Source organism: Mangrovicoccus ximenensis, from assembly GCF_003056725.1.
In the GTDB taxonomy this organism is placed as follows: Bacteria; Pseudomonadota; Alphaproteobacteria; order Rhodobacterales; family Rhodobacteraceae; genus Mangrovicoccus; species Mangrovicoccus ximenensis.
In genome coordinates this window covers 53,948-100,472 of the sequence record NZ_QBKZ01000026.1, presented here as the reverse complement: position 1 = coordinate 100,472, position 46,525 = coordinate 53,948, and the positions used below count along the sequence as shown (strand labels likewise).

Here is a 46,525-nt window from a genome sequence, read left to right as displayed (position 1 = left end):
CGGTCATTGCCTGCTGCTGGCTCTTCTCGATATGCCGTCCGATCCGGTGCCCGTATTCATGGCCGAGCACGAAGGCTGCCTCGTCGTCGTTGCGGGTATCCTGCAGGAGCGGCAGGCTGAAGTAGATCGACGGCTGGCTGTTTCCCGGACCGGCATAGGTGAAATAGGCGTTGCGCTGTGCCATGCCGCGGTCGATGCCCAGCCGGACGTTGCAGTCTGCCTTGCCGCGCGCGGCGAGCTCCCGGCGGCAGAAGGCTTCGGCCACGGGGGCGACGCGGGCGGCGACCCGCTTGAAGCGCGCCTCGGCTGCTGCTGCTCCGAGGCGGGGGCTGCCCGGTTCCGACTGGGCTTCGGCGAATAGCCTTGTCGCTTCGGCGCGCACGCTGTCATCCGTGGCGGGCAGGGTGTAGGTGGTGCCGCAGGCGGCGATGGCCAATGCCGGCAGGATGGCTCCCAAATATCTTGGCTTCATTTCCTTTTCCCATGGCTGCATCCCGGTGCCGTCCAGAAGCCCGGATGGCTCCGCTTCGTCAACTTGTTTGCCGGAGCATCGTGAACGCCGTTGCCGCGGCGCCCTCCGATATGCCGGGCGCTCCGGGACGGGCTTTTCGCGGCGCGGCGGCTGTTCCGCGGCCCGCAGGCCATGCTAGTCTGTCGGCTGATGGCGTCCGGGAAAGGCGATCGATGGAAAAGCTGTTGTTCTGTGCGGGGATGCCGCGCTGCGGGACCACCTGGCTGAATGCGCAGCTGATCGCGCATCCGGCGATCCCGCGCATCCCGCGCAAGGAAATCCATTACTTCATGCGCCAATACGGCAGCGTCGACCGGCTGACCGAGGCGGCGCGGCAGGCGCAGTTCCGCAATTTCGCGGGGACCGTCTCGATTGCCGAACCCGCCGATCCGCGCGGCGTCGCCGAGCGCGTGCCGATGGCCAGCCTCGCCGCCGGTCCCGCCGATGCCGAGGGCTACTGGGCGCCCGACGGTCCCTGCACGGCCCGCTTCGACCGCCTGGCCGCGGACATGCACTGGTACCTGCGCTACCTGCAGGGGCCGGTCTGCGATGCCTGGTACCGGCGCCTCTTCGACGGGGTCGGTCCGCAGCAATGGGCGCTGGATTTCAGCACCACCAACGGCATGGTCGTGCCCGAGGGGTTCGGGGCGATGGCCGGCTTCGCGCCGGATGCGCGCGCCATCCTGGTGCTGCGCAACCCGCTCGACCGGCTCTGGTCGCACATGCGGCTGCAGGACGGGCTGGGACGGCGGGGCCGGAAGCTGCCGGAAATGACGCCGATGCAGGCGGCGGCCTTCATCCGCCAGCACCACCTGATGGGATCGAGCCTCTATGCGCCGGTGGTAGAGGGGGTGATGCGCGCCTTCGCCCCCGAGAAGCGGCTGATCCTCAGCTTCGACCGGATCGTGTCGGACCCGGCGGGCGTGGTCGGCGAGGTGCTGGATTTCCTCGGACTCGGCTATCCGCAGCGGCTGCGCCGCCTGGTGGAGCAGCGTGTCGAGGGCCGGGCGCGCAGCGGCGGGGCCGCGGCCGATCCGGCGCTGCTTTCGGCGATGGTGCCGAGCTTCCGCCGGGATCTGGAAAAGGTCGCGGGCATGGGGGTGGAGATGGTCGCGCCCTGGCTCGACGATCTCGGGCGTCATGCCCCGGCGTTGCAGGCCTTTCCGGAGCGCAGCCTTGTCGCCGCGCGGCGCGAGCCGGCCCGCGAAGGGCACGTGAATCGCATGGAAGCAGGAGAGCTCTGCCTCGGGCGCGATCTCCGCCGCCCAGCGGGCCGCGGCCGCACAGGCCTTCGACAGGTCCACGCCGCAGAGAACCCGCGCATAGCCGGTCTCCGACGGTCCCGAGACCAGAAGCACCGGCCGCGCCGTGGCGCGCACGATGCGCTCCACCGTGGTGCCCGAGACCATGTCCCAGAGCGGGCGGGGCCGGTGCACGCCCATCACCACCAGATCGGGGTTCTCCTCCTCGATCACGGCGGCCAGGCCGGCCACCGGCTCGCCCAGTTCGACGCGGATGCCGGTCTCGATGCCCGGCGCGGTTTCGCGCTCCAGTTCGCGGCGCGCTTCTTCGAGAATGGGGCCCGACATCTGCTCGGGCAGCTCCGCGTCGATGACGGTGCAAACGACCAGCCTGGCGCCATGCGCGGCGGCCAGCTGTTCGGCGCGCCGCCGGGCACGCGCGGAGCGCAGGGAAAGGTCGGTGCCTACCAGAATCGTCTTCACGTCGAATGTCCTCCTCGCGGGAATGCGAAAGCCCTCCTCCGCAGGGGCTGCATTCCGGCTCTCCCTGCGGCCGTGCGGCGGCAATCCCGGCAGTCCCGGCATCCGAACCGGCACTGCACAATCTCCCCCGCCCTCCAGAGATATGCGGTACGCGCTTGATTTTGAAGCATCCGTTGCCGCAAAAGCACGCGCCGCCGCCGCGGGACGTCCGCGACGGCGAAAACATTCCGGAAATGCAGGGCGAGGCAATTGGCCCCCGCGGCAAGCCGTGGCCGCGGCGATAGCCTTGCTCCTGCGACGGGCCGCTGCAGCGGCCCGGGACCGGAAGGGGGACGCCATGGACGATCATGCGAGAACGGAGCCGGACCCGCAGGCGGAGGCGCCGCCCGGACCCTGGGCCGTGCCGAAGGAGGCGCTGCTGCGGGAGGCGGGCCGCCTCGCGGTCGCGCGCCGCCTGCTCCGCCCGCGCAGCTTCCTCCACCCGGGCCGCCTCCGCTGCGGCATCGGCCTTGGCGCGCTGTTCCGCCTCTCCGGCCAGCCTGACGTTCTCGACGAGACCTTCGCGGAAAGACCGGACGGCGCGGGCCATTTCTCCCAGCTCGTCCGCCCGGCCGGTACCGGGAATCTCCCCGTCGAGATCACCGGCCATGAGCGCGGACATGCGGGCATTCAGACGCTTCACAGGCGCCGTCACGCTGCGCGCGATCAGGACGATGGCAAGGACAAGCAGGACCATGCCCCCGAACCCGACTGCGATGGCGGAATTGCGCAGTGCCGCCATCTGCGCCTGGATATCTTCGAGATAGGCGCCGGTGCCGACGATCCAGCCCCAGGGCTCGAACGGCCGGACATAGCCGAGCTTCGGCACCATCTCCGCATCGCCATTCTCGCCGAAGCGGTTGAAGCTGTAGAGCAGCGCGCCGCCGCCCCTGGCCGCAAGGTCGATGAATTCCCGGAAGACCTTCACCCCGGCCGGGTCCTCGAAATCGATCTGGCCGGTGCCCACCATGTCGGCATTGCTGCCATGGGCGGTGACCACCCCGTTGCCGTCGAACGCGAAGAAATAGCCGTCGCCGTCATAGCGCATGCCGTCGAGAATCCGCCGCCCCTCGGCGCGGGCCGCCTCCGGCGAGAGCTCCCCGGCCTCGACCCGGTGCTGGACTGCATCCAAGCTGAACATCGCGGCATCCACCACGTCGCGCAGATGCGCCGTCTGCATCTGCATCTTGCTGCGCTCGGCCAGCGCATACATGGTGGCGGCCAGAGCCGCGACAGCCAGCAGGACGACAAGGACGATCGAATAGATCCGGCCGCTGATGCGCAACCCGAACGGCGTATCCATTGGAAGCTCTCCGCAATATCACTCGGAGCCTGTATGGGACGCAAACCGTAAATGTTGGGTTGTGCGGGACGGAAATAAGCGTTCCGCCCCGGCAGAAGCCCGGATCAGAGGTCGAGAAGGGCGCGCTGCTTGCGCAGCAGGTTGGTGATCCGCACCAGCTCGGCGCTGATTCCCGGTTCGCTCAGCGCATGGCCCGCATTCGGAACCAGCTTCAGTTCGGAGCGCGGCCAGGCCCGGGACAGCGCCCAGGCGGATTGCGGCGGGCAGATCATGTCGTAGCGGCCCTGCACGATCGCTCCGGGAACGTCGGCAATCCGGTCGGCATTCTCGAGAATCCAGTTCCGCGACTCGAGGAATCCGCCATTGATGAAATAGTGATTCTCCAGCCGCGAGAAGGCCCGGGCATAATCCGCCGGGCTGTCATGCTGCAGACCCTGGCTCTGGATCGAGGCCAGCGCGTTTTCCCAGGCCGCCCAGGCCCGGGCATGGCGGATCTCGACCATCGCGTCGCCGCTGAACAGCCGCTTGTGATAGGCCGCGATCAGGTCGCCGCGCTCTTCCTCGGGGATCAGGCGCACGAAGCGGTCCCAGACATCGGGCCAGAACTGCCCCGCACCGCCGCCATAGAACCAGTCGAGCTCGCCCGGGGTCATCAGGAAGACGCCGCGCAGCGCCAGATAGGCGGCGCGCTCGGGATGGGTGATGGCGTAGACCAGCGACAGAGTCGCGCCCCAGCTGCCGCCGAAGACGATCCAGCGGTCGATGCCCAGCTCCTCGCGGATCTGCTCCATGTCGGCGACCAGATGCCAGGTGGTGTTGTTCTCCACCGAGGCATGCGGGCGCGAGCGGCCGCAGCCGCGCTGGTCGAACAGGATGATCCGGTAGGCGGAGGGGTCGAAATAGCGCCGCATCGCCGGGCTGCAGCCGCCGCCGGGCCCGCCATGGACCACGACGACGGGAATGCCGTCGGGCGATCCGCATTGCTCGACATAGATCTTGTGGCCGTCGCCGGTCTCCAGCATCCGCTGGTCATAGGCATCGACCGGGGGATACAGAAACTGGTGTGCCGTACGTTTTTGACCTGAGACTTGCTCCATGGAGCGACTATATAGGCCGTCAACGGCCTCGGCCATAGATGGAAAACACGAAAAAGGGGCACACGGGATGAGCGACACTGTTTCGACCGTCGATCCGCAGGAAATCGCGAAATTCGAGGCGATGGCCGCCGAGTGGTGGGACCCGAATGGCAAGTTCAAGCCGCTGCACATGATGAACCCCTGCCGTCTGGACTACATCGTCGGCCAGATCGCGGCGGAGTTCGGCCGCGACCGCACCGCGCCGCGCGCCTTCGAGGGGCTGCGGATCCTCGATATCGGCTGCGGCGGCGGACTGCTGTGCGAACCGCTGGCGCGGCTCGGGGCCCATGTCGTCGGCGCCGACGCCGCCGAACGCAACATCCCGGTCGCCAGGCTCCATGCCGAGCAGTCCGGGCTGGAGATCGACTACCGCCACACCACCGCAGAGGCGATCGCCGAGGGCGGCGAGCGCTTCGATGTCGTGCTGGCGATGGAAGTGGTCGAGCATGTCGCCGATCCGCAGGATTTCCTGACGGTCTGCGCCAGCCTGCTGAAGCCCGAGGGGCTGACCATCGTCTCGACGCTGAACCGCAACCCGAAAAGCTACCTGATGGCGATCATCGGCGCCGAACAGATCATGCGCTGGCTGCCCAAGGGCACGCATGACTGGGCGAAGTTCATCACCCCGGACGAGCTCTTCGCGCTTCTGGAAAAGGCCGGGGTCGATCCGGTCGACCGCAAGGGATTCGTCTTCAACCCGCTGGGCTGGAGCTGGTCGATCTCGGACCGCGACCTCTCGGTGAACTACGTGACGGCGAGCCGCGCAAGGGGCTGAGCCGCGGCACCGCAGCGGAAGCCCGCGGGCTTCCGTCCTGCCGCGCAAGCGCAACGGACAAGCATGGACACCTGGTCAGAGCCGGCGTGTTCAGCGTTTCATCTTGTGGGAAAATCTGGCAGCGTCTGCTGCCGGCCTCGGCGGACCGACCAGTAAATCTGCAGTGATTTGCTTGATTTACTGGTCGGAGTGAGAGGATTCGAACCTCCGACCCCTGCCTCCCGAAGACAGTGCTCTACCAGGCTGAGCTACACTCCGACCGAGTAGCGGCGATCTACAGTCCTGCGCCGGGGAGCGCAAGAGGCGATTTCAATTATTCCGCAGGAACCCGAGATCTTTTCATCAGACGGGCCATGCTGCCCAGCCGCGGCAGGGTTCCCTGCACGTAGCGGCCGCGCGTCGACAGCACCGGCGTGCCGGATCCGGGCTTCGCATCCTCGCGCAGGACGATGAAGATGCCGCTGGCGATGATGATCGCGGCACCGAGCGCGGTGTTCCAGTTCAGGCTCTCGCTGAAGAACAGCAGGCCGTAGAACGCCGCCCAGATGATCTGCGAATACTGCATCGGCGCGACGATGACCGCCGAGGCCGTCCGGTAGGCGAAGATCTGCAGCAGCGTTGCCGCCAGGCCGAGCACCGCCATCGCGAAGAAACCGCCGATATGCTGGACCTCGACCGGCACGTAGACGAACGGCAGCGCCGCGCCCATCACCAGGAAATTCGCCACCATCGGATAGAGCATCAGCACGGCGTTGCGCTCGTCGCGGCCGACCTTGCGGACGATCACCGCGGCGAAGGACCCCGTGAAGGCGCCGACCAGCGCCGCGGCATGACCGAGCGTCAGCTCGGTCGAGCCGGGCTGCAGCACCACCATGACGCCCAGAAGCCCGGCAACCACCGCGCCGCCGCGCTGCAGGCCGACCTTCTCGCCCAGCATCGGAATCGCCAGCAGGGTGATCAGCAGCGGCGTGGCGAAGAGAATCGCATAGGTCTGCGCCATCGGCAGCACCGAGAAGGCGTAGAAGACGCAGACCGAGGTGGTCACCTGCGCCACGGTCCTGAGCCCGGTCCAGAGCGGATAGCGCGGGATCAGGTTTCCGTCGGTGCGGTCGCGCATCAGCATGATGGTCACGACCGGAAAGCCGAACAGCACCGAGAAGAAAACGATCTGGAAGGGCGCGAAATCCGCCCCGAGAAATTTCACGACGACATCATGCGTCGAGAAGATGGCAAAGGCAGCGAGCGAGGACAGCGCGCCCTGCATCGTCGGGGACTTGGCAATCGACATGGCACCTCTTTCGGGGTTTCGCGTCAGGACTCTTGAAGAATTTTGCAGGTGCAGAAAAAGTTCCGCCCCCGGAACCGTGTCACCGGTTCCGGGGGCAGTAAAGCCGTCGTTTGCAAATTTTCCGTCAGCCGGATCAGAGGCTTTCGTCGAGCGCCGCCAGGATCGCGTCGCCCATGCCGGAGGTCGAGACCGGCGTAACGCCCTCTTCGCCCAGCAGATCAGCGGTGCGGACGCCCTTTTCCAGCACGGCGTTGATCGCCGCTTCCAGCCGGGCCGCCTCGTCGCCCAGATCGAAGCTGTAGCGCAGCGCCATGGCAAAGCTCAAAATGCAGGCAATCGGGTTGGCCTTGCCTTGGCCCGCGATGTCCGGCGCGGAGCCGTGCACCGGCTCGTACATCGCCTTCGGACGGCCGTTCGCCATCGGCGCGCCGAGCGACGCGGAGGGCAGCATGCCGAGCGAGCCGGTCAGCATCGCGGCCGCATCCGACAGCAGGTCCCCGAAAAGGTTGTCGGTGACGATCACGTCGAACTGCTTCGGCCAGCGGCAGAGCTGCATCGCGCCGGCATCGGCATACATGTGGCTCAGCTCGACTTCCGGATAGTCCTCGCCGACCTTGGTGACGACTTCGCGCCACAGGATGCCCGACTCCATCACGTTGGCCTTTTCCATGGAGCAGAGCTTCTTGTTCCGCTTCATGGCCAGCTCGAAGGCATTGCGCGCGACCCGGTCGATCTCCGACTCGGTGTAGCGCTGCGTGTTGATGCCGACGCGCTCGTTGCCTTCGGTGAAGATGCCCCGCGGCTCGCCGAAATAGATGCCCGAGGTCAGCTCGCGCACGATCATGATGTCGAGACCGGCAACCACGTCCTTCTTCAGCGACGAGAAATCGGCCAGCGCGTCGAAGCACTGCGCCGGGCGCAGGTTCGCGAACAGGTCCATTTCCTTGCGCAGGCGCAGCAGGCCGCGCTCGGGCTTCACCGAGAAGTCCAGCACGTCGTATTTCGGGCCGCCGACAGCGCCGAGCAGCACGGCGTCGACTTCCTGGGCCTTGGCCATCGTGTCGTCATGCAGCGGCGTGCCGTGGACATCGTAGGCGGCACCGCCGACCAGATCCTCGGAGACGTCGAATTGCAGGCCGCGCTTGTCGCCGAACCAGTCGATGACGCGGCGGACCTCTGCCATCACTTCGGGGCCGATGCCGTCGCCGGGCAGGATCAACAGGGAAGGCGTGGTCATGGAAGTCTCCTCTCGATACGGTCGCCGTGGCCGTAGCGCGCGCCCCCGGAAGGGTCAAGGCGGCGGGAGTTCGAGATCGACCCAGACCAGCTTGTGGCGGCTGCCGGGGCCCTCCGGCGCCGTGCCGGCAAGGCCGGAACCCAGCACGCGGAGCCCCTCCCCGGGCAGCACGTAATCGACCCGCAGCCGCCCCGGACCGTCGGGCCAGTCGGCCGTCTCGGTCCCTTCGGCATCGCGGCGCCGACTTCGGAGCCCTTCTCCAGCACCACGACCTGCAGGTCGGCGTCGAGCTGCTTGAGCCGGATCGCGGCCGAAAGCCCCGCAGGGCCCGCCCCCACGATGACGACATCATATTCCATGCTTTCGCGCGTGACTTCGCTCATCTGCCTACCCTTGACCCCTGTCTGTCCTTCGGTCGGTTGTTTCCGCGCCCGCGCGCGTATCTTGGATGCCGTGCATAGCGCTCTGCAGCGCAGCACGTCAAGAACGCGCAAAATCCTTGCCAACAGGCAGGACAAGGCGAAACTTTCGATCCCCGGACGCAGGATTCCCGCCGCTGCGTCCGGGCGCCACCCTGACCTGCGCCCCGCTTTGCCGCAAGGGCGAATAGCGACGCTCCGGCTGTACCTTTGCGCCTCCCATGCGCCGCCGATGGCTGCGGCGGCCAAACCGCCCGCCGCGCCCGCCCGTCGCAAAGGACCCGCTTGCACCCCGGCCGCTGCTGATGTCAAAGTCGCGCGATACCGCGCAGACGCGCTCCGGCCCCCGGGCCGCCCGAAACTCGACCGTAGAGACCCCTATGGAAAAGATACCAATGACCCCGGCCGGCTACGCCCGGCTAGACGAAGAGCTCAAGCTGCTGAAATCGGTGGAACGGCCCGCGATCATCAAGGCCATCGCCGAGGCGCGCGAACACGGGGATCTGTCCGAGAACGCCGAGTACCATTCCGCCCGCGAGAAGCAGAGCTTCATCGAGGGCCGCATCAAGGAAGTCGAGGCGATCCTCGGGCGCTCCGACATCATCGACCCGAAGAAGCTCTCCGGCACGATCAAGTTCGGCGCAACGATCGAGCTGGTCGACGAGGACACCGACGAGGAGAAGACCTACCAGATCGTCGGCGAACCCGAGGCCGATATCGAGCGCGGCAAGCTGAACATGAAATCGCCGCTGGCACGCGCGCTGATCGGCAAGGATGTCGGCGACAGCGTCGAGGTCCACACCCCGGGCGGCGGCAAGTCCTACGAGATCCTCGCGATCCGCTACGTCTGATCCGCGGGCGGCGGAGCTCCGCCGCCCTGCGCCCGCCGCGGGATGCCGACGTTTGACGGATCCCCGGCATCAGGATAGATCTCGGATCATGCGGGGCGGCCCATGCGCCGTGCCGCGAGATCATCCACCGGGCTCCGCCCGCCACAGGAAGGCCCCGTGACCAAGACGGATCCGCTGCTGCCGAACTCAGCCCCGCCCCGCGCCGGAACGGCCGAGAAGCTCGCCGCGAGCTTCGGCTTGCTCTGGCTCTGCCTCGGCGTGGCGGCGTTCCGCTATGCCCCCGGCACGATCGGGCCCGGCGGGCTCGTCGCGCCGCTCGTTCTCTTCGCCCTGCTCTGGCACCAGTCGCGCGCCTTGCGCCTGACCCGGCACGCGCGCGGTCCCGCGCGGCGCCCGCCTCGGCCAGCGCCCGGGCGCGGGTGAAGCGGGCATAGATGCGGGTGCCCGCCTCATGCGCTTCGGCCGCGTCGAGGAAGCACTTGGCCAGCTCCACCGGGTCGATGGTTCCGGCACCGATCCCGCGCCCCAGTTCCGCTGCCGTCAGGCTCCGCCACTCGTCCATGTCACGTCCTCGTCAATGGTGTCGCAGCCAAGCTATTCGCCCCGATGCGGATGGACAATCCCGGCCGGCGGCTTCATTCCTGCCTCATGAAACAGGATGTCCTCATTGCCGGCGGCAGCCTCAACGGCGCCAGCCTCGCCCTCGCCCTCGCCCGCGCAGGCCTGCGCGTGGCGGTGATCGATCCGCTGTCAGACGCCGACCAGACCGTGCCGGAATTCGACGGGCGCAGCTATGCGCTGGCCGCGGCGAGCGTGAAGATGCTGGGAATGCTCGGGCTGTGGGACCGGCTGGCGCCCGATGCACAGCCGATGCTGGACATCCGAATCGGCGACGGCCGCGCGGGCGAAGGCACCAGCCCGCTGACCCTGCATTTCGACAGCCGCGAGCTCGGCGAAGGCCCGCTCGGCCAGATGGTCGAGGACCGCCACCTGCGTGCCGCGCTGCTGGCGGCGCTGGCGGAGACGCCCGGGATCACCCGGATCGAGGGCGCAGTCGCCGCGTGCGCTGAGCCCGCGGGCCGGCGCGGCACTTTGACAGCGGCGGCGGGTCGGTGTCCTGCCAAGGCTTTACCCCGCTCGCGGTCCTTGGCATGGGAACGGGCCAGCGGGCATGTCCGGACCCCGGTCCGCGGCGGTCCGGCGGCCCGGGGCGGGAAGGTGGCAGGCGCAGGATGCAGGACGCGTATTTCGACAAGCTGGTGGTCGGGCTCGGCGCGATGAAGGGGGCAAGCACCTGGCTGAGCTACAACCTCGCGAAATCGCCGCAGATCGACATGCCGCCGCCGAAGGAGCTGCACTATTTCCACGCGACCGCGCGCTGGACCGACGGCATGACGTCGGCGGCGAAGCTGCGCAAGCTGCTGCCGTTCCGCGGCTGGACCGGGAGCTATCTCGATCCGGCCTTCCGGCAGGAGCGGGCCGGGCGGTTCCGCTCGAAGGCGTCCCGGCCTCTCGGCAGCCTGCCGGACTGGCGGCAGGACCGGGCGGCCGAGCGGCTGCGGGAACGCGCCGCCTGGTATGACCTCTACGAGACCGGCACGCCGTCGCCGGAATGGTACCGCGCGCTCTTTCCCAAGGCCGGCCCGCAGGTCTGGGCGCTCGATTTCTCGAATACCTACGGCATGCTGCACCGCCGCGACCTGCTGCGCATCCGGTCCATGGCGCGCGAGACCCGGGCGATCTGCATCCTGCGCAATCCCTATGACCGGCTCTGGTCGCATCTGCGCTTCGATGCGCAGACCGAGGGCCGGCTCGATGAGCTTTCGGGCCTTTCCGCGCAACGGCTGGTGCGGTTGGTGCGGGCCCGCCGCTTCGATGCGCACAGCCTCTACGCGCCGCGGCTGGAGCGGGCACTGGAGGTGTTCGGCCGGGAGCGGCTGCTCGTGCTGTCCCATGACGACATCCGGACGGACCCGGCGGCGGCGCTGGCCTCGGTCACCGGGTTTCTCGGCATTCCGCCGATCCGGGGCCGCCGGCGGATGGCGCGGCCACGCAATGTCACCGCGGCGATGACCGCGCCGCCGGCCGCCTCTCCGGACCGCCCACCGGATCACGCGCGCCTTCGGCACGGGGTGCCGACGACGGGCAGGCGGCGGATGTCCGTCCGGCGCATCTTGCCGGCCGAGCCGAGTCTTGCCGAAGGCCGATCACTGCCTGGGGACAAGGCCGGGCCGCGACATTGCGGCCGCTGTCGAAGGTTTCGGGAGCCCGCGAGGCCGCGGCCGCGGCTCCCGCAGCGACAGCGGCGGTCCCGGGGGCATGTCCGTCTCCGTTGCCGATTCCGGATCATCTGCCGGGGGCAGGACCAGCTTGGCGAGATGTCCGGCCTGGCGAAGATGGACCGCTCCCATCTCCCGGGCGGGGAGCGGAAGATCGCCCGTCTTGCCGACGGGAGCGGCGTCCGGCAGCTTCAGGCTGGCCGGCCCTTCCGGTGTCGCGAAGCGCTATCCGGCAAGATGGCCCCGACGCGCCGCAAGCGCTGCCGGTGCGGGCATAGCGCATCCGGAAGGCACGGGCCCGGCCCTGCGTCTCCGTGCTCTTCGCGGCTGCGGCGCGCATGCCCGGGCGGATGGCTGCCTCCGCAATCGCTTGGGCACCGCCCGATCGTTCATTCGGCGCTTGGCGGAGGGTTTGACTGGCTGCGCCGCCACCTGCATATCCGCTGCCAGGCGCTTTCCTCGGGACGGCTGTCGCTGTCGCTGATCGCGCTGGTGCTGATCCTTGCGGGCGGCTCGCTGCTGGTGCTCGGCGCGATTCCGGTCGCCACGCCGCTCGTCGGCCTGCCGATCGCCATTTTCGCCACCGGCATCCTGTCGCGCGACGGCGCCGTGGTCGCCGCGGGCTGGGCGGTCCTGGCCCTGTCGGCCTCGACTGTCCTGCTGACATCGGGACAGCTCTCCGGCTGAACACGGGCTGTGCAGCCGGACCACCTTGCGCGGCGAAAACCGGTCCGGCCCGCAAACGATGTTTCTTTCGCGCCCGGCCTCCCCTAAGGATTGGACGAGCAGAATGAGACACGACATTCCATGACCTTGACCGTTCGCGCCCTCGCCGCCGGGGACCGGCCCGATTGGGACCGGCTCTGGACGGCCTATCTGGAATTCTACGGCACGTCCCTGCCGCCCGAGGTCTTCGACACGACCTTCGCGCGGCTTCTCGGGGACGCGCCGCAGCATGCGCTGGTCGCCGAGCTGGACGGCCGCGCGGTGGGCCTCGTCCACTATCTCTACCACGCCCATAACTGGCACATCGCGCCGGTCTGCTACCTGCAGGACCTCTATGCCGATCCCGGCGTCCGCGGACAGGGCGTCGGCCGCGCGCTGATCGAGGCGGTCTATGCCGCCGCCGACGCGGCGGGTGCCGCCGATACCTACTGGATGACGCAGGAGTTCAACGCCACCGCCCGGCAGCTCTATGACCGGATCGGCAGGCTCACGCCCTTCGTCAAGTACAGCCGCGGGCCGAAGACGTGAGGGCGCTGGCGGTCCTGGCGCTGGCGGCCGCGCTGGCAGGCTGTGCCGCCAAGCCCCATGCCCCGCCCGAGGCATCCGGCACGCCGCTGCCGCTGCCCAAGGTGATGAGCTTCGGCGCCACCGACATGCAGCCGCCGCAGCGCGCCAATGCCGAGATGGCGCGGGATTTCCTCGACCTGTCCTTCCAGCTGGAAAGCGGCCAGGACCTGCAGGCCTTCACCCGCTTCGAGGGACCGATCACGATCGCCGTCACCGGCATCAGGAGCCCCGCGCTGGAAAAGGAGCTGCGCCGCCTGGTCCGCCGCCTGTCGGACGAGGCCGGGCTCGACATCCGCCGCACCGCCGACCCGGCCACCGCCTCGGTCACGATCGAGGGCGTCACCACCCGCGACATGCAGCGCACCGTCCCCGAGGCGGCCTGCTTCGTGCTGCCCACCCGGGTCAGCTGGGACGGGTTCCGCCAGGCGCCGCGCAGCCCGGACTATTCCTGGACCCGGCTGAAGGAACGAAAGGCCGTCTCGGCCTTCGTGCCGGTCGACACCAGCCAGCAGGAAATCCGCGACTGCCTGCACGAGGAGATCGCGCAGGGCCTGGGCCCGCTCAACGACCTGTTCCGGCTCGGCGACTCGGTGTTCAACGACGACAACCTGAACCCGATCCTGACCGGGTTCGACATGCTGATGCTGCGCGCCACCTACCATCCCTCGCTGAAATCCGGGATGGGCAAGGCCGAGGTCGCGGCCCGGCTGCCGGGGATCCTCGCCGCGCTCAACCCGCGCGGACAGTCGGTCCCGGCCCGCAACGTCCCGCCCTCCTCGCCGAGCTGGCAGCGCGACATTTCCCGCGCGCTCAGCGCCGGCAGCACCGCGAACCGCCGCGCCGCCGCCAAGCGGGCGACGGTGGAATCGGCCTCCTGGGCAGATGTGCGCACCGGCTTCAGCCTGTTCACGCTGGGACGGCTCACCATGCCGCGCGACGGCGAGGCCGCGCTGCAGGCCTTCATCGCGGCGCAGGAGATTTTCGACCGCCGCCCCGAAACCCGGATCCACGCCGCCCATGCCGGGTTCCAGATCGCCGCCTTCGCGCTGAGTTCGGGACAGTGGGACATCGCCGTCGGGCTCTGCGACCGCTACGCCCCGGCCGCACGGCGCCACGAGGATGCCGCGCTCCTGTCGGATCTGGAACTGGCCAAGGCAGCGGCGCTGGCCGCCCAGGGCCGCCCCGACCCGGCCCTGCGCCAGGAGGCCATCGCCTGGGGCGTCTATGCCTATGGCAGCACCGCGCGCGCCACCGAGCGCGCCGAGGAAATCGAGTCCCTGGCCAGCCGCCAGGGCGTGTGAGGAGACCCCCGTGATCGTCATCGTCACGACCCTGCTGGGCGGCGCCTGGGGCGCCATGCTGGCCCGCCGCCGCAACGGCAACCGCTACGACATCGCGCAATATGCGGTCGTCTTCGCCATCATCGGCGGGCTGATCGGGCTGATTGCCGCAATCTGGCTGCAACGGGCCGGCTGAGCGCGCGCGGGAGTGGCAAAGCCGCTCCGCCGCCGCTATCTTCCCCGCATCGGTCGACCGGGAAATTGCTTTCGAACATCGCGCGCTCCGCGCCGAACGCCTCGATGCAGGGCTCGACGAAGGGCGCCCNAAGCCGTGGCCAGCTCTTCCGAACCGGGCGGCATGTCGCGGTCGATGAAATCGAAGCCGAAGCCGCGCATCGCCATGCCGCCGATCTTGAGCACCGTGTTCGGGCGGCGGGCCAGCTCGCGGATGTGCCCCAGCCAGGTGCGGAAGGTATCGTCCGGGTTGCGCGCATAGGGCCCGTGGCGCACCAGCCCGGCCATGTGGTTCAGCACGACGACCGTGTCCGGATGGCGGTCGATCAGCTCGGCCAGCTGCGGCAGCTGCGGGTGGTAGCATTGCGCGTCGAAGCTCAGCCCCAGCGGCCCGAGCTGGCCGAAGCCTTCGCCGAAGCGCGGGTCGGCGAGCAGGTCGGGCGGCGGCGGGCGCATCAGCATGTTGACCTCCGGATCGGCATCCCAGCCCGCCATGTGGCGGATGCCGCGGAACCGGTCGGGCGCACGCGCGACATACGCCTCCAGCACCTCGCGGACCGCAGCGCCGAGCGTCAGGTCGGCGCGGCCGACGATCCCGGCGCAGAGCCGCTCGTCCCCGTGGAAGCCGCTGGCGAAGGCCGCGCCGATGCCGTTGGCGAATTCCACCTCGCCGATCCCGGCCATACGCGGATCGCCGTCCGGCCGGTACATCGAGCCGCATTCCATGTAGACCGTGCCGCGCACCATGTGGCCGCTGCCGCGGATGTCGGCCAGCAGTTCGGGGAAGAAATAGGGCTCCGCGCGCTGCCAGAAATGGTGATGCGCGTCGACCACCGGCCGTCCGGGATCGAGCGCCTCCTCGCGGCGCCGGCCCAGCCAGGCATCGTCCCACAGGTGAAGCGGCGGCAATCCCCGCCCGCTCGTCGCTCCGTCCGCCATGCCGTCTCCTCCCGGTCAGCCCCCGTGCGCACCGGCTTCCCTGCAATCCGCGTGCCAGAGCGGGACAGGCGCCCGACTGGCACGGGATTTGCGGACTTTCCGTCGCGGTCGCTGCCGCCCCGCGGGAGAGGAGCCCGCAGGCACCGGCCCGGCCGCAGGCAGATGTCACCAGGGAGGAGACCCGACATGAAGACCACCACCGCCAGCCATTTCCGCGCGGGCGCCTGCGCCGTCGCCCTGCTTGCCGGGCTCGCCGCCTCCGCCGCCAGCGCCCAGTCCATCACCCTGCTCAGCGGCTCCGCCGGCGGCACCTGGACCGCGCTTTCGGGGACGCTGAAATCGATGCTGGAACGCGAGGTGCCGGGCATGGACGTGCGCATCCGTCCGGGGGTCGCGCTGGCCAACATCAAGGGGGTGTCGGCGGGCATGGCCGAGATCGGCTGGATGCTGGCGGATTCCGCCAATGACGCCCTCGCCGGCCGCCCGCCCTTCGGCGAACCGGTCACCAATCTCTGCGAAATCGCCGCCTTCCACCCGACGGTGCTGCATTTCATGACCACCGATCCCGACGTGGAAAAGATCGCGGACATCGCCGGGCACCGGGTGGGCACCCTGCCGCGCGGCAGCGGCTCCGACACCGCCTTCGTCACCGTTCTGGGACTGAGCGGCCTCGACGAGGACGACGTGCAGCGCGACTTCGCCGCCCAGGGCGACCTGCCGAACATGATGAAGGACGGCCATATCGATGTCTGGTCGCAGCTCAGCGGCGTGCCGGGCGGTGCAGTCGCGGATCTGTTCTCGTCCTCGGGACAGGCGCGGTTCCTGCCGATCTCCGACCAGCTGGTCGAGGACCTGCATGCGGTGAACCCGGCCTGGCGGCGCGAGATCATCCCGGCGGGCACCTATCCCGGCCAGGACGAGGAGGTCGGGGCGGTCGGCTTCCTGACCCATATCGGCGCGAATTGCGACACGCTCTCCGAAGAGGACGCCTACGCGATCACCAAGACGCTGATCGCCAACTATGCCGAGATGGGATCGGTGAACCATTCGATCGGCCAGCTCTCGGTGCCGGATCTGGCGCGCGATGTCGGCCTGCCGCTGCACCCCGGCGCACGCCGCGCCTACGAGGAGGCCGGCGCCCTCTGACCCGCAGCCACGCCCCGTCCGCGGATGCGCCGCGGACGGGAATTCGGGACAGGAGAGGAGCGGTCCGGCCGCTCCGCAAGGGAGACGGCCATGCTTGCCAACCTTCGACCCAAGGACATCATCCGCACCGTGCTCGCGGTCGCGATGCTGGCCTTCCATTTCCACGTCGTGTTCTTCGGACCGCCGCAGGCGATCTATTTCCGCGGCATCCACCTGCTTCTGGCGATGGTGCTGATCTTCCTGACGATCCCCGCCTTCGCCCCGGCGGAGCCGGGCGCGCGTCCGGCGCGGCGGATCGCGGGGACGGCACTTGACGCCGCCTTCATCGCCCTTGCGGCCGGCTCGCTCGGCTACGTGTTCCTCAATGTCGACTACCTGCAGACCCGCTTCGCGCTGATCGACCCGCTGCGGCCCGCGGACAGCGTCTTTGCCGTCGCCTGCATCCTGGCGGTGCTCGAGGCCGCGCGGCGCACCACCGGCCCGGCCCTGCCGCTGACCGCGATCGGCTTCATCCTGTTCGGGCTGACCGTCGGCGGGCTCGGCATCGGCGAGACCCTCGACCAGATCTACATGGCGCAGGACGGCATCTTCGGGATCCCGCTGGCGGTTTCCGCGACCTACGTGCTCCTCTTCGTGGTGTTCGGCGCCGTGGTCGAACGCTCGGGCACCGGCAAGCTCTTCATGGATTTCGCGCTGGCGCTGGCGGGCGGGTCCGCCGGGGGACCGGCCAAGGTGGCGGTGATGACCTCGGCCACCTTCGGCACGATCTCGGGCAGCGCCACCGCCAACGTGGTGACCACCGGCGCCTTCACCATCCCGATGATGAAGCGCATCGGCTACCGCCCCGCCTATGCCGGCGCCGTGGAGGCCGTCGCATCGACCGGCGGGCAGATCATGCCGCCGATCATGGGCGCCTCGGCCTTCGTCATGGCCGAGTTCATGGGGGTCAGCTATTTCCAGGTGATCGGCTATGCGCTGCTCCCGGCCTTCCTCTACTTCTTCGCCGTCTTCATGGCGGTGCATTTCGAGGCACGGCGGCTGGGGCTGCGCGGCATGCCGAAATCCGACCTGCCGGAACTGGGCCGGGTGGTGCGCGAGCGCGGCCACCAGATCCTGCCGCTGGTTCTGATCATCGGCACGATGGTGGCGGGCTTCAGCGCGCCCTATGCGGCGATGATCGGCATCCTCAGCGTCTATCCGGTCGCCATGCTGCGGCGCACCACCCGCGCGGGCATCACTTGGCGGAGCGTCGGCGAGGGCTTCCTGAACGGCATCTACAACGCGCTTCAGGTGGCGGCGGCCTGTGCCTGCGCCGGCATCGTGATCGGGGTGATCAACCTCTCGGGCCTCGGCTTCGACTTCACGTCGTTCCTGGTGTCGCTGTCGAGCGACTCGCTGATCCTGTCGCTCCTGCTGTCGGCGTTGGCGGGCATCATCCTCGGCATGGGCCTGCCGACCACGCCGGCCTATGTGGTTCAGGCTTCGCTGCTGGTCCCGGCGGTGGTCAAGCTCGGCGTCCCCGCCCCGGCGGCGCACATGTTCGCGCTCTATTTCGCGATCCTGTCATCGATCACCCCGCCGGTCGCGATCTCGATCATCGCGGCAAACAGCATCTCGGGGGCGCGGCTCTGGGAAAGCAGCGTCGCCTCGATGCGGCTCTCGGCCAGCGGCTACATCATCCCCTTCATGTTCGTCTTCGGCCCGGCCCTGCTGCTCATCGGCTCGCCGGCGAGCATCGTGCTGGCGATCTGCACGGCGACGACCGGGGTGCTGGCGCTGTCGGCGGGGCTGAACGGCTACCTGCTGCGGCCGGCAAGCTGGCCGGAAAAGGCCGGGCTGGTCGCGGCGGCCCTGTTGATGATCGACACCGGGCCGGTCACCGATGCGGGCGGGCTGGCGCTGCTGGCGCTGGTCGCGGCCTCGCAGAAATACCTGTCGCCGGCGGCGGAGCGGGATGCGGCCTGACCGCGTCTTTCCCCGCCGCCCGCGCTCCGCTCAAAGGACAAGGATGCGAAGAATGACCACCGAGCTGAAAGCCAAGGACGATGCCGGGACGCCACCCGGCATCGTCGTCCTCGAGGGCCGCAACGAGGCGGAGCTGCGGGCCGGAATCGCCGCCGCAGGCCCGCTCCCGCCCGGCGCCATCCTGGTCGAGCAGGGATGTCGTCGAGCGCCTCGCGCCGCATCACCGGCGCCGAGCCGTTGCCCACCGGGTTGCGGCGGTACACATGGGCAGCGGTGATGCCGGTGAGCCGCGGCTTCTGGGCCACGCGCAGCGTCCGGCCCGCGCCGTCGATCAGCTCGGAGCCGGAGAAGCTGAGCCCGACCTGCGGATTGGCCGCGAGATGGGCGGCATGGGCGGCAAGCTTCCCCGGACGCCACAGGTCATCGGCATCGCAGAAGCCGACATAGCGGCCCCGCGCGGCAGCGATTCCGCTGTTGCGCGCCCCCGCCAGGCCGCGGTTCCGCTGCTGCACGAGCCGGATGCGCCGGTCCCCGAAGCTGCGGGCGATGGCGGCGCTGCAATCCGTGGAGCCGTCATCGACGACGACGATCTCGAAATCCGGATGGGTCTGCGCCAGCAGGCTCTCCAGCGTTTCGCGGAGCGTGGCGGCGGCATTGTAGGCCGGAACGACGATGCTTGCTTCGGGCATGGGAGCCTCCTGTCAGGATGCGAATAGGCTGCGGCGCAGGCGCCGTGTCAGCAGCGGAGCGAGAACCGCGCCCGCCAGGGTGAGCGCGCCGCGGCGCGGCGCCGAGAAGAAGCCGGCCGGGCTGGCCAGCACCCCCGACACCCGGCCGGCCTCCGGCACGGTTCCGGGCGCCAGCCGAGTCGGGCCAGCGCTTCCCCCGAACTTCGCGCCCCCGGGCAGGCCGGAGCCGGATCAGCCGCCCGCGAGGATCTCCAGCGGCGGCAGGCCGCCGCCCTTGACCTGCTTGGTCACCACATAGGTGAAATAGCGCGCGATCCCGATCTTCTGGTCGAGCAGCAGATCCATCAGCCGCTGATAGGCATCGACGTCCCGGGTCACGATCTGCATCAGGTAGTCGAAGCCGCCGCCGAGCGCCCAGCAGCCGGTGATCTCGTCATGCGCGCCCAGGGCCGCCTCGAAGCGGCGGAAGCTCGCCTGGGTGTGATCGCCCAGCTCCGCCGCGACGAAGACCGTCACCGAAGGCCCGAGCGCGCGCAGGTTGATCTCGGCGCGGTAGCCCTCGATCAGCCCGGCGCGCTCGAGCTTCCTGAGCCGCTCCCAGGCGGGGGTCGGCGACAGCCCGACCTTCTCGGCCAGCGCCGCCTTCGAGATCCGGCCTTCGCGCGCAAGCACGCGCAGGATCTCCATGTCGCGGGCGTCGAGCTTGATCACGGGCACTGTCCTCCGGGTTGGTGCGCTCCTGCCCCACCGGCCTAGCCTGCCTTGCCGCCGGGCCGCAATGCCCTGTGGCGCCCGGACCCTGCGCCGCAGCCGGGCTGCCCGCGCTTGCGGCACGCGGCGCCTGCACGATAGGCTCTGCCGCGACCCCATTGCCGACGAGTTCCCCCGATGCCCGCTCCTGCCAGTCTCCTGCAGACCATCTTCCTGTCGCTCGGCATCGCGCTGATGGCAGGCTGGATCCTGATCGTCGGCAAGGCGGTGATCGTGCCGGTGCTCTCGGCGGTGATCGCCGTCTACGTGCTGATCAACGGCGCCGCGTGGCTCCGGCGCTGGACCGTGCTGCGGCATTTCCCGGGCTGGATCCTGCACATGGCGATCCTGATCGCCTTCGTCATCGGCCTGTTCTCGATGGCCGCGGTGATCGCGGTGACGCTGGAGGAGATGGCCGACCGCGCCCCGGACTACCAGGCCAATCTCGAGGCCTTCGTCGTCCATGCCGCAGAGGCCTTCGGCGCGGAAAGCGACACCACCTGGGACGACCTGCGCAGCATGGCCTTCGGCCAGCTCGACCTGCCGTCGCGCATCGGCGGGCTGTTCAGCTCGCTGACCAGCCTCGCGGGCTCGGTCTTCATCATCATCATCTATGCCGGCTTCCTGATGGGCCAGTGGGCGAGCTTCCCGAAGAAGATTGCCGACGCCTTCGGCTCGGAGGGCGAAGCCGCCTGGATCCTCGAGATCGGCGGCGAGATCAACGGCAAGATCGGCGACTACCTGACCGTCAAGACGCTGGTGAACATCGTGCTCGGCATCCTGTGCTACGGCGTGCTCTGGGCGATGGATGTCGATTTCGCGCTGTTCTGGGCGGTCTGCATCGGGCTGCTGAACTACATCCCCTATCTCGGTTCCTGGATCGGGGTGATGCTGCCGGTGATGCTGTCCTTCGCGCAGTTCGGCGATCCCGGCCGCACCGCGCTGCTGACGCTGCTGCTGACCGCGATGCAGATCTTCGTCGGCTCCGTGCTGGAGCCGCGCTGGATCGGGCGGCAGCTGAACCTCTCGCCCTTCGTGGTGATCCTGGCGCTGTCCTTCTGGTCGGCGCTCTGGGGCATCTCGGGCGCGATCCTCGCGGTGCCGCTGACCAGCGTCCTGGCGATCATCTTCAGCGAATTTCCCGGCACGCGGCCGATCGCAATGTTGATCTCGGATGTCGGCCAGCGCGAAGACGGGGCGGAACCGGACCGCGGGGCGGGCTGAGCCGGCGGCCGCGGCACGGCAGGCTGGAAACCCGGGCAAAAGACCATATCTTGAACGGCATGCCCCGCCCCCATGCCGGAGACCCCGCCCCATGACCGCATCCGAGGACCGGGACACCGGCGCCCCCGAGGACCGCCGCGACCTGCGCGAGGCGCGCGAGCTCGAGGCGCATCTGCGCTGGCTCGACAGCTTCACCCCCGCCGCGCTCGGCATCCTGGCGCTGGCCTCGGGCATCTACACCTATCTCGGCGTGACCCAGCTCCTGGACGGCAACGAGACGCTCAGCGTGCTCGCCGCGCTGGCCTATTCGATCGCCGTCTCGGTCGGCATCTTCGTCTTCTGGTCCTACCTGATGCGGCTGCTGCCGGCGATGCGCTCGCCGCGCAGCGTGCTCGGCCTCCTGGTCGCGGGCGCGCTCGGCTGCGGCGCGATCATCGCCATGTCCTCATGGCTGAACGCCGCCGCCCTCGGGGGTCCAGCAGCACCGCGCCGACCGGCACCTCGCCGCGCCCTGCCGCCTTGCGCGCCTCGCCGAGCGCGGCCTCCATGTGGGATGTGAAGCTCATGCCCCGTCTTGCCTCCGCCGCCGGATGCGCGCAAGGCTGGAACCGCGGCAGAAAAGCGGATAGGCGCCATCCATCATGACCGAGACACCCTCCTCCCCCGCCGGCGAACGCATCGCCAAGGTCCTGGCCCGTGCCGGGGTCGCCTCCCGCCGCGAGGCGGAGACCATCATCGCCGAAGGCCGCGTCCGCGTGAACGGCCGCGTCATCAATTCGCCCGCGCTGAACGTGACCGAGAAGGACCGCATCCTGGTCGACGGCGCGCCGCTGGCCGAAGCCGAGCCCGCGCGGCTCTGGCTCTACCACAAGCCTGCCGGGCTGGTGACCACGTCGAAGGACGAGAAGGGCCGCGAGACGATCTTCGACAAGCTGCCCGAGGACATGCCGCGGGTGATGAGCATCGGACGGCTCGACCTCAATTCCGAGGGCCTGCTGCTCCTGACCAATGACGGCGGGATCAAGCGCAGGCTGGAACTGCCCGAGACCGGCTGGCTCCGGAAATACCGCGTCCGGGTGAAGGGCACGCCGGAGGACAAGACGCTGGAACCGCTCAGGAAGGGCGTGACCATCGAGGGCGAGCGCTTCCAGGGGATGGAGATCAGCCTCGACCGCCAGCAGGGCGCGAATGCCTGGCTGACCGTCGGCCTGCGCGAGGGCAGGAACCGCGAGATCCGCCGTGCCATGGAACATGTCGGGCTGGTGGTGAACCGGCTGATCCGGGTCAGCTACGGGCCGTTCCGGCTCAACGAGCTGGCGCCCGGCGCGGTCGAGGAGGTCAAGCCGCGGGTCCTGAAGGACCAGCTCGGCCTCGGCGAGCACGAGGACAAGCCGCGGCTGAAGCCGCAGCGCACCCGCCGCACCGGCCCGAAACCCGGCGCCAAGCCCGGCATGGGCGCTCTTCCCGCGCGCGGCGCTCCGGTCGCTGGGCCGGGCCGTGTTCCGGCGCCTGCTGCGCGTCGAGGTCGAGGGGGCCGAGCATCTCGCGGCCGAGGGCCCGGTGGTGTTCATCTCCAACCATGTCAGCTTTGCCGACGGCCCGCTGCTCTTCTCGCTGATCGGCCGCGACGACCTGTCGGTGGCGGTCGACACGCACTGGGCGCGGACCCGGCTCCTGGACCGGCTGCGCGGCATCTGCGGCATGCACCCGATCGACCCTCAGAACCCGCTTTCGGCCAAGACCCTGGCCCAGCAGGTTTCGGCCGGCGGTGCCGCGCTGATCTTCCCCGAGGGCCGGATCTCGCGCCATGGCGGGCTGATGAAAGTCTATGGCGGCACCTCCTGGATCATCGACATGGCCGATGTGCCGGTGGTCCGCATCACCATCGAGGGGCTCGACGGTTCGCTCTTCAACCGTCCCGTGCCCGGCCTGGTCCGCCGGCTCTTCCCGAAGATCCGCGTGCGGGCCGCCGCGCCCGCCAGGCTCGGCCTGCCTGCGGAGCTGAAAGGCGCCGCGCGGCGCAAGGCCGCGCGCCGCGGCGGCCGGGGCCGGGGCCGCGATGCGCTGCAGGTAGAGCGGACCGCCCGCCTTCGGTCCGGTGCCCGAGAGGCCTTCGCCGCCGAAGGGCTGCGAGCCGACCACGGCGCCGATCTGGTTGCGGTTCACGTAGAGATTGCCGGCATGCACCTGGTCCGAGAGCTCCTGCACGCGGGTGTCGATCCGCGAATGCAGCCCGAAGGTCAGCCCGTAGCCGGTGGCGTTGATCGCAGCGACGACCTTTTCCAGATCCGCCCCCTTGAAGGTGGCGACATGCAGCACCGGGCCGAAGATCTCGCGCTCGAGCGCCGCGATCCCGGTCACCCGGAGCATCGCCGGGGCGATGAAGCAGCCTTCGGGCGCGGCCAGCTCGTGCAGCACCCGGCCCGCCTTGCGCGCCGCCTCGACATGGGCGCGGATGCCCGCCTGCGCCTCCGTGTCGATCACCGGGCCGACATCGGTCGACAGGTGCCAGGGATCGCCGACGGCCAGCTCGTCCATGGCGCCCTTGATCATCTCGATCAGATGCGGGGCGATGTCCTCCTGCACGTAGAGGCAGCGCAGCGCCGAGCAGCGCTGGCCGGCCGAGCGGAAGGCCGAGGCGACGATGTCGCGCACCGCCTGCTCGGGCAGCGCGGTGGAATCGACGATCATCGCGTTCATGCCGCCGGTCTCGGCGATCAGCGGCGCGCCGGGATCGAGATTTTCGCTCATGGCGCGCTGGATCAGCCGCGCGGTGTCGGTCGAGCCGGTGAAGATCACGCCCTTGATGCGCGGATCCGAGGTCAGCAGCCGCCCGACCGTACCGCCCTGCCCCGGCAGCAGCTGCAGCGCCGATGCCGGAACGCCGGCCTCGTGCAGGAGCCGCACCGCGATGGCGGCGATGACCGGGGTCTGCTCGGCCGGTTTCGCCAGCACGGCGGCGCCGGTGGCGAGCGAAGCGGCGATCTGGCCGGTGAAGATCGCCAGCGGGAAGTTCCACGGGCTGATCGCCGTCACCGCGCCGCGCGGGCGGGGATCGTTCGCCTCGGCCTCGGCCGCGTAGTAGCGCAGGAAATCGACCGCCTCGCGCAGCTCGCCGACGGCATCGGACAGGGTCTTGCCGGCTTCCAGCGCCAGCGCGGCGAAGATCGGGCCGAACTCGCGTTCGTAGAGCTCGGCCGCCTTGCGCAGAACGGCGGCACGCTTCGCCACGGGCGCGTCCCAGATGGCGGCGTCCTCGATGGCCCGCGCCACCGGCCTCCGCTCCGGCCGCGATCATCGCCGCGACCTCGCGAAGGCGCGCGCGCCCGGCGCCGCGGTGACGCCGTGCAGCAGCGCGCTGATCCAGACCGCATTCACCGCCAGATGCAGGATCGGCACCGCCTGCAGCGGGTCGATATCGGGCACCACGAGGAGCGCGAACAGCGCCGTGGCCAGCCCCCGCGGCCCGAACCAGCCGAAGAAAATCCGCGTCCCCGCATCGGCATCGGTTCCCGCGAGCGACAGCCAGATCGCCAGCGGCCGCACCACGAAGAGGCTGAGCAGGATCACCGCCAGCATCCGCCAGTCGAGGAACGCCACCGCCTCGGGCATCAGCCCCAGGCCGATCAGCAGGAAAGCCGCCCAGGCCAGCAGCTGGCCCTCGCCCTCGGCGAATTCATAGATGAAGTCCGAGCGCGCCGACACGACATGGCCGAAGACCAGCCCGCCGGTGAAGGCCGCGATGAAGCCGTTGCCGCCGATCAGGTCGGCCAGCACGTAGCAGGCCACCGCCATGGCCAGCGTGGCGATGCCTTCGAAGGCCTCGGTGGTCGAATGGCGCGCCGTCGCGAGGTTCAGCAGCCGCGCCCCCGCCCAGCCGACCGCGATCCCCGCCGCCGGTCCGAGGATCACCTGCGCCGCGGCGAAGCGCAGCCAGTAGCCGGTCTTGGCGCTGCTGGCGCCCGCCGCGCTGGGGCTTGCCGCCGCGATCCGGCTGGACAGCCCCGGGCCCGCGCTGTTCCGCCAGACCCGCATCGGCCGTGACGGCGTGCCCTTCACCATGCTGAAATTCCGCTCCATGCACCGCGACGCCGAGGCCAGGCTGGCCGTGGTGGCGGTCCAGTCCGACCGGGCGGGACTGTGCTTCAAGGCGCGCAAGGATCCGCGGGTCACCCGGCTCGGACGTGTCATGCGGCGCTTCTCCGTCGACGAGATGCCGCAGCTCTGGAACGTGCTCAGGGGCGACATGTCGCTGGTCGGCCCGCGTCCCGCGCTGCCGCGCGAAGTCGCCGCCTATGATGCGCGGGCCCGCGGGCGGCTGGCCGTGCGACCGGGGCTGACCGGGCTCTGGCAGGTATCGGGCCGCGCGGAAATCGGCTTCGAGAAGATGATCGACCTCGATCTGGCGCAGATCCGGTCGCGGTCGCTGACCCTCGACCTGATGGTGCTGGCGCTGACCGCCCGCGCGGTGCTGGGCGGCCGGGGTGCCTACTGAACGGGCAGGCTATCCGTCGGGATAGCCGGTCTGTGCGGATGAGGAATTCCCGTCGAAGCAGCTTTCTGCCAAACTGGCCGCAATCTTGAGGAGACACATAATGCAGTTCTTAAATGCGAGATCCGCGGCCGCTTGGGCCGCGATCGCCCTGGCCGCCGGCAGTGCCGCCGCCGGGGAGCTCGCAGCGCCGCAGGGAACGCCTGTTCTGGCCATCGACGGCGCCATCTCCGAGACCAATGACGGAAGCCGTGCGGTCTTCGACCTTGCCATGCTGGAAGCCCTGCCGGCCGCCAGCTTCGAAACCTCCACGAGCTGGACCGAGGGGGTGCAGAGCTTCACCGGCGTGACGCTTGCCGCGCTGATGGAGGCCGTCGGCGCCACGGGAACCGGGCTGCGCGCGGCAGCGATCAACGACTATGCCGTCGACATTCCGGCCGGGGACTGGGTCGCCGGCGGCCCGATCGTGGCTTATCTGCGCAATGGCGAGACGATGTCGATCCGCGACAAGGGCCCGCTCTGGATCATCTATCCGTTCGACGGAAATCCGGAATACCAGAGCGAGGTAATTTATTCTCGGAGCATTTGGCAACTCGACAGAATAACGGTAACCGAATAAGAAGGTGCTGAAATTGCCCGGAAAAGAGCGAGAGGCTTCCTTGTCGGAACTGCTAGGTCGGCAGAGAAACCGCTCGCGCTTCCTGACGGGCGTCACAGTGTTTGCGCTGGCGCTGTGCCTCGGGCTCGTGGCCGGCCTCGGATGGGTGGTCAAGCGCCAGCTGACCGAGCTGGAATCCGCCAGTTCCGACAACCTGCAATGGACGCTGTCCCAGGCCGAGGTCGAATACCTGCGGATGACGCTGGCGATCGAACGGGCCGCGGACGGCACCGGATCGCTGTCCGAGGCGCGGCGCCGCTTCGACGTGCTCTACAGCCGGATGGCCACGCTCGAGAGCAGCACGGCCTTCGATGCCCTCCGGGCCGATCCCGGGCTGGCGGAGTCGCTGCAGCGGATACGGGAGTTCCTCGAGGGCGGGGTGCCGCTGGTCGACGGGTCCGATGCCGGGCTGCGCAACGCGATGCCCGAACTGGTGCCGGCCGCGGCGGCCTTGGAGCCGGACATCCGCGCCCTCGGCCTCGAAGGCCTCGCCATCTTCACCGAGCTGTCCGACAGCCGCCGCGACCAACTGGTCCGCACGCTGCTGCTGATGGCCGGGGTGCTCGGCGTTCTGCTCTGCGGCCTGGTTCTCGTGGCCGGCATCCTGCTGGGGCTGGCGCGCAACAGCTCGCGGCGCAGCCGCGAGGCGCTGGAAACCGCCGAGCGGCTGCGCACCATCGTGGAAACCTCGCTCGACGCGATCATCGTGACGGATGCTGCAGGCATCATCCGCGAGTTCAATCCGGCTGCCGAAAAGGTCTTCGGCCTGGCGCGCAGCGAGGCCCGCGGCCGGGTTGCCGCCGAGCTGATCCTGCCCGAGGAAAGCGCCCGCGAACTGAGCGGCGGCCTCCTCGCGTTCTGGGACGAGGATCGCCGACCGAGCCCCGAAGAGCGCCATTTCGAGCTGGCGGCGCGGCACAGCTCCGGCCGCGTCTTCCCGGCCGAGTTCACCATCGACCGGGCCGAGCAGGACGAGGGGCCGGTCTTCGTGGCGGTGATCCGCGACATTTCCGGGCGCAAGGCCGCCGAGGCCGGGCTGACCCAGGCGCGCGACCGCGCGCTGGCAGGCGAGCGCGCGAAGGCGGAGTTCCTGGCGGTGATGAGCCACGAGATGCGCACGCCGCTCAACGGGCTGCTCGGCACGATGGAGCTGCTGCGCGACCATTCGCTGACCGAGACGCAGAGCGACCTGCTCGACCGGATGCAGTCATCGGGACGGCTCCTGCTGGGGCTGGTCAACGACGTGCTCGACCTGGCGAAATTCGAAGCCGGCAAGATGCGTTCCGAGGTCCGGCCGTTCTCGGTGGACCGGCTCGTCGAAGGCGTGGTCGAGACCGCCGCGCCGCTCGCGGCCGCGAACGGCAACACGCTGTCCTGGAGCTGGACCGGTCCGTCCGTCGACGCGGTGCTGGGCGATCCGCGGCGGCTGCGCCAGGTCTTGCTGAACCTCGTGGGCAATGCGGTGAAGTTCACTCGCGGCGGCAGCGTCGAGCTGGAGGTCGAGGCCGTCGGACCGCAGGGCGCCGAGTTGGAATTCCGCGTCATCGACACCGGCATCGGCATCGCCGAAGAGCATATGGACCGCATCTTCGAGGATTTCGAGACGCTTGATTCCTCCTATGCGCGCGAAGCGGGCGGGACCGGGCTGGGGCTCGGCATCGCGCGCCGCCTGGTGCGGCTGATGGGCGGCGAGATCGGCGCCGAAAGCGAGCCGGGCGAAGGCAGCCTGTTCTGGCTGCGCGTCCCGGTCCGGCCGATCGACGAGGCGCCCGAGACGGCCGCGCCCGCTCGCCCGGCCCGTCCCGCGCCCCGCAAGCCGCTGGACCTGCTGCTGGTCGAGGACAATGAAATCAACCGCTTCGTCGCCCGCGCCATGCTGGAGGCCGAGGGACACAAGGTGACCGAGGCCGTCAACGGCCGGATCGGTGTCGACTGCGCGGCCGCGCACCGCTTCGATGCGATTCTGATGGACATCTCCATGCCCGAGATGGATGGTCCCGAGGCGGCGCGGCTGATCCGGGCGGGCTCCGGCGCGTCGGCGCGCGTGCCGATCATCGCGGTGACCGCCCATGCCCTGCCGGAGGAGATCGCGACATTCCGCGAGGCCGGCATGGATGCCTGCATCAGCAAGCCGCTGGAGCGCGAGGTGCTGATGGAAACCCTGGCGCGGATCGGCTCCGGCGGGCTCGCGCCTGCCGCGGTGATGCCGGGCCCGGCCCGGATGATCGCGAGATCGAACCGGACGCAGAGCCAGGCCGCGTGGAAGACGATGGCGGTCGGGAAGCGCTGGCAGCTGAGGCCGGACACGGTATTCATCAGAGACGGGCGTGTTCAAATCATCCGTCTGGCAATCGGAGCTGGCCAACCTGACAATTCGGCGGGCGGAGCTTCCTGAAAGCAGACGCACGCAGCCCCGTCTCCCGATGCGGAAGATGCGCCCTGCTTCCCGGCCAGCCAGCTGGCGCGGAACCGTCGCCGCGCCAACGTTGGCCTGTCAGTTTGTCTGCCGCTCGGTGGCGAGAAATTCCTCTGCGGTGGGCGTCACGCGCTCGAACTGGTCGAGCTGGCGGGCGTAGAGATGGCCGCCGAGGCGGCCGACCGCGTCGATCCCGATCTGGTCCACGTACATCTTCTCTGCATCGACCAGCGTCTCGCGGACGAACATGCGCTTGACCTCGCCCAGCACGATCGTGCGCGCCTGGCTGACCGGGACGGTCTGCATCAGCTTGCACTCGAAGGCCGCAGGCGCTGCCACGATCCGGGGGCAGGACACGGTTTCGCCCGGCGCGGTCTCGAGCCCGGCAATCGCCAGCTCGTCGACATCGGCGGGAAACTTGACCGAGCAGATCTCCATCTGGTCGACCAGCGCGAAATCCGAGATGTGGACGGTGAACTCGCCGGTGGCCAGAATGTTGGCCGCGGTGTCCTTCGGCGTGCCGTCGGGCTTGTGCTCGATCCCCACCGCCATGACCGCAGGGTCATGGGTGAGGATGTTGAAGAAGCTGAACGACCCGGCATTCGGCACCCCGCTCTCGGAGACGGTGGTGATCAGCGCGATCGGGCGCGGGATCACCGTGCCGATCAGCAGCTTGTAGCGGTCCTTCGGCGTCAGATCGGCGAAGTCGAAGGCGACAGACTTCATGCCGCCACCCGGTGGGTGTCGAGGGACGTGTGGCGCGATAGGTTCTCGAACCCGTCGGCGGTGACCACGTACATGTCGCCGATGTTGCAGCCGGCCGATTGCGGCTCCAGCCACTGGGTGTGCATCACGAAGACCATGCCTTCCTCCAGCTTGTCGTAGTTGTGGGACGAGATATTGAACGCATTCTGCCCGCCTGCCATGCCGACCGAATGTCCCAGGTTGGGATTGTGCGGGCCCGCGACCGCCGGACAGACATGCATGAGCCTGCGCCCCTGCGCCTCGCAATCGGCATCCGGCACGTATTGGTTCAGGATCTCGCGCGGGCCGCCATCCGCGGCGGTCGCCCAGTTGTAGGGCATGGTACGGGCCTCGGCATCGCTCAGCATCCCGGCTTCGATGTAGCTCTCGAAGGCGGCGTTGTTCAGGTCGCGGATCAGCGTGCCGGGGCGGATGAGCTTCTCGGTGGCCTTTACGCCGCTTGTGCAGGCGTCGAGCACCAGCTCCTGCCGGGCGGTCAGCTCGCCGAAGGCGAACATGCGCGCCGTTTGTGCGGTGTAGCCCTGATAGGTCGCGTTCGAGACATAGAGATTGCCGAGGTCGCCCGGCCGCATCCGGCGGCCATAGGGCTTGCCGCAATGGGTGCCCCATTCATTCGCGCCGATCTGGTAGCCGTCGCCGGTCTCGCCGCCGCGGGCCATCTGCGCCATGGTGAAGGCGGCGTAGATCTCATAGTCGGTCACGCCCGGACGGGCCACGTGATAGGCCGCCTGGGTGGCGATGCTGATCAGCTGCGCGGCGGAGCGGAAGCAGGCGATCTCGGCCGGGGTCCGGTTGCGCTGCATCCGGTCGAGGATGCCGTGCTGGTCGGTGAACTTGGCCCCGGCATGGCTTCGGCCAGGGCGCCACGGAAGGCGGCGGAGCGCTTGTCGCCGATGAAGCCGATGCTGCCGCGGCCTGCGCCGATCTCGCCCAGAAGCTTCACCGTCGCCTCGATGGTCTTGGCGCCCGAGTCGCCGGGGATGTCGGCATATTCGCGGCCCACCGCGCCGATCTGCAGGATGCGGTTGATGCCGACCGGATCGCCGCCCGGCGGCAGGATCACCGACCGGGTGAAAAACGAGAGCAGCACCGGCTCCTTGTCCTCGTCCATCGGAATGACCAGCACGCCTTCGCGCATCCAGTCGCAGAGATAGCGCAGATAGGCATGGGCCGCGTGGAACCAGCCGACGCTGTCGCAATGGACCACGATGGCGTCATGGCCCGCGGAGACCGCCTCGCGCTTCAGCTTGCGCATGCGCTCGGCGTATTCCTCCACCGGGATCGGGCCTGCGGGAACGAAGTCGAAATCGGGGGCGAAGTCGCCGAGCAAGTGTTCGATCGGGGCGGAGGCGGGGCTATGGGCGTTCATTTGCATGGTCCTTTCGTGGGACGGGCGGCTCAGGAGGAGCTGCGCCCGCCGAAGCGCTGGAGCGTGACGAGGAGAAGGGCGGCGGCGAGGATCAATAGGCCCGAGACCGCGGCGACCCGTCCGTCGAGGCTCTCCTCGAGCATGGCGAAGAGGCGGAGCGGCAGCATGGTCCGGCCCGGATCGCCGAGGAAGAGCGTCACCGACACGTTGTCGAGCGACTGCATGAAGACGAGGAAGGCGCCCGCCAGGATGCCGGGGAGGATGCCCGGCAGGCTGACCTTCAGGAAGGTGCGGGCGCGGGAGGCGCCGAGCGCGGCAGAGGCCTCTTCGAGGGCCGGGTTCATCCGCTGCGCCAGCACCAGCACGGTGCGGAACATCAGCGGCGCAAAGACGGCGGCATGGCCGATCAGCACCGCGATGACCTTGCCCCCGGATCGCGGACTGGGGTGATATTCACTATGCGGCCATCGCGCGCGCCAGCGCGGCAACGACGGGCGGGAGCGCCCCCTTGCCCGTCCCGTCCCGACAGCAGAACGGAGCGCTGCCATGCTGAGCCTGATCGACCGCCGGATGGGCATCTTCCTCGCGGGCCTCTTCCTCCTGACCGTCGCGGTCCCCGCCGGCAACCTCGTCTTGGCGGGCCAGCCGGTGCCGTCCTACATCGTCGCGCTGCTCGGCAAGTACCTGTGCTATGCGCTGCTTGCCGTCGCGCTCGACCTCGTCTGGGGCTATTGCGGCATCCTCTCGCTCGGCCATGGCGCCTTCTTCGCGCTCGGCGGCTACGCTATGGGCATGCACCTGATGCGCGAGATCGGCGCCCGCGGCGTCTATGCCAATCCCGACCTGCCCGATTTCATGGTCTTCCTCGGCTGGCAGGAGCTGCCCTGGTTCTGGCACGGATTCGACATGTTCGGCTTCGCGCTCCTCATGGTCCTCCTGGTTCCCGGCGCGCTGGCCTTCGTCTTCGGCTGGTTCGCCTTCCGCTCGCGCGTCACCGGCGTCTATCTGTCGATCATCACCCAGGCGATGACCTATGCGCTGATGCTGGCCTTCTTCCGCAACGAGATGGGCTTCGGCGGCAATAACGGCCTGACCGACTTCAAGGACGTGCTCGGCTTCAACCTGCAGGCCGACAGCACCCGCGCCGGGCTCTTCGTGCTCTCGGCCATCGCGCTGGCGGCGGGGCTGCTGGTGGCCAAGGCGATCACCTCCTCGAAACTCGGCAAGGTGCTGATCGCCATCCGCGACGCGGAAAGCCGGACGCGGTTCATCGGCTACCGGGTGGAGGAGTACAAGCTCTTCGTCTTCGTGGTCTCCGCCATGATGGCCGGCGTCGCGGGCGCGCTCTACGTGCCGCAGGTCGGCATCATCAACCCCGGCGAGTTCTCCCCGGCCAACTCCATCGGCATCGTCATCTGGGTGGCGCTCGGCGGGCGCGGCACGCTGGTGGGCGCGGCGCTCGGCGCGATCCTCGTCTCGATCGCGCAGACGCTCTTCACCTCGTGGTTCCCCGAGCTCTGGCTCTTCGCGCTCGGCGGGCTCTTCGTCTTCGTGACCATCTTCCTGCCCCAGGGCGTGCTCGGCCTGATCGAGAGCCGCTTCGCCCGCAGGCGCAAGCCCGCAGCCGCAAAGGAGGCCAGCGCATGAGCACCCAGCTGCTGCTCGACGGCGTGAACCGCAGCTTCGACGGGTTCAAGGCGATCAACGACCTCTCCCTCACCGTGGAGAAGGGCGAACTGCGCGCCATCATCGGCCCGAACGGCGCCGGCAAGACCACGATGATGGACATCATCACCGGCAAGACCCGCCCCGACACCGGCCGCGTGCTGTGGAACCAGTCGGTCGACCTGACCCGCACCGACGAGGCCGGCTCCGCCCGGCTCGGCATCGGCCGCAAGTTCCAGAAGCCCACCGTGTTCGAGACCCAGACGGTCGAGGACAACATCGCGCTGGCGCTGAAGGAGGACCGCTCGGTCTGGGCGACGCTCTTCTACCGCCGCTCGGCGGAGGACACCAAGCGGATCGGCGAGCTTCTGGAGCTGGTGAAGCTCTCCCATGTCGCGGACTGGATGGCCGGCGATCTCAGCCATGGCCAGAAGCAGTGGCTGGAGATCGGCATGCTGATGGCGCAGGATCCCGAGCTGCTGCTGGTCGACGAACCGGCAGCGGGCATGACCGATGCCGAGACCATGCGCACCGCCGAACTCTTGCGCCAGATCGCGGGCAAGCACACCGTCATCGTGGTCGAGCATGACATGGACTTCGTCCGCGCGCTCGGCTGCCGGGTGACGGTGCTGCATCAGGGGCATGTGCTGGCCGAGGGCTCGCTCGACCATGTGTCGTCCAACGAGCAGGTGATCGAGGTGTATCTTGGCCGCTGACCGCAAATTCCGGAAGGATCGGGCCCATGCTTGAAGTCAAGACCATCGACCTGCATTACGGCGCCGCCCAGGCGCTGCGCGGAGTCAGCCTGACCGCGGAACCCGGCAAGGTCACCACCGTTCTGGGCCGCAACGGCGTCGGCAAAACCACGCTGCTGAAATCCATCGTCGGACGGCAGGCGATCTCGGGCGGGTCGATCACCTGGGAAGGGAGGGACATCTCGAGGATGCGCTCCGATGCCCGTGCCCGCGCCGGGATCGCCTCCGTGCCGCAGGGCCGCGAGATCTTCCCGCTGCTGACCGTGCAGGAGAACCTGGAGACCGGCTTCTCCATCCTGCCGCGCTCCGGGCGCAAGGTGCCCGGCGAGGTGTTCGAGCTGTTCCCGGTGCTGAAGGAAATGCTCGGCCGCCGCGGCGGCGACCTGTCTGGCGGCCAGCAGCAGCAGCTGGCGATCGGCCGCGCCATGGTGATGAAGCCGCGGCTCCTGGTGCTCGACGAGCCGACCGAAGGCATCCAGCCCTCGGTGATCCAGGATATCGGCCGGGCCATCGCCTATCTGCGCGACAAGGGCGAGATGGCGATCCTGCTGGTCGAGCAGTATTTCGACTTCGCCCGCGACCTCTGCGACACCTTCCACGTCATGGAGCGCGGACAGATCATCAAGGCCGGCACCCGTGCCGAGATGAACGAGGACGAAATTCGCGGAATGATGTCAGTCTGAACATTTATTTCCGGATTTTCATCGATGATCCGGAATTTCGCCATTTGCATTTCGCGGCGCGGCGCTACCATAGTTCCATGAAGGAATTCGAGCAAATCGCCGCCCTGCCGATCCGCACCGACGCCAAGCGCGGCACGCGGGTGCTTCTGGTGACCTCCCGCGACACCGGGCGCTGGGTCGTCCCCAAGGGATGGCCCATGGACGGCAAGAAACCCTGGGCCGCCGCGAAGATCGAAGCCCTGGAGGAAGCGGGCGCGCTGGGATCGATCCGCGACGAACCGCTGGGCAGCTATTTCTACGAAAAGCAGCGCGATGACGGTCCCGCCCTGCCCTGCCGCGTCACCGTCTATCCGATGATCTTCACCAAGCTGAAGAAGCGCTGGAAGGAACGAAAGCAGCGCAAGCGGCGCTGGGTTTCGGCCCGCCAGGCCGCCCGCATGGTGAACGAGCCCGAGCTGAAGGACATCTTCCGCGCCATGGCGGACTGCACGCCGCTGCCGGGCAGCAAGGCGGCGCGCTGGCGTCCGGAAACCAGCGCGGAGACGGCCGCGCTGGCCCTGGTTCCTGCGGAATAGAGGCTGTCAGCGCACCGTGACGGTGACGCAGCCCGACAGGGTCTGGCCGGGAAATGCGGCGGCGGTGTTGCGGGTGCAGAACCGGTCCTTGCCGCGGAACCCGGCATTCGGCGTGTAGACCACGCCCTGCTTCGACAGGCCTATCTTGCCGGATTTCGGTGCCCGGGTCAGCGTGACCTGAGTTGCAGGCATGCGCCGGTCATCGGCATGGATGACGTTCGGGTAATTCATCAGGCAGGTCGCCGCCCCGGGGGCCATCTCGAAGGCGCCGTCGCCCTTGCCGCTAGCCCAGCCACGGCCATCGCCGCCTGCGCAGCTCGCCCAGGCCTCAGACGCGCCCGCGACTGAGGCAAATGCCAGGCCTGCTAGCAGGCCGCGCGAAAATTTATCCATGAAAACAACCCGGAATAGATTCGCCAATGGCAGAATGCTGCCAGCAATGCGCCGGGACGCAAACGGGACTCTTGCGGGGATGTCAGGCAGGGACAACGCGGTCGCGAAAGACGCCCCTTCGGCACCGGACCGGCAGCCGCCGCAGTGACAGCGTCCCCATGTCCGGAAACCAACGGCGGGACCACCGCAGCGCCGACATTGGCGGCGGAACGGGCGCGGCTCCCGGAGGCGCCGCGCCGCAGGTCAGCTCAGAGCGCCGATTTCAGCGCTTCGGCCAGATCGGTGCGCTCCCACGAGAAGCCGCCCTCGGCATCCGGCTCGCGGCCGAAATGGCCGTAGGCCGCGGTGCGCTGGTAGATCGGCTTGTTCAGCTCCAGATGCGTGCGGATGCCGCGCGGGGTCAGGTTCATCACCTTCGGGATCGCCGCCTCGATCAGCGCCTCGTCGACCGTCCCGGTGCCGTCGGTGTTGCAGTAGATCGACAGCGGCTCGGAGACGCCGATCGCATAGCTCAGCTGGATGGTGCAGCGATGCGCCAGCCCGGCCGCGACGACGTTCTTCGCCAGATAGCGCGCCGCATAGGCCGCAGACCGGTCCACCTTGGTCGGGTCCTTGCCCGAGAAGGCGCCGCCGCCATGGGGCGCCGCGCCGCCATAGGTGTCGACGATGATCTTGCGCCCGGTGAGCCCCGCATCGCCGTCCGGTCCGCCGATCACGAACTTGCCGGTCGGGTTCACCCACCACTTGGTCGCGTCGGTCAGCCAGCCCTCGGGCAGGACCTCGCGGATGAAGGGCGTCACCACCTGGCGCACATCCTCGGAGGTCATGGTCTCGTCAAGATGCTGGGTCGACAGCACCAGCGACAGGACCTCGACCGGGATGCCGTCCTCGTAGCGCAGCGTCAGCTGCGATTTCGCGTCCGGCCCCAGCACCGGCGCCTCGCCGGACTTGCGGGCCTCGGCCAGCCGCTTCAGGATCTTGTGGGCATAGAGGATCGGCGCCGGCATCAGCTCGGGCGTCTCGTCGACGGCATAGCCGAACATGATCCCCTGGTCGCCCGCGCCCTCGTCCTTGTTGTCGGCGGCGTTGACGCCCTGGGCGATATGCGCGGATTGCTCGTGCAGCAGGTTGGTGATCTCCACGGTCTCGTGGTGGAACTTGTCCTGCTCGTAGCCGATGTCCTTGATGCAGTCGCGGACGATGCCGTCGATGCTCTGCATGTAGCCGTGGAGCTTCTCCTGATCGGCCAGGCCGATTTCGCCGCCGATCACGACGCGGTCGGTGGTGGCGAAGGTCTCGCAGGCCACCCGTGCCTCGGGCTCCTCGGCCAGCAGGGCGTCGAGAACCGCATCCGAAATCCGGTCGCAGACCTTGTCGGGATGGCCTTCGGAGACGGATTCGGAGGTGAAGATATAGTTTTTGCGCGACATCGGGCGTGCTCCATTGGGGTTACATCCGCCACGCCAGGAAGCCGTTGTGGCGGCGGTCCCTTGCGCCTACGCTGCGCCCGGGAGAAGGGCAATCAAATTATTCACAGCCTTGACAGGATAGCGCGCCGCAGCAGCCAGACGGCCACGGCCAGCAGCACCAGGATCAGCGGACCGTTGCCCGTCACCGAGTAGATCGTCGGCCGCGTCGCCTGCGGCAGCGGGCGGTCGATCACGCCGGAGGTGTTCAGCGCAAGGCTGGCGATCACCCGGCCCTTGGGGTCGATGATCGCGGAAACCCCGGTATTCGCCGCGCGCACCACCGGCAGGCCCTGCTCGATCGCCCTGAGCCGCGCCTGGTCGAGATGCTGCTGCGGGCCCGACATCCGGCCGAACCAGGCATCGTTGGTGATCTGCACGATCCAGTCGGGCCGCGGCAGACCGCGCGGATCGGCATGGCGCGGGAAAATCGCCTCGTAGCAGATCAGAGGCAGCACCTTGCCGAGGCCCGGACCGAGATCGATCAGCTGCGATCCCGGCCCCGGGGTGAAGCCGCCGAGAACGTCGGTCGCCAGCCCCTTCAGCCCCAGCGCCGCCGCCAGCCTGCCGCCCGGAAAGTACTCGCCGAACGGCACCAGATGGAACTTGTCGTAGACCGGGCCGACCGCGCCGCCGGGCTCGATCACGGCCAGAGAATTGCGCAGGTCCTCGCCGACGAAGCGCTGCGCGCCGACGATCACCGGCTTGCCCCCCGCGGCCTCGGAGACCCGCGCATTGGGCTCGTCGCCGAGATCGAGCAGATAGGGCAGCGACACCTCGGGCCAGACCACGATGTCGGGATCGGCGCCGGTGCTGCTTTCGGTCAGCGCCAGCTTGCGCTCCCAGAAGACCGGGATCATCTCGGGCTTCCACTTCAGCGACTGGGTCTCGTTGGGCTGGATCACCCGGACCATCGGTCCGGGCGGCAGCGCCAGCGCGTCGTAATGCGCGACCATCCCCTCGCCCCAGAGCGTGCCGCCGCACCACGCAAGCACCGCCAGCCCCGAGCCGAAGAGCGCGCGCCGCGAGGCCCGCCAGACCGACAGCGTCAGCACGCCCACCGACAGGCAGCCGGTGAAGAAGGTCAGCCCGTGCGTGCCCCAGAGCGCGGCGAGCTGGCCGATCGGATGGTCGACCCAGACCGAGCCGACCAAGCGCCAGCTTGACCGGCGCGCCGGCCGCCCGCGACCCCAGCGCCGCCAGAACCGCATCGGCGCGCAGCCAGAGCTTGGCCCCGAAGCCGCCGCCGACATAGGGGCTCTCGACGCGGATGCGCTCCGGTTCGATCCCGAAGGTGGTGGCAAGCGACTGGCGGTTCCAGTTGATCATCTGGTTCGAGGTCCAGACCGTCATGTCGCCGCCATCCGACCAGTCGACGGTGGAGGTATGCGGCTCCATCATCACATGGCTCTGGCCCGGCGTGCGGTACATCTGGTCGGTGACGGCCGCTGCATTGCGGAACGCCGCCTCGACATCGCCGACCAGCGTGTCGGGCGCGCCCGAGCCTTCCAGCCGGGCGAAGGCCGCGTCCAGGTCGTAATCGGCGGGGTCGCCCTCCTCGTACTCGACCGCGATCAGCGCCGCGGCAGCGCGGGCCTGCTCGAAGCTATCGGCCACCACCACGGCAACCGCCTGGTGATAGTGCTGCACCTCGTCGCCGCCGAAGAGCCGCGCGACGTTGTTCATGCCCTTCTCCAGAGGTTCGACCTCGAGCGCGGTGACCACCGCCCGCACGCCGGGGGCGCTGCGCGCCGCTTCCGCATCCATCGACAGGATGCGGCCACGGGCAATCGCGGCGCCGAGCGGATAGCCGTAGAGCGCCTCCGGCGCGGCATCGTTGCGCTCATAGGCATAGGGCGCGGTGCCGGTGACCTTCAGCGGTCCGTCGAGGCGGCGCAGCGGCTGGCCCACGATCTTGGAATCGTCGAAGAGATTGGTGCCGACGGGTTCGTTGAACTCCATCTCAGGCCTCCTTCAGCATGGCGGCGAGCGTGCGCTCGGCAAGGGTGATCTTGAAGGCGTTCTCCTCGGTCGGCCGCGCGCCTTCCATCAGCACCGACATGACCGCACGGGCGCCGTTCGGCAGTTCCGCATCGGCAGCCGAGCTGCGCCAGGGCTTCGGCGCGACCCCGCCAAGCGCGACGCGCCCCGTGCCGTCCGGCTGGCGGACCAGCGCGACCGAGACCAGCGCGAAGGCGTAGGAGGCGCGGTCGCGCACCTTGTGATAGGCCTGCATCCCGCCCGCGGGCGCAGGCAGGCGCACATGGGTGATCAGCTCGCCGGGCATCAGCGCGGTTTCCTCGTGCGGCGTGTCGCCGGGCAGCAGGTGCAGCTCCTCGATCGGGATTTCGCGGGTCATGCCCGCAGGCGTCACTGTCTCGACCACCGCGTCGAGCACCCGCATCGCCACCGCCATGTCCGATGGGTGGGTCGCGATGCAGGCCTCCGAGGTGCCGATCACCCCGAGCTGCCGCGAGAAGGCGCCCTGCCCCAGCGCCGCGCAGCCCGTACCCGGGGCGCGCTTGTTGCAAGGCATGGCGGTGTCGTAGAAATAGGGGCAACGTGTGCGCTGCAGGAGATTGCCGCCGGTCGTCGCCTTGTTCCGCAGCTGTCCGGTCGCCCCGGCGGCGATGGCGCGGGTCAGCACCGGATAGTCCCGGCGGATGCGGGCATCGGCCGAGAGCGCCGTGTTGCTGACCAGCGTGCCGATCCGGAGCCCGCCCCCCTCGGTTTCGGTGATCTCGTCGAGCCCCAGCCCGCCCAGGTCGATCAGGTGGACCGGCGTCTCGATCTCCAGCTTCATCAGGTCCAGCAGGTTGGTGCCGCCGGCGATGAATTTCGCGCCCCCGACCTCGGCGGCCCGCGCCGCGGCCTCTGCGGGATCGCGCATCTTCTCGTAGGAAAACGCCCTCATGCCTGCTCCTCCGCGACCTGGGTGATGGCGGCAAGGATGTTGGCATAGGCGCCGCAGCGGCAGATGTTGCCCGACATGCGCTCGCGGATCTCGGCATCTGTGATCGCGATCTCCGCGCCGAGATCGCCGGTGACATGGCTGGGGATGCCAGCCCGGATCTCTTCGATCACGGCGCGCGCCGACTGGATCTGGCCGGGCGTGCAATAGCCGCACTGGAACCCGTCCTGTTCGACGAAGGCTGCCTGCATCGGATCCATCGCCTCCGGCGTGCCGATGCCTTCGATGGTCTCGACCTCGTCGCCGTCATGCATCACCGCCAGCGACAGGCAGGAATTGATCCGCGCGCCGTTCACCGTGCAGGTGCAGGCGCCGCATTGGCCATGGTCGCAGCCTTTCTTGGTGCCGGTCAGCTTCAGGTGCTCGCGCAGCGCATCGAGCAGCGTGGTGCGGTTGTCCAGCTCCAGGTCGCGCCGCACGCCATTGACGGTCAGCGTGACGGTGGCGGTCCCGGCGCCTGCCGCAGCGGCAGCCTGTGCAGCCGCGGGCCGGACGGAGGCCGCGCCGACAGCCAGGGCGGCACCGGAGGCCAGCAGGGTGCGGCGGCGGAGTTCGAATTCGATGGGTGGGGACATGGTCATCCTTCCTGTCTTCGGACCCGGGAAAATCGATCGTTCTGGNCGCCACCGCCCGGGGCCTGATCGCGGAAATTAGCAGGGCTCATGAAACCAATGGGCCGGACATGCGTTGGGCGGCATTCCCGCAGCCGCGTCCGAAAGCTGCCCGCCGGTCGGGCAAGAGCAGTCAGACCTTGGGCACCGGCCGCGGCGATCTCCGCCGCGGCCAGGCATTGCGGCGGCTTGGGCTCCGCCGGCGCCTCGCCCGCGCCGCCTCCGCCGGAAGGCTGAACCACGGGTTGAACCCGGTCCCGGCCCGGCAGGCGAAGGCCATCTGCCCGCCTCTCCGCAGCGCCGGGGCCAGGTTGTCCGGCGCCGCGACGGAATCGACGGGAAAGCTCTCCCCAGCCGCGACACCAGCCCGTCGGAACTGCCGGGCGTGAAGCCATGGGTCTGCGCATCCGCAGGCAGGAAAACGGCATTGCCGATGCCCGCAGCGCTCCTCGGCGCGTAACGCGGCGGCCATGGCGCTGGCCCCGGTGCCGCAGCCGATATCAAGCAGGCGCGCCGGCATCCCGGCCATGTCAGTGTCGAGCCCATGCTCGCGCCCGATCCGCTTGAGACCCGCCGGAGAGGTCCGGCGCTCCGCCTGCGCCCGTTTCGCCTCCTTGCATCTCTCCCCTGCCGCGCAGCAGCCTGGCACAGGATGCGGGAAATGCTGCCTCCGGGCCAGCCTCGTGCGCGTCCCCGCGGCCAGCGAGGCATGTCGGCGGCAGCCGCCAAATCTCCGGCGCGGACGGAGAGCCGGAATGGTTCATCGACGGGAGCGGGCGAACAGACGTCCGCGCAAGACGGGAGCCGTCCGTCGCCAGTCCATTTTTAACGGGCCGATGCGCGGGACTCCGGCTACCACATGCAGGAATCCGCATCTGAGGACCATGCAACTTCTGCCGGGCATCCGTCTTCCCCGGGCCGCGATCGCGGCCGCTCTTGTGCTGCCCATGCTTGCGCTGCCCGAGGCGGCAGCGGGTCCGCAGCCGGAAGCCGTTTCGCTCTATGTCCAGGCGCGGGACAGCTACGAGGCCGGTGCGTACGCCCGGGCCGCCGACGTCGCAGCCGAACTGATCGACCTGATGCAGCGCGCGGGCGTGCCGGCTCCGCAGGACCTTGCGCTCGTGCGCCAACTGCAGCTCGACGCGGAACTCCAGGCCTTCGAGACCCGGCCGCCGGACAGCTGCGGCGGGGATCTGCCGCAGCTCCAGAAGACCGCCCGGGCGGCCACGGACGCAGTGTCCGGATTGAGGCAGCAGGCGGTCCGGACCGAGGTTCTGGCGCTTGCGGCGCGGGTCGCGCTCCTCGCCGGGTACTATCGCGAAGCCGTCGCACTCGCCGGAGAAGCTGCGCAGGACTTCCCGCCCGGAACGGCCTGCCGGGCGGCGTGCAGCGGTGAGGCCTGCCGCTGCTCGGCGTGCTCCGCTGCGGCCCGGATTGCCCGTATCCGCTGCGGCGTCCTCCGGCGCCCACCGGGCAGACCCCATACCCAAGCGCGGCAATGCGGGACGGGAATGGCCGCGGCCGACGACGCCAAGCGGATGACGGTTGACCGAACTCCCGGCGCAGGCCTCCGCAGGAGAAACCGGACCCGGCACAGCTCCCCTGCTCCACGGGATCCTGCCGCATCGGCGCGGTCCGGCAACGGCGGTGGGCCGCCCACCGGGAAACCGCGCCGCGCCGACGGCCATGACGTCTTCAGCTTCTCCGCGATGCACCGAAGCGGCCGGTGCCGCGCAGCAGGCCTGCCTCGCAAGCGGCCGGCGGGGGCTGCGCGGCGGGCGGAAGCGGCGCAGGATCGTCTTCAGCCCGGGCTCGTCGACGGCCTCGGCCGCCTCGGCGGGGGTGAACCAGCGCCGCTCGCGCTGGCCGAGCTCGGGATACTCCCCGGCGAGGCGCTCGACCTCCATGGAGAAGACCGACACTTCGACCGGCACCGGCAGCCCGCCGTCGAGCCGCTTCATGTAGCTGTAGCGGCCGATTTCGAAGGGCTTGCCCGGGCGGGGCACCATGCCGGCCTCTTCCCAGGCTTCCTCTGCCGCCGTGCCGCCGGCGTCGAGCCCGCGCTTCGGCCAGCCCTTGGGCAGCACCCAGCGCTTCGTCTCCCGCGAGGTCAGCAGCAGGATCTCGCATCCGCGCGTCCCGTCCCGCCAGCACAGCGCCGCCGACTGGAAGCGCGGCGGACGGCGGAGGATGGGACCGAGAAAGTCGCGGACGAGGGAGTGGATCATTCTTTTCCAGACATGGATTCGAAGTGGCGTTCCGGCTGCTGCAGGATGGCTGCCCCGGGGAACTGGACACCGGGACATATTGCCGTTGCGTTTTCCGATCAATGCCAACTGTCCCCTTTGCCCGAAATTGCGCCGTGTTTCATCGCGAAATGCCATGGCGCGCCTGATTTTTGGGCGGTTCGGCAATTGGCGCGGCGCCGGATTGCCGACAGGACGGCTGCTTGCGCCGCCGCGGGGGCGCTTCGGGGCGGCAAATGCCGCGCAGGGTGGTTTTGCCCTTCTATCCTTCGACCGGAATCTCTACATACCCGGTACTGTCCGGGGCGCGGGGACGGCCCGGACCTGAAGTATGGAGACCAAGATGCTGAACAATATCGGCCCCATGGGCTTGATCCGCTGATGAACAATGTCGCGCATCTGAAGATCATCGACCTGCCCTTCACCCATACCAAGCGCAGCCTGACCAAGCGCCAGCGCGAGACGCTCGAATGGGTCGGCGACGGCAAGACCACGCAGGACATCGCGACGATCATGGGGCTGACGCCCGCGACCATCGAAAAGCACCTGCGGCTGGCGCGCGAGGATGATCTCGCGGCCGTGCTCGGCCCACATCGCGTCGAGCTCGGCCTGGCCGGTGCCGCGCTTGCCGGTCAGCGCAATGGCGCCTTTCGAGCGGCGCGAGGAATTGTTGAAGCTCACCGAATAGCCGGCCGTCACGCCCTGCGACCGGTTGAACTCCACCACTTTCAGCTCCGAGGGGGGCATCGTGTCGATCGACTGGGCGATCCAGCCCCAGCTGCAGGCGCCGACATTCTCGGAGGCCCATTTCACCATCGGCGCATGGAAATACATGCCTTCGCCGATGAAGCGGTCGGTGTAGCTTTCGGCATGGTTGGTCAGGATCAGCAGGTCCTCGGGCGCTCCGAAGGAATTCGCCGTGCGGAACCGGGTGAAGCCGTAGATCAGCCGGTCGAAGCCATAGGCGGCCATCGCGTCGACATGGATTTGCCAGACTTGCTCCATGGTCTGGGCGTCGATGACCGCTTCGAGATAATCCTTCAATTCCATATCATTTGCTCCTCAAATGTCCGGCGAGGGCACGCAGGGCCAGCGGGTAGCCGGCCGGGCCGAAGCCGCAGATCTGGCCGAGCGCGACCCGGCCGATATAGCTTTTGTGGCGGAATTCCTCGCGCGCGTGGATGTTGGAGACATGAAGCTCCACCACCGGCAGCTCGACCGAAGCGATCGCGTCCATCAGCGCCAGCGAGGTATGGGTATAGGCGCCGGCATTCAGCACGATGCCGTCCATCGTTCCCTTGGCGGCGTGGATATGGTCGATCAACACGCCTTCGTGGTTCGACTGGGCGCAGGTGATCTCCGCCCCGAGCTCGCCTTCCAGCGCCTTGCACATCGCCTCCACCTCGGCGAGCGTCGTCGAGCCGTAGACCTCTGGCTGGCGGGTGCCCAGCAGGTTGAGGTTCGGGCCGTTGAGGACGAGAAGGCGAAGCATGGACATGGTCTCCGATCGTGTGGCCGCCCGGGGGGTCCGGGGGCGCCAGGCTGGAAATGACTACGCCGAAACCGGGCCTGACGCCAGAGGAAGCCGCTCAGCCGGGCCCGTCTGCGGCGGCAAGCACCTCCACCTCCACCAGGAATTCCGGCCGGGTGAAGCCCGAGACGATCATAAGGGTCGAGGCGGGCAGGTGCCCGCTCCCGGCCAGCCATTCGTCGCGGACCTTCATGTAGCCGGCCATGTGCGCGCGATCGGTGACGAAGGCGCTGATCCGCACCGCGTCGCCCGGACCCATGCCGGCCTCGGCCAGGATGGCGGAGATGTTGGCGAAGCAGATCCGCGCCTGGTCCTCGACGCTGTCCGGGACGCTGCCGTCGGCGGCCAGCCCGAGCTGGCCCGAGGTCGCGGCGAGGCGCGCGCCGGGGGGGACTTCGACGCCATGGGAATAGCGGGCGAAAGGCGGGGCAATCGAGGGCGGAGAGAGGACTCGCATGGCGATTTGCTCGCCCGTGGACGTGGGCTTTGCAAGTCCGGGCGGTGCGGGATGCGGCATTTGACTATACTTTAGGCAGACCGGCCGTCTTGCCGCGACGGGATCCGGTCGAAACCGCGCATTTCCGGAACGCACGCTTCCGTGGCGCCCGGGGACAGGCAAGGTTCCGGAGGAACGGACAAGCAAAGATTTGACCGACGGGGAGAACGAAACCATGGCCAAGACATTCCTGACCGCCACCGCCGCGCTGGCGCTGCTGTCCTCTGCCGCCACCGCGCAGGAGCTGACCGCGGTCAGCTTCGGCACCAACTGGGTCGCGCAGGCGGAACATGGCGGCTACTATCAGGCGGTCGCGGACGGCACCTATGCGGCTTGCGGGCTCGACGTGACCATCGTGCCGGGCGGGCCCCAGGCCAACAACCGCGCGCTGCTGATGGCCGGGCGGCTGGAATTCAACATGGGCGGCAACATGCTCCTCGCCTTCAATGCGGTGAAGGAAGGCATTCCCCTCGTCGTCGTCGCGGCCTCCTTCCAGAAGGAGCCGCAGGTGCTGATGACCCATCCGGGCCGGGTCTCCTCCTTCGAGGAGATGAAGGACCTCGACACGATGATCATCGGCGACAACGGCTTCCAGTCCTACTACCAGTGGATGATCACCGAATTCGGCTTCGAAGAAGCCAAGCGGGTGCCCTATACCTTCAACCCGGCGCGCTTCATCGCCGACGAAAACTCGGCGCAGCAGGGCTACATCACGTCCGAACCCTATGCGGTCGAGACCGAGGGCGGCTTCGTCCCCGACATCTGGCTGCTCGCCGATCAGGGCTTCTCCACCTATGCGACGACGATCGAGACCATGCAGGCGACGATCGACGAGCATCCCGAGGTGGTGCAGTGCTTCGTTGACGGCACCGCGATCGGCTGGGCGAATTTCCTCTACGGCGACAACACGGCGGCGGTCGAGGCGATCAAGGCCGACAATCCCGACATGTCGGACGACCAGATCGCCTTCTCGATCGACAAGCTGAAGGAATACGGCATCGTCGATTCCGGCGACACGCTGGAGATGGGCATCGGCGCCATGACCGACGCCCGCAACCAGGACTTCTACGCCAAGATGGTCGAGGCCGGGGTGATCGAGGACGGGATCGACATCGCCTCCTCCTACACGACCGAGTTCTCCAACAGCGGCGCGGCCCTGGCCGTGGTCAAGGAGCTGACCGGCAAGTGACCGCGCAGGCTGCACTCCGCTCTTCCGCCCCTGCGGGAGAGCGTCCCGGGCTGCTGTCGATGGCCCATGTCGACAAGGTCTTCGGCCGCGACGTGGTGGCGCTCAGGGACATGAGCCTCGAGGTCGGGCAGGGTGATTTCATCTCGCTGCTCGGGCCTTCGGGCTGCGGCAAGTCGACGGCGCTGCGGTTGATCGCGGGGCTGTCGCATCCGACTTCGGGTTCCATCCGCTGGGCGCAGGACCGGGTCGACGGCGACCTCTCGGTGGTGCTGCAGGAGCCGACGCTGATGCCCTGGGCGACGGTGGCGCAGAATGTCTGGCTGCCCTTCCGCCTGCACGGGCGCCGCTTCCGCGCGGTGCGCGACGAGATCCTCGAGGCGCTCAAGCTGGTGGGGCTCGAGAAATTCCAGAACGCCTATCCACGCGAGCTGTCGGGCGGCATGAAGATGCGGGTCTCGATTGCCCGCGCGCTGGTCACCCGGCCGCGGCTGATGCTGATGGACGAACCTTTCGCCGCGCTCGACGAGATCACCCGCTTCAAGCTCAACAACGACATCCTCGCGATGCGCGAGAAGATCGGCTGCACGGTGATCTTCGTGACCCATTCGGTCTTCGAATCCGTCTTCCTGTCGGACCGCATCGTCATCATGGCCGCCCGTCCGGGCCGCGTGATCCGCGAGCTGCGTGTCGATGAACCCTATCCGCGGGGCGAGGCGTTCCGCACCTCCGCCGATTACGCCGCGCAGTGCCGCGCGGCTTCCGAAGCGCTGAAAGAGGCAATGGGGGCGCATGACGATCACTGACGAGAGCCGGTTGCAGACTGCAACCGCCCCTGCCATCGCCGCCGATGCCGAAGAACTCGCACGGATGCGCCGCCGCCGGGCCGAGAAGATCGGCCAATGGGTGCTGCCCGCGCTGGTGGTGGTGCTGACCATCTTCGCCTGGGACCGGATCGTGGTGATCAACGAGATCCCGCATTACATCCTGCCGCGCCCCGGACTCGTCGCCTCGACCCTGATCGAGGACTGGCCGATCCTCTTCCAGTCCCTCCTGGTGACGCTGCAGATCACCATGGGGGCGCTGGCCATCGCGGTGCTGGGCGGAGTCGGCCTGGCCGTGCTCTTCACCCAGTCGCGCTGGATCGAGATGAGCTTCTTTCCCT

40 protein-coding genes, 1 tRNA gene, 13 pseudogenes and 1 riboswitch (1 of these 55 only partly in view) are annotated in these 46,525 nt (G+C 68.8%); of the genes and pseudogenes, 26 read left to right on the top strand and 28 right to left on the bottom strand.

The features are described from left to right. Positions 1 to 472: M48 family metalloprotease (locus C7T91_RS30475; protein WP_161556178.1), on the bottom strand; the 472-nt coding region annotated here is incomplete at its 3' end. Between C7T91_RS30475 and C7T91_RS40260 the strand changes: the two are divergent. Continuing rightward, positions 436 to 1,491, top strand: a pseudogene (locus C7T91_RS40260) (sulfotransferase); the annotation flags it as partial. The gene C7T91_RS30475 and the pseudogene C7T91_RS40260 overlap by 37 nt on opposite strands. Before the next feature lie 426 nt (positions 1,492 to 1,917). On the opposite strand, the pseudogene C7T91_RS40255 reads toward C7T91_RS40260, so the two are convergent. The 3 genes and pseudogenes from C7T91_RS40255 to pip form a co-directional block, all read right to left on the bottom strand. Further along, positions 1,918 to 2,337: pseudogene (locus C7T91_RS40255) on the bottom strand (universal stress protein); the annotation flags it as partial. A gap of 508 nt (positions 2,338 to 2,845) precedes the next feature. Continuing rightward, positions 2,846 to 3,415, bottom strand: a pseudogene (locus tag C7T91_RS40250) (cache domain-containing protein); the annotation flags it as partial. A 266-nt stretch (positions 3,416 to 3,681) separates the two neighbouring features. Beyond that, on the bottom strand, positions 3,682 to 4,674 hold the full coding sequence (gene pip / locus C7T91_RS30455; RefSeq protein ID WP_108263550.1) for a prolyl aminopeptidase: 993 nt from the start codon (positions 4,672 to 4,674) through the stop codon (positions 3,682 to 3,684). 67 nt (positions 4,675 to 4,741) lie between these two features. Here pip and ubiG point away from each other — a divergent pair, with 67 nt between their 5' ends. Continuing rightward, a complete protein-coding gene (gene ubiG / locus C7T91_RS30450) occupies positions 4,742 to 5,488 on the top strand; it encodes a bifunctional 2-polyprenyl-6-hydroxyphenol methylase/3-demethylubiquinol 3-O-methyltransferase UbiG (RefSeq protein ID WP_108263549.1) in 747 nt (248 codons plus the stop codon). A 181-nt stretch (positions 5,489 to 5,669) separates the two neighbouring features. Here the strand turns inward: ubiG and C7T91_RS30445 are convergent. The 4 genes and pseudogenes from C7T91_RS30445 to C7T91_RS30430 all read right to left on the bottom strand — a co-directional run. Then, a tRNA-Pro gene (locus C7T91_RS30445) sits at positions 5,670 to 5,746 on the bottom strand. 55 nt (positions 5,747 to 5,801) lie between these two features. Then, a complete protein-coding gene (locus C7T91_RS30440; protein ID WP_108263548.1) occupies positions 5,802 to 6,776 on the bottom strand; it encodes a DMT family transporter in 975 nt (324 codons plus the stop codon). A gap of 133 nt (positions 6,777 to 6,909) precedes the next feature. Continuing rightward, positions 6,910 to 8,013, bottom strand: coding sequence for a 3-isopropylmalate dehydrogenase (gene leuB / locus C7T91_RS30435; protein WP_108263547.1), 1,104 nt, complete (start codon positions 8,011 to 8,013; stop codon positions 6,910 to 6,912). Positions 8,014 to 8,234: 221 nt separating this feature from the next. Continuing rightward, a pseudogene (locus tag C7T91_RS30430) lies at positions 8,235 to 8,396 on the bottom strand (FAD-dependent oxidoreductase); the annotation flags it as partial. Between the two features lie 416 nt (positions 8,397 to 8,812). Here C7T91_RS30430 and greA point away from each other — a divergent pair. From greA to C7T91_RS34085, 7 genes are all read left to right on the top strand, one after another. Then, positions 8,813 to 9,283, top strand: a complete 471-nt coding sequence (gene greA / locus C7T91_RS30425; protein WP_108263546.1) for a transcription elongation factor GreA — start codon at positions 8,813 to 8,815, stop codon at positions 9,281 to 9,283. Positions 9,284 to 9,439: 156 nt separating this feature from the next. Beyond that, positions 9,440 to 9,706, top strand: a complete 267-nt coding sequence (locus C7T91_RS30420) for a hypothetical protein (RefSeq protein WP_108263545.1) — start codon at positions 9,440 to 9,442, stop codon at positions 9,704 to 9,706. A gap of 225 nt (positions 9,707 to 9,931) precedes the next feature. After that, a complete protein-coding gene (locus C7T91_RS30410) occupies positions 9,932 to 10,564 on the top strand; it encodes an FAD-dependent monooxygenase (protein ID WP_108263567.1) in 633 nt (210 codons plus the stop codon). After that, positions 10,516 to 12,249, top strand: a complete 1,734-nt coding sequence (locus C7T91_RS30405; RefSeq protein ID WP_161556176.1) for an exopolysaccharide biosynthesis protein — start codon at positions 10,516 to 10,518, stop codon at positions 12,247 to 12,249. Before C7T91_RS30410 ends, C7T91_RS30405 begins: the two co-directional genes overlap by 49 nt. 120 nt (positions 12,250 to 12,369) lie before the next feature. Then, on the top strand, positions 12,370 to 12,816 hold the full coding sequence (locus C7T91_RS30400; RefSeq protein WP_108263543.1) for a GNAT family N-acetyltransferase: 447 nt from the start codon (positions 12,370 to 12,372) through the stop codon (positions 12,814 to 12,816). Next, positions 12,813 to 14,156 (top strand): DUF2927 domain-containing protein, encoded by a 1,344-nt coding sequence (locus C7T91_RS30395; protein ID WP_108263542.1) that lies wholly within the window; start codon positions 12,813 to 12,815, stop codon positions 14,154 to 14,156. The genes C7T91_RS30400 and C7T91_RS30395 overlap by 4 nt, the downstream gene beginning before the upstream one ends. A 10-nt stretch (positions 14,157 to 14,166) precedes the next feature. After that, on the top strand, positions 14,167 to 14,331 hold the full coding sequence (locus tag C7T91_RS34085) for a hypothetical protein (protein ID WP_201742314.1): 165 nt from the start codon (positions 14,167 to 14,169) through the stop codon (positions 14,329 to 14,331). A 35-nt stretch (positions 14,332 to 14,366) separates the two neighbouring features. Here C7T91_RS34085 and C7T91_RS30390 read toward each other — a convergent pair whose 3' ends face one another. Next, the gene (locus tag C7T91_RS30390) at positions 14,367 to 15,308 is read right to left on the bottom strand and encodes an amidohydrolase family protein (RefSeq protein ID WP_108263541.1); all 942 of its coding nucleotides are present in this window, start codon (positions 15,306 to 15,308) and stop codon (positions 14,367 to 14,369) included. Positions 15,309 to 15,494: 186 nt separating this feature from the next. On the opposite strand from C7T91_RS30390, the gene C7T91_RS30385 reads away from it, so the two are divergent. Beyond that, complete coding sequence (locus C7T91_RS30385) at positions 15,495 to 16,454, top strand: TAXI family TRAP transporter solute-binding subunit (protein WP_161556175.1); 960 nt, start codon at positions 15,495 to 15,497, stop codon at positions 16,452 to 16,454. Positions 16,455 to 16,478: 24 nt separating this feature from the next. After that, a pseudogene (locus tag C7T91_RS30380) lies at positions 16,479 to 18,323 on the top strand (TRAP transporter permease); the annotation flags it as partial. Here C7T91_RS30380 and C7T91_RS37520 read toward each other — a convergent pair. Further along, entirely contained in the window at positions 18,251 to 19,108 is an 858-nt protein-coding gene (locus C7T91_RS37520) for a glycosyltransferase family 2 protein (protein WP_236638622.1), read from the bottom strand. The pseudogene C7T91_RS30380 and the gene C7T91_RS37520 overlap by 73 nt on opposite strands. A gap of 231 nt (positions 19,109 to 19,339) precedes the next feature. Beyond that, complete coding sequence (locus C7T91_RS30370) at positions 19,340 to 19,816, bottom strand: Lrp/AsnC family transcriptional regulator (protein ID WP_108263566.1); 477 nt, start codon at positions 19,814 to 19,816, stop codon at positions 19,340 to 19,342. A 180-nt stretch (positions 19,817 to 19,996) separates the two neighbouring features. Here C7T91_RS30370 and C7T91_RS30365 point away from each other — a divergent pair, with 180 nt between their 5' ends. Together C7T91_RS30365 and C7T91_RS38835 are read left to right on the top strand one after the other, a co-directional pair. Continuing rightward, positions 19,997 to 21,082 (top strand): AI-2E family transporter, encoded by a 1,086-nt coding sequence (locus tag C7T91_RS30365; protein WP_108263538.1) that lies wholly within the window; start codon positions 19,997 to 19,999, stop codon positions 21,080 to 21,082. A gap of 91 nt (positions 21,083 to 21,173) precedes the next feature. Next, positions 21,174 to 21,566 (top strand): annotated as a pseudogene (locus C7T91_RS38835) (hypothetical protein); the annotation flags it as partial. Here C7T91_RS38835 and C7T91_RS40245 read toward each other — a convergent pair. Further along, positions 21,547 to 21,648: pseudogene (locus C7T91_RS40245) on the bottom strand (nucleoside deaminase); the annotation flags it as partial. The pseudogenes C7T91_RS38835 and C7T91_RS40245 overlap by 20 nt on opposite strands. Before the next feature lie 75 nt (positions 21,649 to 21,723). Between C7T91_RS40245 and C7T91_RS30350 the strand changes: the two are divergent. Next, a pseudogene (locus tag C7T91_RS30350) lies at positions 21,724 to 22,362 on the top strand (pseudouridine synthase); the annotation flags it as partial. Positions 22,363 to 22,579: 217 nt separating this feature from the next. Next, positions 22,580 to 22,909 (top strand): annotated as a pseudogene (locus C7T91_RS40240) (1-acyl-sn-glycerol-3-phosphate acyltransferase); the annotation flags it as partial. A gap of 198 nt (positions 22,910 to 23,107) precedes the next feature. Here the strand turns inward: C7T91_RS40240 and C7T91_RS37510 are convergent. Together C7T91_RS37510 and C7T91_RS30340 are read right to left on the bottom strand one after the other, a co-directional pair. Continuing rightward, positions 23,108 to 24,355: pseudogene (locus C7T91_RS37510) on the bottom strand (L-glutamate gamma-semialdehyde dehydrogenase); the annotation flags it as partial. A 21-nt stretch (positions 24,356 to 24,376) separates the two neighbouring features. Further along, on the bottom strand, positions 24,377 to 25,144 hold the full coding sequence (locus C7T91_RS30340; RefSeq protein ID WP_145963077.1) for a cation:proton antiporter domain-containing protein: 768 nt from the start codon (positions 25,142 to 25,144) through the stop codon (positions 24,377 to 24,379). Between C7T91_RS30340 and C7T91_RS30335 the strand changes: the two genes are divergently transcribed. The 3 genes from C7T91_RS30335 to C7T91_RS30325 all read left to right on the top strand — a co-directional run bounded on the left by C7T91_RS30335 (position 25,029) and on the right by C7T91_RS30325 (position 28,627). Beyond that, positions 25,029 to 25,577, top strand: a complete 549-nt coding sequence (locus tag C7T91_RS30335; RefSeq protein WP_108263564.1) for a sugar transferase — start codon at positions 25,029 to 25,031, stop codon at positions 25,575 to 25,577. The genes C7T91_RS30340 and C7T91_RS30335 overlap by 116 nt on opposite strands. 100 nt (positions 25,578 to 25,677) lie before the next feature. Then, complete coding sequence (locus tag C7T91_RS30330) at positions 25,678 to 26,193, top strand: oxidoreductase (protein ID WP_108263536.1); 516 nt, start codon at positions 25,678 to 25,680, stop codon at positions 26,191 to 26,193. A gap of 40 nt (positions 26,194 to 26,233) precedes the next feature. Continuing rightward, entirely contained in the window at positions 26,234 to 28,627 is a 2,394-nt protein-coding gene (locus C7T91_RS30325) for a hybrid sensor histidine kinase/response regulator (RefSeq protein WP_145963076.1), read from the top strand. Between the two features lie 99 nt (positions 28,628 to 28,726). Here the strand turns inward: C7T91_RS30325 and C7T91_RS30320 are convergent, their stop codons facing one another. From C7T91_RS30320 to C7T91_RS30310, 4 genes are read right to left on the bottom strand one after another with little or no spacing between them, the layout of a single operon-like run. Further along, complete coding sequence (locus C7T91_RS30320) at positions 28,727 to 29,374, bottom strand: flavin reductase family protein (protein ID WP_108263534.1); 648 nt, start codon at positions 29,372 to 29,374, stop codon at positions 28,727 to 28,729. Beyond that, positions 29,371 to 30,216, bottom strand: a complete 846-nt coding sequence (locus C7T91_RS34080; RefSeq protein WP_201742313.1) for a M24 family metallopeptidase — start codon at positions 30,214 to 30,216, stop codon at positions 29,371 to 29,373. The genes C7T91_RS30320 and C7T91_RS34080 overlap by 4 nt, the downstream gene beginning before the upstream one ends. Next, entirely contained in the window at positions 30,159 to 30,782 is a 624-nt protein-coding gene (locus tag C7T91_RS34075) for a hypothetical protein (protein WP_201742312.1), read from the bottom strand. The genes C7T91_RS34080 and C7T91_RS34075 overlap by 58 nt, the downstream gene beginning before the upstream one ends. Before the next feature lie 29 nt (positions 30,783 to 30,811). Next, on the bottom strand, positions 30,812 to 31,195 hold the full coding sequence (locus C7T91_RS30310) for an ABC transporter permease (protein ID WP_201742311.1): 384 nt from the start codon (positions 31,193 to 31,195) through the stop codon (positions 30,812 to 30,814). A gap of 133 nt (positions 31,196 to 31,328) precedes the next feature. Here C7T91_RS30310 and urtC point away from each other — a divergent pair, with 133 nt between their 5' ends. The 4 genes from urtC (at position 31,329) to C7T91_RS30290 (ending at position 34,460) form a co-directional block, all read left to right on the top strand. Next, entirely contained in the window at positions 31,329 to 32,429 is a 1,101-nt protein-coding gene (gene urtC, locus C7T91_RS30305) for an urea ABC transporter permease subunit UrtC (protein WP_108263533.1), read from the top strand. Further along, positions 32,426 to 33,163: an urea ABC transporter ATP-binding protein UrtD gene (gene urtD, locus C7T91_RS30300; RefSeq protein WP_108263532.1), complete on the top strand. Its 738-nt coding sequence runs from the start codon at positions 32,426 to 32,428 to the stop codon at positions 33,161 to 33,163. Before urtC ends, urtD begins: the two co-directional genes overlap by 4 nt. Positions 33,164 to 33,189: 26 nt before the next feature. Beyond that, positions 33,190 to 33,885 carry an urea ABC transporter ATP-binding subunit UrtE gene (urtE, locus tag C7T91_RS30295; RefSeq protein WP_108263531.1) on the top strand — a complete coding sequence of 232 codons (696 nt, stop codon included), beginning with the start codon at positions 33,190 to 33,192 and terminating at the stop codon, positions 33,883 to 33,885. 77 nt (positions 33,886 to 33,962) lie between these two features. Then, the gene (locus C7T91_RS30290) at positions 33,963 to 34,460 is read left to right on the top strand and encodes an NUDIX hydrolase (protein ID WP_161556174.1); all 498 of its coding nucleotides are present in this window, start codon (positions 33,963 to 33,965) and stop codon (positions 34,458 to 34,460) included. A 6-nt stretch (positions 34,461 to 34,466) separates the two neighbouring features. Here the strand turns inward: C7T91_RS30290 and C7T91_RS30285 are convergent, their stop codons facing one another. The 7 genes and pseudogenes from C7T91_RS30285 to C7T91_RS38830 form a co-directional block, all read right to left on the bottom strand. Further along, positions 34,467 to 34,853 carry a hypothetical protein gene (locus C7T91_RS30285; protein ID WP_108263530.1) on the bottom strand — a complete coding sequence of 129 codons (387 nt, stop codon included), beginning with the start codon at positions 34,851 to 34,853 and terminating at the stop codon, positions 34,467 to 34,469. A gap of 248 nt (positions 34,854 to 35,101) precedes the next feature. Continuing rightward, on the bottom strand, positions 35,102 to 36,283 hold the full coding sequence (gene metK, locus C7T91_RS30280; RefSeq protein WP_108263529.1) for a methionine adenosyltransferase: 1,182 nt from the start codon (positions 36,281 to 36,283) through the stop codon (positions 35,102 to 35,104). A gap of 6 nt (positions 36,284 to 36,289) precedes the next feature. After that, positions 36,290 to 36,339: riboswitch (SAM-SAH riboswitch) on the bottom strand. A 45-nt stretch (positions 36,340 to 36,384) separates the two neighbouring features. Further along, positions 36,385 to 37,473, bottom strand: coding sequence for an apolipoprotein N-acyltransferase (gene lnt, locus C7T91_RS30275; RefSeq protein WP_161556173.1), 1,089 nt, complete (start codon positions 37,471 to 37,473; stop codon positions 36,385 to 36,387). A gap of 52 nt (positions 37,474 to 37,525) precedes the next feature. After that, positions 37,526 to 38,281 (bottom strand): annotated as a pseudogene (locus C7T91_RS30270) (molybdopterin cofactor-binding domain-containing protein); the annotation flags it as partial. A 1-nt stretch (position 38,282) separates the two neighbouring features. Further along, positions 38,283 to 39,233 (bottom strand): FAD binding domain-containing protein, encoded by a 951-nt coding sequence (locus tag C7T91_RS30265; protein WP_108263527.1) that lies wholly within the window; start codon positions 39,231 to 39,233, stop codon positions 38,283 to 38,285. Further along, the gene (gene paoA / locus C7T91_RS30260) at positions 39,230 to 39,865 is read right to left on the bottom strand and encodes an aldehyde dehydrogenase iron-sulfur subunit PaoA (RefSeq protein WP_108263562.1); all 636 of its coding nucleotides are present in this window, start codon (positions 39,863 to 39,865) and stop codon (positions 39,230 to 39,232) included. Before paoA ends, C7T91_RS30265 begins: the two co-directional genes overlap by 4 nt. Positions 39,866 to 40,431: 566 nt before the next feature. Next, complete coding sequence (locus C7T91_RS38830) at positions 40,432 to 42,129, bottom strand: NUDIX hydrolase (RefSeq protein WP_161556172.1); 1,698 nt, start codon at positions 42,127 to 42,129, stop codon at positions 40,432 to 40,434. A gap of 381 nt (positions 42,130 to 42,510) precedes the next feature. Between C7T91_RS38830 and C7T91_RS33075 the strand changes: the two are divergent. Continuing rightward, positions 42,511 to 42,711, top strand: a pseudogene (locus C7T91_RS33075) (helix-turn-helix domain-containing protein); the annotation flags it as partial. Positions 42,712 to 42,771: 60 nt separating this feature from the next. Here C7T91_RS33075 and C7T91_RS37500 read toward each other — a convergent pair. The 3 genes and pseudogenes from C7T91_RS37500 to C7T91_RS30240 all read right to left on the bottom strand — a co-directional run. Next, positions 42,772 to 43,119 (bottom strand): annotated as a pseudogene (locus C7T91_RS37500) (autoinducer binding domain-containing protein); the annotation flags it as partial. A 79-nt stretch (positions 43,120 to 43,198) separates the two neighbouring features. Continuing rightward, on the bottom strand, positions 43,199 to 43,639 hold the full coding sequence (aroQ, locus tag C7T91_RS30245; protein ID WP_108263561.1) for a type II 3-dehydroquinate dehydratase: 441 nt from the start codon (positions 43,637 to 43,639) through the stop codon (positions 43,199 to 43,201). A 97-nt stretch (positions 43,640 to 43,736) separates the two neighbouring features. Continuing rightward, positions 43,737 to 44,135, bottom strand: a complete 399-nt coding sequence (locus tag C7T91_RS30240; RefSeq protein ID WP_108263525.1) for a RidA family protein — start codon at positions 44,133 to 44,135, stop codon at positions 43,737 to 43,739. Positions 44,136 to 44,349: 214 nt separating this feature from the next. On the opposite strand from C7T91_RS30240, the gene C7T91_RS30235 reads away from it, so the two are divergent. The 3 genes in view from C7T91_RS30235 to C7T91_RS30225 are tightly spaced (at most 59 nt apart) and all read left to right on the top strand, a layout consistent with a single transcriptional unit that may run on beyond the window. After that, entirely contained in the window at positions 44,350 to 45,363 is a 1,014-nt protein-coding gene (locus C7T91_RS30235) for an ABC transporter substrate-binding protein (RefSeq protein ID WP_108263560.1), read from the top strand. Positions 45,364 to 45,422: 59 nt separating this feature from the next. Beyond that, positions 45,423 to 46,166: an ABC transporter ATP-binding protein gene (locus tag C7T91_RS30230; RefSeq protein ID WP_108263524.1), complete on the top strand. Its 744-nt coding sequence runs from the start codon at positions 45,423 to 45,425 to the stop codon at positions 46,164 to 46,166. Beyond that, positions 46,153 to 46,525: the start of an ABC transporter permease gene (locus C7T91_RS30225; protein WP_108263523.1), read on the top strand. Its footprint extends 503 nt past the window's final position; only the first 373 of its 876 coding nucleotides appear in the window; its start codon is at positions 46,153 to 46,155; its stop codon lies off the right edge, out of view. Before C7T91_RS30230 ends, C7T91_RS30225 begins: the two co-directional genes overlap by 14 nt.

Excerpts from the sequence above, each read along its gene's own strand:
- pip (WP_108263550.1), bottom strand. The coding sequence starts at position 4,674 with ATGGAGCAAGTCTCAGGTCAAAAACGTACGGCACACCAGTTTCTGTAT.
- leuB (WP_108263547.1), bottom strand. The coding sequence starts at position 8,013 with ATGACCACGCCTTCCCTGTTGATCCTGCCCGGCGACGGCATCGGCCCC.
- C7T91_RS30290 (WP_161556174.1), top strand. The coding sequence starts at position 33,963 with ATGAAGGAATTCGAGCAAATCGCCGCCCTGCCGATCCGCACCGACGCC.
- C7T91_RS30320 (WP_108263534.1), bottom strand. The coding sequence starts at position 29,374 with ATGAAGTCTGTCGCCTTCGACTTCGCCGATCTGACGCCGAAGGACCGC.
- urtD (WP_108263532.1), top strand. The coding sequence starts at position 32,426 with ATGAGCACCCAGCTGCTGCTCGACGGCGTGAACCGCAGCTTCGACGGG.
- urtE (WP_108263531.1), top strand. The coding sequence starts at position 33,190 with ATGCTTGAAGTCAAGACCATCGACCTGCATTACGGCGCCGCCCAGGCG.
- C7T91_RS30330 (WP_108263536.1), top strand. The coding sequence starts at position 25,678 with ATGCAGTTCTTAAATGCGAGATCCGCGGCCGCTTGGGCCGCGATCGCC.
- C7T91_RS38830 (WP_161556172.1), bottom strand. The coding sequence starts at position 42,129 with ATGATCCACTCCCTCGTCCGCGACTTTCTCGGTCCCATCCTCCGCCGT.
- C7T91_RS34080 (WP_201742313.1), bottom strand. The coding sequence starts at position 30,216 with ATGCAGCGCAACCGGACCCCGGCCGAGATCGCCTGCTTCCGCTCCGCC.
- C7T91_RS30405 (WP_161556176.1), top strand. The coding sequence starts at position 10,516 with ATGCAGGACGCGTATTTCGACAAGCTGGTGGTCGGGCTCGGCGCGATG.
- C7T91_RS30265 (WP_108263527.1), bottom strand. The coding sequence starts at position 39,233 with ATGAGGGCGTTTTCCTACGAGAAGATGCGCGATCCCGCAGAGGCCGCG.
- metK (WP_108263529.1), bottom strand. The coding sequence starts at position 36,283 with ATGTCGCGCAAAAACTATATCTTCACCTCCGAATCCGTCTCCGAAGGC.
- C7T91_RS34075 (WP_201742312.1), bottom strand. The coding sequence starts at position 30,782 with ATGAACGCCCATAGCCCCGCCTCCGCCCCGATCGAACACTTGCTCGGC.
- C7T91_RS30385 (WP_161556175.1), top strand. The coding sequence starts at position 15,495 with ATGAAGACCACCACCGCCAGCCATTTCCGCGCGGGCGCCTGCGCCGTC.
- C7T91_RS30285 (WP_108263530.1), bottom strand. The coding sequence starts at position 34,853 with ATGGATAAATTTTCGCGCGGCCTGCTAGCAGGCCTGGCATTTGCCTCA.
- paoA (WP_108263562.1), bottom strand. The coding sequence starts at position 39,865 with ATGTCCCCACCCATCGAATTCGAACTCCGCCGCCGCACCCTGCTGGCC.
- C7T91_RS30410 (WP_108263567.1), top strand. The coding sequence starts at position 9,932 with ATGAAACAGGATGTCCTCATTGCCGGCGGCAGCCTCAACGGCGCCAGC.
- urtC (WP_108263533.1), top strand. The coding sequence starts at position 31,329 with ATGCTGAGCCTGATCGACCGCCGGATGGGCATCTTCCTCGCGGGCCTC.
- C7T91_RS30340 (WP_145963077.1), bottom strand. The coding sequence starts at position 25,144 with ATGGTGAAGGGCACGCCGTCACGGCCGATGCGGGTCTGGCGGAACAGC.
- C7T91_RS30235 (WP_108263560.1), top strand. The coding sequence starts at position 44,350 with ATGGCCAAGACATTCCTGACCGCCACCGCCGCGCTGGCGCTGCTGTCC.
- C7T91_RS37520 (WP_236638622.1), bottom strand. The coding sequence starts at position 19,108 with ATGCCCGAAGCAAGCATCGTCGTTCCGGCCTACAATGCCGCCGCCACG.
- C7T91_RS30230 (WP_108263524.1), top strand. The coding sequence starts at position 45,423 with ATGGCCCATGTCGACAAGGTCTTCGGCCGCGACGTGGTGGCGCTCAGG.
- C7T91_RS30240 (WP_108263525.1), bottom strand. The coding sequence starts at position 44,135 with ATGCGAGTCCTCTCTCCGCCCTCGATTGCCCCGCCTTTCGCCCGCTAT.
- C7T91_RS30440 (WP_108263548.1), bottom strand. The coding sequence starts at position 6,776 with ATGTCGATTGCCAAGTCCCCGACGATGCAGGGCGCGCTGTCCTCGCTC.
- greA (WP_108263546.1), top strand. The coding sequence starts at position 8,813 with ATGGAAAAGATACCAATGACCCCGGCCGGCTACGCCCGGCTAGACGAA.
- ubiG (WP_108263549.1), top strand. The coding sequence starts at position 4,742 with ATGAGCGACACTGTTTCGACCGTCGATCCGCAGGAAATCGCGAAATTC.
- aroQ (WP_108263561.1), bottom strand. The coding sequence starts at position 43,639 with ATGCTTCGCCTTCTCGTCCTCAACGGCCCGAACCTCAACCTGCTGGGC.
- C7T91_RS30400 (WP_108263543.1), top strand. The coding sequence starts at position 12,370 with ATGACCTTGACCGTTCGCGCCCTCGCCGCCGGGGACCGGCCCGATTGG.
- C7T91_RS30365 (WP_108263538.1), top strand. The coding sequence starts at position 19,997 with ATGCCCGCTCCTGCCAGTCTCCTGCAGACCATCTTCCTGTCGCTCGGC.